This window comes from Moorella mulderi DSM 14980 (assembly GCF_001594015.1).
Classification (GTDB): Bacteria; Bacillota; DSM-521; order Neomoorellales; family Neomoorellaceae; genus Neomoorella; species Neomoorella mulderi.
This window is the reverse complement of the sequence record NZ_LTBC01000001.1, coordinates 398,765-455,099: the sequence shown is the minus strand read 5'-3', so window position 1 is coordinate 455,099 and position 56,335 is coordinate 398,765. Positions and strand designations below refer to the sequence as shown.

Genomic DNA, 56,335 nt, shown 5'->3' with positions numbered 1-56,335 from the left:
CTTTGAGGTTGCAACCATACTTCTGCTCGATTAGCTTTATATGCTCCTTGATTAGGACCATTTCTGAAATAATTTTTAGCCTGGCGTATTCTTTAATCTCATCTTTAAAAACCTCCAGGGCACTCATAGATATCACCTTCTTTTATAAAAAGCTTAATTATATCCTATCATAAAAAGCCATTAGTGTATACCTGCCTAAAGTAGATGCCGTAGCGTTCCCGTAAGCTGGTACCCAGCAGGTCAGCCTGGAGTTTATCCACGGCTTGCTGCAGGTTAAGACCAGCGAGCTTTAACGAACGCCATGTCCATACCCGAGGTGGCATCCAGGGGACGCAGGCCGTCCAGGCCGGCGGCCATATCATCAACAAGGTGAAGCAAGTCCTTTTACAGCCAGCGAAAGGCATGATGAAATAATATATGGCCCGGGGTATCCGGAGGCAAATCAATGAAAGTAGTTATGCGGCAAAGGGAGGATGGCACCGAGGCTTCATGGGCATGATGCCAGAAGCGGCAAGGCCTTTAGTCTTGCCGCTTCTCCCGGGGTGCAGCAATCACGGTTGTCCGGGCGGCTGGTAGGGGGCGGTAGGGTCCTCGCCGTTATGGGAGTGAAGGTACTTGATGTACTGGGCCACGTAGTAATTAAACCCTGTCATGGCCCTGCTGCCGGCGGCCGTGTTCCATGCCGTTTTAACCTCGTTGTTCTCGCCGTGCCAGGCGGCCACCGCGCGGGAGAAATAGCCGCGGACTTTCTTCTGGTTCATGGTATTGGGATTCACAGGCACAAGATACCGGCGCGCATAATTAATACCCTTCCATTTACCGAATACCAGGGATTTCCCCACAGCGCCGCTGGCATCCATGGACATTAGAGGCGCTGTTACTCTGGCCATCTTGCTCACCTCCTTTCGCCCCCATTCTAACAGGGAGCCGGAGGTGATGGCTAATTGCGTAACCTTCCGGGGCCGGGCCGTCTTTTCTCGTTGCCGGCAGAAGGGATAAAAAATCAGGTGGTTACCGGCCCGGCCACCGGCGTGTCTTTTTCGTAATCCGCAAAAATATTAAAGTTATGAGGCCCCCGCAAAGCCAATATAGGTTAAACTATACTTAACGCCGTATCCTGGACCTTCGCCGCTTTCTCACCGCTTTCTCTCCGCTTTATGGACATATGGAGCATAAAGTATGCCTTAAATCACAGTGCTGGGGAAAGCCAGGGCAGCCATCGCTACAGGCACCTGCTTCGACCGCACCTGCGAGGGTTACCCGGGCGTAGCGACGTCCGCCAGGCTACTCAAGTAATCACGGGGGGTACAGATGCGTACACCTGCAATAACCTGACCACGATAAGGGGCAAAATGACATAAATCCCCTGTTATGAGATGGGTTGCCCGGGCCTGGATCGCAGCTACAAGCACAGGACGATCCTTCAGCGGAAGATTAATTGGACAGGGAATGGTGGTGTCGGCCTCGGGCACGATTCTAAGTTGCGCCACCAGTTTTTCCAGGCGTATTAAATGCTCCTGTTGTTCAAGGTTACGCCGGGCTTCTTCGATTACATAATTGGAGACCAAAAGCCGGCAGCGATTAAGGCGTTCCCTTTCCCATAACTGGTTTAGCGCAGGACTGCCATAAGCGGCGGAAAATAATACATTGGCATCCAAAAATAGCCGGTCCATCAATTATCTTTTAACCTTTCGTGGGGGATTTTGGCCGGGTCCAGTCCCAGCCGGCGTACCTCCTCGACGGCCCAGGCATAATCTTCAGGTGTTATGCAATTATTTAAAAGGAATTCGGCCTTCCGCTCAGGACTATAAATTTCTACGGGCAGGGCTACCGCCGGGCGCAATAATATCCCTTCCGGGCATGCTTCGGCTATCATCAACGCCCCTTCTTTCAAGCCGTATCTACGACGCAGGCTTGCCGGGATTACAACGGTGCCCCTCTTCCCTACTTTTGTGGTTTCTGTTAGAGCAGCGTTCATGATCCCACCTCCGAATATCAGTATATCAGATTGAGGTAAGTTCTGCAAGCAGTTGAAAAGTTATTACAAAAGCAACCTCTTAGCGGCTGCTTTTTAAATTTCCATGCTCCTAACAGTAATGATATACATGGCGTGGGACCAGAGGAGGGGGTTGGCGATGGGCCCCCAGCGCTCCAGCCAGTAGTGGTAGTGGGCCTCGGAGGTAAGGTTTTCCGGCACCTGCTCCGGCAGGAAGCCGTTGTTATCGGCCCGGTCTTCCACCCAGGCCAGGAGTTCCCGCGCAGGAGCTTCTTTTCCCTTCAGGCGGTAGTACCAGGCCAGCCAGGCGGTGAGGAGCAGCCACTGCCCGCCGCCGTAGTAGGTATCGGCAGCATAACGCTTGACGCCACCGGAACAAAGTTCGGTTGCGATCCTGGCCACCGTCGCCGTGAAAACGGGATCGTCCAGGCTGCAGAGGCCGAAGGGTACTCCCAGCCAGAGGAGGTTGGCATCAACGGCATCCTGCCCGGCAAACTTGACCCAGTGGCCGTCCCAGACAAATTCGTCCCTGGCCCGGTCAGGCAGCTGTTCCAGTACCGTAACGACCCCCTGTTGATCCCCCAGCCAGGGTAAAATAGCTTTCAAGCCGCCATATATGGCCGCCAGGGTGGAGGGGTGGCGGTAGTCACCGTATTCCTCCCAGCAGTCCAGGCAGGGGTGCTGCCAGAGGCCGGTGAGGTAGCGCACCACCAGGTCAACGGCCCGGCGGTAAATATCTTTCCAGGGGCCGCCGGCCTGCAGGTGGGCGGCCAGGCCCCAGAGGAAGGTGCCGTAGCCGTCCAGCTGGAAATTGCCCCAGGGCTCCCGGCCCTCTTCCCCGCTGAGGGTATAGCGGGTATGGAGGCAGCTGCCATCGTCAATGGGCCGGCCACAGGCTGCGGCCGCCAAAGCCCTTTCTACTTTAAACCCGTGGGCGACAATAGTGCGGGAGGCAAAACGGTAAAAGGCCGCTGCTCCTTCCCTTTCTCCCACCAGGTCTAAGGCGCGGGCGATAAAGGTCCCGTCCCGCAGCCAGACGTAATTATAGGGCGCGTAATCAGGAGCCGCCGGGAAGGCACCCGTAGGTGCCTGGTAAGCCTTTAAAACATCTATGCTGCGGTTATAAAGTTGAATTGTTTTCATTTAGCCTCCATAAGTAGTTGTTTCCTGTTTGGTGACGATTTAGCACCTGCAGGCTTTCTGTGGAAAAAAGGTGATTTGTGCGGTTTCTAGATGCAAGGCGACAGAAAAGAGGGCTTTCGCCAGCCCTCTTATTTTATCATCTCCAGGAAATAGCGGTGTACTCGCAAATCTTTAGTCAGTTCCGGGTGGAAGGCCGTCGCCAGGAGGTTCCCCTGGCGGGCCATGACGGTCTTACCCATAAAGGTGGCCAGGGATTCGGCCGGGGGTTCTACCCTCTCCAGGTAAGGAGCGCGGATAAAGACGGCATGGAAGGGCTCCTCCCCCAGGACGGGGATTTCCAGGTCAACCTCAAAGCTGTCCACCTGGCGGCCATAGGCGTTGCGCTGGACACTCACGTGCATCAGTCCCAGCCGGGGCTGGTCGCTACCGATTATATCCCTGGCCAGGAGCACCATCCCGGCGCAGGTGCCGAAGACCGGCATCCCTGCTGCCGCCAGTTCCCGGATGGGTTCCAGGAGATTGAATTCAACCATCAACTTGCCAATGGTTGTACTCTCGCCGCCGGGGATGATGAGCCCGGCAATACCTTCCAGCTGCCTTTCCCGCCGGATCTCTACACCCTCAACGCCCAGGGCCGCCAGGGAGGCAATATGCTCCCGGAAGGCGCCCTGCATGGCCAGTACGCCAATTTTCATTTTTAACTCGCCTCGCTCTTACCAGCCGCGTTCCTGCATGCGTTCTTCCTGCCTGATGGTGGCAATCTCCAAGCCGGGCATGGCTTCGCCCAGGTCTTTAGATACCTCGGCCAGGATTTCCGGTTCCCGGAAGTGGGTGGTGGCGGCCACAATGGCCCGCGCCCGTTTCATGGGGTCACTGGATTTAAAGATACCGGAGCCGACGAAGATACCGTCGGCGCCCAGCTGCATCATTAATGCGGCGTCGGCCGGGGTGGCAATACCGCCGGCGGCAAAGTTGACCACCGGCAAACGCCCCAGTTCCTTCACCTGCTTGACCAGTTCATAAGGAGCCTGAATTTCTTTGGCAAAGGTCATCAATTCCTCATCGGGCAGGTTCTGCACCCGCCGGATCTCGCTCATGACCCGGCGCATATGACGGACGGCCTCCACGACATTGCCGGTACCGGGCTCGCCCTTGGTGCGGATCATGGCCGCCCCCTCGCCGATGCGCCTTAAAGCCTCGCCGAGATTGCGGGCTCCACAGACAAAGGGCACTTTGAATTCATGTTTATTGATATGAAACTCTTCATCGGCCGGGGTGAGAACTTCGCTTTCATCGATATAGTCAACGCCCAGGGCTTCTAAAATCTGCGCCTCTACGAAATGGCCGATTCTAGCCTTGGCCATCACCGGGATGGTTACGGCGTCCATAATCCGTAAGATAACCGTCGGGTCGGCCATGCGGGCCACGCCACCGGCAGCGCGGATGTCGGCCGGCACCCGTTCCAGGGCCATTACGGCGCAGGCCCCTGCCTCTTCGGCAATTTTAGCCTGTTCCGGGGTGGTGACATCCATGATGACGCCACCTTTCAACATCTCCGCCAGGCCCTTTTTTACCGTCCAGGTTCCTTTTTCTGCTGCTGCCATTTTTGTTCCCCCCATTGTTCCCTCTTCGACCGTTCTGGCTGCACAGTTTCATTCTACTACAGGGTACCCTCTTAAGCAATAACTTTTCAATATAACCTGATCGTTACCATGAAATTTAAGTCTTACTGTACGCGCGCGATGGCTACCACGCGGTCGTTGTGTTCCAGGCGCATCAAGGTAACTCCCTGGGTATTGCGTCCCTGGCGGGAAATGTCCTCCACACCAAGGCGGATGAGAATCCCGTCGGCTGAGATCAACATTAGTTCATCATCCTGGCTAACGACGGCCACCGCAGCCACCGGACCTGTACGTTCAGTAACGTTCATGGTGATAATACCCTTGCCGCCCCGGCTCTGGGCCCGGTACTCGCTCAAAGGTGTCCGCTTGCCAAAACCCTTCTCAGAAACAACGACCAGCTCGGCCTCTTCCTTAACCCGGACCAGGCCAATGACCTCGTCCCCGTCTTCCAGGGCCAGGCCTTTTACGCCGTGGGCGGCCCGGCCCATGGGCCGGACTTCATCTTCGGCAAAACGAATGGCCTTGCCCTGGCGCGTCACCAGGATAACTTCATTATCCCCTTCCGTACGCAGGACACCGATAAGTTCATCGCCATCTTCCAGGTTGATGGCAATGAGGCCGTCCCGCCGGGAAGTATGATATTCAGCCAGGGGGGTCTTTTTGACCGTACCCCTTCTGGTAGCCATGAAGAGGTAAGCATTTTCACCCGGGTCGCGGATGGGAATAACGGCGGTGATGGTTTCTTCCTTGTTGAGATAAATTAAATTGACCAGCGGCGTCCCCCGGGCCTGGCGGCCGGCCTCCGGTACTTCATGGCCCCGCAGGCGGAAGACCCGCCCCTTATTGGTAAAGAAAAGGAGGTAGTGATGGGTGGTAGTAACAAAGATATCCTGGACAAAATCTTCTTCCCTGGTACCCATGGCCTGGATACCGCGGCCGCCCCGCTTCTGGCTGCGGTAGGCGTCTACCGGCTGGCGCTTGATATAGCCGCGGCGGGTCAGGGTGACGACGATATCTTCCCGGGCAATCAAGTCTTCTACCTCAAGGTTTTCTTCTTCCAGGACAATTTGCGTCCGGCGGGGATCAGCAAATTTATTTTTATACTCGAGGAGTTCCTCCCTGACAATGCCGTAGACCATGGCCTCGCTGCCCAGGACTTCCTTCAGGTAAGCAATGCGCTTTTGCAGTTCCTCCCATTCTTCTTCTAGCTTTTCCCTTTCCAGGGCCGTGAGGCGCCCCAGGCGCATGTCGACAATGGCTTTGGCCTGCCTGTCGCTTAAAGCAAAACGCTCCATCAGGCCCCGGCAGGCTTCGGGTTCATTGGGCGACTGGCGGATAATCTTGATTACTTCATCGAGAAACTGGATGGCAATGCGCAGGCCCGCCACGATATGGGCCCGGGCTTCGGCCTGGGCCAGAAGGTAGCGGGTACGGCGGGTGATTACCTCCTTCTGGTGATCCAGGTAGAGGGTAAGCATTTCCCGTAAATTGAGGATCCGCGGCCGGCCGTCCACCAGGGCCAGCATAATGACCCCGAAATTCTCCTGCAGCTGGGTGTGCTTATAGAGCTGGTTAAGAATAACCCTGGGCTGGACATCCCGGCGCAGCTCGATGACTATGCGCATCCCCGTCCGGTCGGACTCGTCCCGTAGATCAGTAATGCCGTCGATTTTTTTCTCCCGCACCAGCTCGCCAATGGTTTCCACCAGGCGGGCCTTGTTGACCTGGTAGGGGATTTCCGTCACCACAATCTGGCTCTTGCCGTTGCTCAGGGTTTCCACCTGGGCCTTAGCCCGGATCTTGATGCTGCCCCGCCCGGTCCGGTAAGCGTTTCTAATTCCTTCCCGGCCGATAATCAGGCCTCCGGAAGGGAAGTCCGGTCCTTTGATAAACCGGGTAAGGTCTTTGAGATCGGCCTCCGGGTGGTCAATCAGGTAGACCAGGGCATCGATGACTTCCCCCAGGTTATGGGGCGGGATGTTGGTGGCCATGCCCACGGCAATCCCGGCCGACCCGTTGACTAAAAGCTGGGGAATCCGCGCCGGGAGCACCACCGGTTCCTTCAGGCTGCCGTCATAGTTATCGATGAAGTCGACGGTCTCTTTATCAATATCGGCCAGCATGGCCAGGGCAATTTTCGCCAGCCGGGCTTCGGTATAGCGCATGGCCGCTGCTGAGTCGCCGTCGACGGAACCGAAGTTACCGTGGCCGTCTACCAGGGGATAGCGGCAGGCAAAATCCTGGGCCAGGCGGACCATGGTTTCATAGACGGCAGCATCGCCGTGGGGGTGGTAACGGGCCAGCACCGTACCCACTACGACGGCCGACTTTTTATGGGGCTTATCCGGCGTTAGCCCCTCTTCGTACATGGCATAAAGGATCCGCCGGTGGACAGGTTTCAAGCCATCGCGGACATCAGGTAAAGCGCGGCCCACAATGACGCTCATGGCATAGTCAATGTAGGAACGCTTCATTTCCTCTTCCAGGTTGACTTCTAAAATCTTACCGCCCTCTCTCAAGGCCAAGTATTTTCCACCTTCTTTCGCAGTGACTCTTTATCTAATTATAACCTCACAGTGTCCTTTCGCCAAACAGCTCTAAAGAAAAACGGGGGTCAGACCCCCTCCACCCTAAATATCCAGGTTTCTGACTTCGTGGGCGTGCTGCTGGATAAATTCCCTCCGCGGCTCCACCCGGTCACCCATGAGGATGTTAAAGATGGCATCGGCTTCCGCGGCATCTTCCAGGTTGACCCGGAGCAGGGTGCGGGTTTCCGGGTTCATGGTTGTTTCCCAGAGCTGGTCGGCATTCATTTCGCCCAGGCCTTTATAGCGCTGCACTTCCCATTTTTCACCCGCATGGTTCTGTAAAAACCTTTCCAGTTCGGCGTCGTTATACAGGTAGTGCTCTGCTTTGCCCCGGGAAACTTTATACAGGGGCGGCTGGGCGATATAGATATAACCTTCGGTGATTAAAGGCCGCATGTAGCGGTAAAAAAAGGTAAGCAACAGCGTCCGGATATGGGAACCATCCACGTCGGCATCGGCCATGAGGATAGTCTTATGGTAGCGGGCCTTGCTGATGTTAAAATCATCGCCGATACCTGTTCCCAGGGCGGTGATGATGGTCCGGATCTCTTCGTTATTTAAAATCTTGTCCAGCCGCGCCTTCTCGACGTTTAAGATTTTACCCCGCAAAGGCAGGATGGCCTGGAAACGCCGGTCGCGGCCCTGCTTGGCCGAACCGCCGGCGGAATCACCCTCCACCAGAAAAAGCTCGGCCACGGCGGGGTCCTTGTGGGTGCAGTCGGCCAGCTTGCCGGGCAGGGAAGTTATCTCCAGGGCATTCTTGCGCCGGGTCAGCTCCCGCGCCTTGCGGGCCGCCTCCCGGGCCCGGAAGGCATTCAAAGCTTTATCGACAATCCGCCGGGCAATGGTGGGGTTTTCTTCCAGGTAGGCGCTTAAATGCTCTGCCACCAGGGCGTCGACAATGCCCCGCACTTCCGTGTTGCCCAGCCTGGTCTTGGTCTGGCCTTCAAACTGCGGTTCGAGCACCTTGACGCTGATGACAGCCGTCAGGCCTTCCCGGATATCTTCTCCGGCCAGGTTGCTGTCATTTTCCTTCAGGATGTTAAATTTACGGGCATAATCATTGAGCACCCTGGTCAGGGCTGTTTTAAAACCGATTTCGTGGCTGCCGCCTTCGGTGGTATTGATATTATTAGCATAAGACAGGATGAGCTCGTTATAACCGTCGTTATATTGCAGGGCTATTTCAACCTGCACGTCATCTTTTTCACCGCTGAAGTAGAGGGGCTTGTTGAAGAGGACTGACTTGTTTTTATTTAAATGGCGGACGAAGTCAATCAACCCGCCGGTATGATAATAGGTGGTTTCTGTGTCGTTTCTTTCATCGCGAAAGATTATTTTGACGCCACGGTTTAAGAAGGACAGTTCCTGCAAGCGCCGGCCGATTATTTCATCCTGGAAAACTATATCTTCAAATATCTCCCTGTCCGGGAAAAAGGTTACGCTGGTACCCGTGCCCTTGGCTTTGCCAACGACCTTTAAATCCGATACTTTCTTGCCCCGGCGATACTCCTGCTGGTATATTTTACCATCACGTTTTACCTTGACCTCCAGCCACTCTGACAAGGCATTGACCACCGAAAGGCCCACACCGTGAAGGCCGCCGGCCACCTTGTAGCCATTGCCGCCGAACTTGCCGCCGGCGTGCAACATGGTCAGGGCCACTTCCACCGCCGGCAGGCCTGTTTTCTCATGAATATCCACCGGGATGCCCCGGCCGTTGTCGGTAACCGTCAGGCTGCCGTCCTGATGAACGGTTACTTCAATGCGATCGCAAAAGCCGGCCAGGGCCTCGTCAATGCTGTTATCTACGAGTTCAAAGACCAGCTGGTGCAGGCCCCGGACCCCGGTGTTGCCGATATACATGCCGGGACGCCGGCGTACAGCTTCCAGGCCCTCCAGTACCTGGATTTGACTGGCATCATATTCCGTGTGTACCTGTTCCATCTTTTCCTCCCAGGTTAAACTTTCCCTGACCAATATAGCACAAAAGTAAGGCTTCCTCAAGCAGGCTCCCGGCCTGGACCTTATCTTGCTAAAGGAGGCCCTTGAGACAGGCAGGGAGAGCCTTATTCCTTTTCCAGGTTGCTAAAGATAGAACTGGCTCTCTTCATCAGGGTACCGGAAGAAATGCCCGAATAATATATCTCCTTATCGGTAATAATGCAGGATTTGCAACCCTCGTCCCGGGGGTCTTTTTTGACTTTAAGGTTGGCCGTATTTAAAAATTCACTGTTAACCCCGGCCCGGCTTGTTGTACTCAAGTTGAGGATGGCGATAATTTCTTTGCAGGGAACAACCATCTCGTTACCTATATGCAGGTACATAATAACCACCTCCGAATAAGGTCCTGCTAAAAAAATATTATCTTCTGGTAGGGACATATCCCTACCCTACCACTAACCTTCTTTCCCCTGATAATTTCCAGAGGGTGGCCTGCTCCAGGAGGCTCGCCGGTAATCTGGTCAATTCCGTGGTCGTTAAAAATGTCTGGCCGGCGGTGGCCAGGAGTTCCAGCAAGGCCTGCTGGCGTTTGCTATCCAGCTCGGAGAAAACATCATCAAGTAGCAAAATAGGCCTCTTTCCCATGACCTGCATAAAGATCCTGGCTTCAGCAATTTTGAGGGCCAGCACGGCCGACCTTTGCTGGCCCTGGGAAGCAAAGAAGCGTGCTTCATGGTCGCCGATAAAAAAGGAGAAATCGTCCCGGTGGGGTCCCCAGAGACTTAAGCCCGCCTGGATCTCCCTTTCCTGGCCCGCAGTTATTTTTGCCAGCCATTCCTCACCGTCACCGACGATGGGCCGGTAGGAAAGGGTTAGCTGTTCCCTGGCATCCATACTCTGGTAGATGGCTGCTGCCAGGGGTTCCAGGGCCTGGAGAAAGGCCCCTCTTCTCTGGATAATGTTCAAGCCGGTAGATACTAACTGGACATTCCATGGTTCAAGCTCCTGAACTTTTCCCCGGCCTGCCTTGATCTCCCGCAGTAAACGGTTGCGCTGTAAAAGGAGGCGACGGTAAGACTGGAGGCTGTGGCAATAGAGCCGGTCAAGGATGCTTATCTCCCGGTCCAGGAACTGGCGCCGGTAGACAGGCGCACCTTTAAGCAGGAGCAGGTCATCGGGTCCAAAATAGATAACCGGCAAGATACCCAGGAGATCAACTAAGCGGTGGTGCCGGCCGTTAATTGTTAACTCTTTATGATTTTGCTGGTAAATAATAGCAAGTTCCAGGTTTTCCTGGCTGGTATTGCAGAAGCCTTTTACCTGGAAAGAGTTTTCCCCCCAGCTTACCACTTGCTGGTCTTGCTGCTGGCGCAAGGATCGGGCAAAGCTTAAATAGCCAACAGCTTCCAGGAGATTGGTCTTGCCGGCCGCGTTGGGACCCTGGATAATGTTCAGGCCCGGCTGGCAGTTCCAGGTTAATTCGCGGTAACTGCGAAAATTAGTCAACTGGAGCTGCCGTAAGCTTATAGCTGTCACCCTTAATTTCCACCTCATCGCCAGGCCCTATAGGATGACTGCGGCGTTTCTCTGTTTGACCGTTAACCCGTACCAGGCCGCCGGCAATCATTTCCTTAGCCTGGCCGCCGGTTGCTGCTATGCCGGCCCATTTTAAGAACTGGTCCAGCCGGATAGATGGAGTGGTAATAGGTACGTTTTTGCTAGGCATAATTAACCCCTTTAGACAACTGGCGGGTTGCTTTCCGGTGCGTTATTAATCCTTACCGGCAGGATGAGGCAAAAATAATTATCCTCGCCTGCCGGTTTCACAACTACTGGTTTTAAAGGTGCCAGCATCTCCAGGATAACCTCTTCCGTGTCTATTATACGTAACGTTTCCAGTAAATAACGGCCGTTCAGGGCCAGGGTTAAAGGCTCACCTTCAACCTGCGCCGCCAGTTCTTCCTCCAGGTGGCCAACTTCGGCAGCGTCGCTGGTAATCTTTAAAGTTTCACCTACCTGCAGGAAGATAATATGAGAACGGGATTTTATTTCATCCCGGGCCAGCAAGGTAGCCCGTTCTGTTGTTTCCAGTATCTCCCTGGTAGCCACCTTTACTGTGGTAATATGGGATTGGGGAATAACCTGGCGATAATGGGGGAATTTTCCATCAAGAAGCCGGGCATATAGTCTTAAGTTTTCATAGCTGGCAAAAATCTGGCTGGAACCAATGCTTATTTGCACCTGGCCTTCTTCACTGGGCAGCAGGCGGGCTAGTTCATTCAAAGAACGGCTGCTAATAAGGGCGTTTACGGGCTCCTGGCTGGTAAATCCCGCCAGCCGGCCATGGTAGACGGCCAGCCGGTGGGTATCGGTAGCTACCAGGTTAAATTGATTTCCACCAGGTTCTATTTCCAGTAGTATCCCGCTAAAAATACTCCGTAAATCGTCACTGCTGGTAGCTATAGTTACTTTGCGGACGGCATCTTTAATAGTGTTTATATCTACCTCCAGGGATATATTGCCTTCCAGGTCTGGCAGGGAAGGAAACTGGTTGGGATCGAAGCTGTTTAACTGGACCCTGGACTGCATGTAGGTTATTTCAACGGTATTATCCGGCAGGGCCTGTAAAGAGAGGTTAGTCGGGGGTAAACGCCGCACCATTTCTGAAAAAATGCGCGCCGGCAGGAGTAGATCGCCAGGAGTTAGTACTTCCACAGGGAAACTGTAAATAATGCCTAGATCGAGATCGGTTCCCTGTAAAGTTAGCATATTATCTTGTGCCTGGAATAAAATACCTGTAAGGGCTGGAAGAGTAGTGGTGGTGGCTACGGCCCGGTAAACCTTTTGGACGGCCTGTAAAAGCTGGGGTTGTGAACAGGAAATATGCATAACATGGTTCCTCCATCATCATCATATCATAAAGATGAATAGTAGTAGTAGGGCCTGTGGATATGTTAATAGCAGCCGTAAATGCAGCCAGGACGGGATTCGAGATTTGTGGATTACTGGTTTCTAATTTCCTGCATAAGCTGGGATATCATCTGGGGCAGGGAAGGATCGCTTATTAAATCATCGCGTATCTTGTTGTAGGCGTGAAGGACAGTTGTATGATCCCTGCCGCCAAAGGCCTCACCAATCTGGGGTAAAGAGGCATCGATCATCTCCCTGGCCAGGTACATGGCTATTTGCCGGGGAAAGGCTACCGAACGGTTCCGCTTTTTAGCCTTTAAATCTTCAGGCTTCAAGTTGAAATAGCGAGCCACCACTTCCTGGATCAGGTTGATGGTAATTGGCTTCGGCCTGGCCAGGTTTAAGGCATCCTTGAGAACTTTTTCCGCCAGCTCGATGGTAACTTCTTCTTTAGTAAAGGCGGCATAGGCTGCTACCCTGATTAAAGCTCCTTCCAGTTCACGGATGTTAGAATCTATTTTTTGGGCCATAAAAAACATAACTTCGTCAGGGAGAATAATATTTTCGGCAGCTGCTTTCTTACGTAAGATAGCCATCCTGGTTTCCAGGTCGGGCGGCTGGATATCGGTAATGAGCCCCCATTCAAAACGCGAACGTAAGCGGTCTTCTAAAGTGGGTATTTCTTTAGGCGGACGGTCACTGGAGATTACTATCTGTTTGTTGGCTTCATACAGGTGGTTGAAGGTATGGAAAAATTCTACCTGGGTGCTTTCTTTTTTTGCCAGGAACTGGATATCATCAATAAGGAGGACATCAATGTTACGGTATTTAGCCCGGAATTCTTCCGTCTGCTCATCGCGGATAGCGTTAATCAGGTCGTTGGTAAACCTTTCCGAGGAAATGTAAAGGACCCGGAAATTAGGTAAGTGCTGGCGGACGTGATGGCCGATAGCCTGCATGAGGTGGGTTTTCCCCAGCCCAACACCACCATAAATAAATAAAGGATTATAAGAATTGGCCGGCGTTTCGGCTACTGCCAGGCAGGCAGCATGGGCGAAGCGGTTGCTGTTGCCCACCACAAAGGTATCAAAAGTGTACCTTGGGTTAAGCCGGGGCAGGTCGTCGTCTGCTGCTTCAGGGGTTGCTGTGGCCAGGTCCCCGGCCGGAGAAAAGCAAATAACCTGGATATTAATTGGCTCCCGGCCCAGGACTTTTTGCAGGGCTTCCTGGACCAAAGGATAATAACGGCTCTGGATGTAATCGCGGGCAAATTCGTTGGCTGCGGCCAGGACCAGAGTGTTACCTTGCATGGTTACCGGCCGGGTATCAAAAAACCATGCTTCCAGGGCGGAGAAACTAATTTGTTTTTCTAAGATAGATAAAACCTGTTGCCAGGCTAGATCAAGTTGATTTGGTGACAAAAAGGAGACCTCCCTGGGGAAGATGTTAATAAAATTAGATGTCTATAAAATGAATATCGGGGATAAATGAGAGGGATAAAGGGAAATCACGCATTTTTATCTTACCAGCTTTGGGGATAACTATCAACAGGTAACAAAAATTCCTTTTCCTTGACAGATGGAAAAAGACTCAGCTATAATTTGAATGATACGGCTGGAAAAAGATAAAGGATAACTTTTGGTAGGAGGGAAAAGTAAGTTTGAAAAGGACTTATCAACCCAAAAATAGACGCCATCAGAGGGTTCATGGTTTTTTAAAGCGGATGCGCACTCGAGCCGGGCAGGAAGTCATCAAGCGGCGGCGCCGTAAAGGTCGTAAACGCCTGTCTGCTTAAGACAGGCCCTATCCCTTTTTCCATGGGGGCAGGATGTTGTTAACTGCAGGGCGGCGTATTGTCAAAGCAAGGGATTTCCGCCGGGTTTACCGCCAGGGCCGCAAGGTAAGCGGCAAGATGTTAAAACTATATTATCTGCCCAATAACTATTGCCTTACCCGTTTTGGTTTTTCCATTTCCAAAAAAGTGGGCAAAGCTGTAAAGCGTAATTTATTAAAACGCCGCCTGCGGGAAATCTGTCGTAAACATATAACTTCTTTCCAGCCGGGTTTGGATGTGGTGCTGGTAGCCAGGGAGAGTGCCGTGCAAAGTAATTTTAATGAACTGGAGCAAGAAGTATTAAATTTAGGGCGCTGGGGGAAAATTTTGGTTAAAGAGGAAAGCAGTGACCAGGGTGATTAAAAGAAGTATTATCTTATTTATTCGTTTATACCAGTTATTTATTTCCCCTATCCTGGGAAAAAATTGCCGTTTCTATCCCACTTGTTCCCAGTATGCTCTGGAAGCGATAAGCAGATATGGAGTGTTCAGGGGAAGTATCCTGGCAGTAAAAAGATTAGGGCGCTGTCACCCGTGGCATCCTGGAGGTTATGACCCGGTTCGTTAAAGCCAGAATGGAGGTGAAGGCTGCCTTTTCCTTAAAGTGGGGAAGAAGGCAGGGTGCTAGTTGAATATATTAGTTGATTTCCTGTCACAATCAATACAATTTTTATATAATATTACCAGGATGATGGGTATACCCAATTATGGCCTGGCTATAATTTTGTTTACCATTCTCGTTAAGGTAATCCTTTTCCCTTTAACCTACAGGCAACTGCGCTCAATGAAACGAATGCAAGAAATTCAACCAAAGGTCCAGGAATTGCAAAAGAAGTATAAGGGCAACCCGCAGAAGGCCCAGCAGGCCATGATGGAACTGTACCAGAAGGAAGGCGTCAATCCCCTGGGGGGTTGTTTACCTTTACTGGTGCAAATGCCCATTCTTTTTGCTTTATTCAGTGCCCTGCGTACCTTCTTTGATCCCGTTCACCACCCGGCCTACGTGGAACTGTCCCACGCCAACTTTTTATGGGTCAGCAATTTAGGGCAACCGGATCCCTATATCTTACCTATCTTAGTTGCCCTGGGTACTTTTTTCCAGCAAAAGGTAAGTATGGTCGGCGGCAATCAAGACCAGACCCAGAGGACGATGCTTGTAGTCATGCCACTGGTAATTGGCTGGATGAGCCGGAGCTTTTCGGCCGGCCTATCACTCTACTGGGTAACCTTTAGTTTAATGGGCATTTTAGAACAGTGGTTTGTACGCCGGAAGCCGCACCTGGTGAAGGAGGAAATCAGCGCCAAATGAAGGAGATTGAAACCAGCGGCAAGACTGTTGAGGAAGCCATTGAGGCAGCGCTGAAAAGTTTGGGAGCCAAAAGGGAAGAGGTAGAAATTTATATTTTAGAAGAAGGCAGTAAGGGTTTTTTAGGTTTACTGGGCTCGCGCCAGGCCCGGGTAAAGGTCGTCCTGCCAGATAGCCCCGAAGAAGTAATTAACGACTTTTTAACCAGGGTATTAAAAGCCATGCATGTTGCAGCCGGCATTGAAATCCGGCAGCGGGAAGGGTACTATTTTGTCAGTTTTCACGGCAAAGACCTAGGTATCTTAATTGGCCGGCGGGGCGATAACCTGGATGCCCTGCAGTATTTATGCAACCTGGCCGTAAACCGGGTATTAAAGAACAAGGTCAAGATCGTCCTGGATGTAGAGGGCTACCGCAAGCGCCGGGAGCAAACTTTAATCAATCTCGCCCGCCGTTTGTCGGCCCGGGTTAAAGAAACCGGGAAAAGGGTCGTCCTGGAACCCATGAACCCCCAGGAAAGGCGCGTTATCCATACTGCTTTACAAAACGACAGTGAGATCTTGACCTTCAGTGAAGGGCAGGAACCAAACCGTAAGGTTGTTATTGCCTTGCGCCATTAACATTTTTGCGCTAAAATATGATTAGCTGGTATGTTTTTGTAGCCCAGTGATACCTTATGTATTGCTGGGTTTTATTATGTGGGGAGGGCAGGCTATGCTGGCCGACACCATAGCCGCAGTAGCCACACCGCCGGGTGAAGGCGGCATCGGCATAGTTCGCCTGAGCGGCAGTGAAGCTGTAGCCATAGCCAGTAAAATATTTCAACCCCGCCGGGGACCGGATTTTGCTGCCAGCCGCAGCCATACCCTGCGCCTGGGAATGATTATCGATCCCGCGACGGGGGAAACCGTCGATGAGGTCCTGGCCTGCATAATGCGGGCTCCCCACAGCTATACGGCCGAAGACGTAGTAGAAATCAACTGCCATGGTGGTCCCCTGGCAGTAGCCAGGGTTTTACAGCTGGCTCTGCGCTACGGTGCCAGGCTGGCAGAGCCGGGAGAATTTACCAGGCGCGCTTTTTTAAACGGGCGCCTGGACCTGGCCCAGGCTGAGGCAGTGCTAGATGTCATCCGGGCCAGGAGCAGCCAGGGACTGGTAGCTGCCGTGGGCCAGCTGCAGGGTAAACTGTCCCAAAAAATAACGGGGATAAATGATCTTCTTACAGGCGTGCTGGCAGCCATTGAAGCCAGCCTGGATTTTCCCGAGGAGGTTGGCGAGGCAAGTGCCGGTGAACTGGGAAAACTGCACCAGGCCAGGGATGAGGTAAAAAAACTACTGGGCACATGGGAAGAAGGACGGCTCCTTAATGAAGGCCTGAAAATTGCCATTGTCGGCCGGCCCAATGTGGGCAAGTCGAGCCTGTTAAATGCACTGCTGCGCCAGGAAAGGGCTATTGTCAGCCAGATCCCGGGTACCACCAGGGATACAATAGAAGAAACTCTGTTGCTGGGTGGTTTTGCCTGCCGGCTTATTGATACAGCGGGCTTGCGGGAAACTGCCGACACATTGGAGAGTATCGGTGTGGCGCGGACAAGGCAGGCAGTAAAGGAAGCCGACCTGGTCCTAATGGTCGTTGATCTAAGTACCGGGATCTTACCGGAAGATGAGCGTATTCTGGAGGAAGTGGCGGGTAAAACCCTGATTGTCGTAGGCAATAAAGTTGACCTGGTAAGCGAAAAGAAAAACGGGCTTGAGTCCTTTGCCGGCCTTTACCCCCGGGTGGCCATTTCCGCCCGGGAAGGCAGGGGCCTGGATGAACTGGCCCAAAGGGTAAAGGAGATCGTCCTTGGCGGGAAGGCAGTAAGGACGCGGGAAGATCCCCTCCTCACCCGGGCCCGCCACCGGGACGCCCTGGAAAAATGCCTGGAACACCTGAACGCGGCCATAACCGCCTGGGAAGAGGGTATGCCCGGCGATCTAATCGCCGTTGACCTCTGGGCGGCCCGCGATTTCCTTGGCGAAATCACCGGAGCTACCGCCCGGGAGGATCTCCTGGACCGGATCTTTAGCGACTTCTGTATTGGTAAATAGATGACAAGACCCTGATACCGCTAACACGGCACCAGCAGAAGGATGAAAATAACGGGCTGGCATTTGTTTGGAGCGAGCAAAAACAATGCCAGCCTGGAGCAAAGTTATTTTCAGGTTAGAAAGTTAAGCAGAAAGAAGGTGAACAAAATGTACAACGCCGGGAATTACGATGTCATTGTCATTGGCGCCGGTCATGCTGGCAGTGAAGCCGCCCTGGCGGCAGCCAAGCTCGGCTGTCGTACCCTAGTGCTGACCATCAGCCTGGAGAGTATTGCCATGATGCCCTGCAACCCTTCTGTGGGTGGGCCGGCCAAGGGGCACCTGGTACGGGAGATTGACGCCCTGGGCGGCGCCATGGGCTTAAATACCGACCGCAGTCGCATCCAGATCAGGCGCCTCAACGGCGGCAAAGGGCCGGCAGTCAGGGCTTTGCGGGCCCAGGCCGATAAAAAGCTTTACCAGCAGCTCATGACCCTTACCCTGGAACGGCAGGAGAATCTCGAGGTCAAGCAGGGTGAGGTTACCCGGCTGGTGGTGGAAAATGGCCGGGTAAAGGGTGTCCTGACCAGAACGGGAGCTTTCTTTAACTGCCGGGCTGTTGTTTTAACTACCGGAACTTATCTTAGGGGCCGGATTATCATTGGCGATGTTGCCTATTCCGGCGGGCCCAACGGCCAGTTCCCGGCCATTGATCTGGCGGCTAGCTTAAAGGACCTGGGTCTTGCCATGGGCCGCTTTAAGACCGGTACGCCGCCTAGGATAAGCGGCCGTTCCATTAACTGGGAGAAATTAATTGAACAGCCCGGGGACAACGAGCCATTAAATTTCTCCTTCTGGGAGGACAACAGCCACCGGCCCAATGTTTCCTGCTGGCTTACCCATACCAATGAGACAACCCACCGGATTATCAGGGATAACCTGGACCGGGCGCCCCTCTTCAGCGGCATGATTGAAGGTAAGGGACCGCGGTACTGCCCGTCAATAGAAGACAAAGTGGTCCGCTTTGCCGATAAGCCCGGGCACCAGGTTTTCCTGGAACCGGAAGGCTTAAGTACGGAAGAATGGTACGTCCAGGGTTTGTCCACCAGCCTGCCGGAAGACGTCCAGCTGGCTGTCCTGCACAGTATCCCTGGCCTGGAAAAGGCGGAAATGATGCGTCCTGGTTATGCCATTGAATATGATTACCTGGAACCGACCCAGCTCAAGGCAACGCTGGAATGCAAAACCATTGGTGGTTTATTCACGGCCGGGCAGATCAACGGTACCTCTGGTTACGAAGAAGCAGCGGCCCAGGGGTTAATAGCGGGTATCAACGCCGCCCGCCTGGTCCAGGGCAAGGAACCAATTATTTTAAGGCGCGACCAGGCCTATATCGGCGTCCTTATTGATGACCTGGTCACCAGGGGTGTCACCGAGCCCTACCGCATGCTGACGGCCAGGGCTGAACACCGCTTGCTCCTGCGGGAAGATAACGCCGACCTGCGCCTGGCGGCCATTGGTTATGAAATAGGGCTCCTGGATGAGGAGCGCTACAAGAAGTTGCAGGCCAAAGAAAAAGCCATCAAAGAAGGAATAGAGATGCTGCAAAAGCAGCATGTAGGCAGTAACAATGAGGCCGTACAGGAGATACTGCAACGCCACCAGGAGACGCCCCTGAAGGGAACGGCCAGCCTGGCCGATCTCCTGAAAAGACCGGGATTAAAATACCAGGATATGGTAGAAGCTGGCCTGGTACCACCGCTAACGGCCGATATTGCCGGGGAAATAGAAATGATCCTCAAATACGAAGGCTATATTGCCAAGGAAAAAGCCCAGGTAGAGCGGATGTTGAAACTGGAAGGAAGGCGTTTACCCGAAAATCTCAATTACCGGGAAATCCGTGGCTTATCCCGGGAGAGCATCGATCACCTGGAAAGGGTAAGACCACGTTCCCTGGGGCAGGCCCTGCGCATACCAGGTGTCACCCCGGCAGATATCAGTATCCTGCTGGTCTATCTAGAACAAAAAAGGCGGGAAGGGGTCAATGCCTGTGCCGGTTAATAACAGCATAATTACCAGCTTGATCCGGAACGCCGGCCTGGATATAACGGTAGAACAAATTACTGCCATAAACGAATATATCAATCTCCTTTTAGAGGCTAATAAGCAAATAAACTTAACGGCCATTGTTGAGGAGGGGGAAATCTGGCGGAAACACGTCCTGGATTCCCTCCTCATTTTTTGTGCCCTGGCAATCCCGGCAGGTGCCAGGGTTATCGATGTAGGTACCGGCGCAGGGATACCGGGCTTTATCCTTAAAATATGCCGGCCGGACATACAGCTTACACTGCTGGAAGCCCAGCAAAAAAAGGTTAAATTCCTGGAAAAGGTAGTTGCCAGGATGGGGTTAGACGGGGTTGATTGCTTGTGGGGCCGGGCCGAGGAGGTAGGTCAAAACAAAAATTACCGGGAAAAATATAACCTGGCCGTAGCCCGGGCTGTAGCGCCTTTAAATACCCTGGCGGAATACTGCCTGCCCCTGGTACAGGTAGAAGGTTTTATGGTAGCCTATAAGGGGCCGGCAGGAGAGCAGGAATTAGTAGCAGCTGAAAAGGCAATAAACCTTTTGGGAGGTGGTGAGACAAAAATATGGCAGCATCAACTTCCAGAGGGAGAAGAAAAGCGCATTTTTGTTATAATCAAAAAGGAAAAGACTACACCGCCAGCTTACCCGCGCCGGGTGGGAGTACCAGCCAAACGGCCGCTAAAGTGAGGGAAAATAATCAAGGCCGGCAGGAACACGAACAAGCATGCCGAAATAAAGAAAAAAAGTCAAGGGAGAGGTCAATCCCATGGGCAAGGTTATGGCCATTGCCAATCAAAAGGGAGGGGTTGGTAAAACCACCACTGCCGTCAATTTGAGTGCCTTTTTAGCCCAGGCGGGAAAGCAAGTACTCCTGGTAGATATTGATCCCCAGGGTAACGCCACCAGCGGTCTAGGCATTGATCGCCTGCGCATCGAGCACTGTATCTATGATGTCATTATTAACGGCGTACCCATAGCCGGTGTAATTATCGCCACAGGAGTGCCCCTTCTAGACCTGGCGCCGGCGACCATTGAACTGGCAGGCGCTGAAGTTGAACTGGTGACTGCCATTGCCAGGGAGCAGAAATTAAAGAAAGCCCTGAAAGAAGTCAAAGATAACTATGACTACATAATAATCGATTGTCCGCCCTCCCTGGGTTTGCTCACCATCAATGCCCTGACGGCAGCCGACGGCGTCTTAATACCCATCCAGTGTGAATATTATGCCCTAGAAGGTTTGGGCCAGCTGATGAACACCATCCAGCTGGTTACGCGTCACTTGAACCCTCGCTTGAAAGTAGAAGGGGTTGTCTTAACAATGTATGACCCGCGGACCAATTTATCCATGCAGGTAGTTGATGAAGTGAAAAATCACTTCCCTGAAAAAGTATTTAAAAGCATTATCCCGCGTAATGTGAGGTTGAGCGAAGCGCCAAGCTATGGACAGCCAATCAGCCTTTATGACCCTCGTTCCCGTGGAGCCGAGGCATATCAAGAACTGGCAAGGGAGGTGATGAACAATGGTTAAAAGGGGGCTGGGCCGGGGCCTGGGAGCTTTATTGCCACCAAATGACGAAAAAGAAGTTATAGCCGGGGAAGTAACCAGCGTAGCAATTGACCGGATTGTAGCCGGGCGGCACCAGCCAAGGCGAGATTTCGATGCCGGGAAATTAGAGGAATTGGCCCGGTCAATCAAAAGCCACGGCGTTATCCAGCCGATAGTGATTAAACCCGTTGGCGATGACAGGTACGAACTGATTGCCGGCGAACGCCGCTGGCGCGCCTCCAAATTGGCCGGATTAAAGGAAATACCAGCCATCATCAAGGAACTGGATGCCAGGGAAACGGCTGAAATAGCCTTGATAGAGAACCTGCAACGGGAAGATCTCAATCCCCTCGAGGAAGCTGAAGCTTACCAGGCGCTAATAAACAAACACAATCTTACCCAGGAAGAAATCGCCCACCGCGTAGGTAAAAGCCGGCCGGTAATCGCCAATGCCCTGCGCCTGTTGCAGTTACCGGAGGAAATCCAGGAAATGCTCCGCAAGAATGAAATATCCCCTGGCCATGCCAGAATAATCCTGAGCTTGAAGGATAGAGAACAGCAGTTAATGCTGGCAAGAAAAGTTAAAGAAGAAGGGCTGGCGGTAAGGGAGACAGAATTAATTGCTAAAAAGATGCTGGCCACGATTGATCACCCCCCAAAAAAGGAAACCAAGAACGAAAAAGTTAATTTAGAAGTCAAGCAACTAGAAGATAGACTACAGCACATTTTAAGCACAAAGGTTAAGCTGACTTGCGGGAAAAATAAAGGTAAAATAGAAATCTATTATTTTGGTGCCGAGGATTTAGAAAGGATTATAACCGTATTAACCAGGGAAAATGTTTCACGTGAAACATTTTAAAGTTCGCTCCAAATTAAAGTTAGCCCTCGAAAGATATTTATTTTGCTAGGAGCCTCCCATGGCGATGAATCGCCACCAGCGGGGGTATGAAAATGCCTGGCTGGCATTTGTCGGAAGCGAGCGAGCTTCTACCGAGTGGCGAAGCGGCCCAGAGCTGAGGAGCGGGGGCGGGGTCGAGGACGAGATGTCCGGAGCCGGCCTCTGAAGCAAAGCAAGGATAAGGAGGATGAAGAGATGACAACATACTGGCAAGCAAAAGGAAAGATAAATACAGAAGGGACGGTGAAGTTGGCCCTGGAACGGGCCAGGCAGCTGGGGTTAAAGAATGTGGTCGTTGCCTCGGCCACCGGCTACAGCGCCTCACTGTGCCTGGGGAATAACGACTTAAATATCGTTTGCGTCACCCACCAGGCCGGGTTTAAAAATCCGGGGGAAATAGAAATGGATGCGGCCACACGCCGGCGCCTGGAGGACGGGGGGATTAAAGTCCTGACCACCACCCACCTGCTGGCCGGCCTGGACCGCGCCTTGCGTTTCAGCTTCCAGGGCGTTTACCCGGCCGAAATTATCGCCAATACCCTGCGTCTCTTCGGCCAGGGCACCAAGGTGGCCGTCGAGGTTGCCGGCATGGCCCTGGACGCTGGGCTCATACCGGCGGGGGTGGATGTCATTGCCCTGGGCGGCAGCAACGAAGGTGTTGATACGGCCCTGGTTTTACGCCCGGCCCATTCCCAGGACTTTTTCGCTACCAAAATCAAAGAGATAATTTGCAAACCTAGGGAGTTTTAAGGGAAAAAGGCGCCGGCTGACGCCTGAAATCGGGGTGAAGAACTTGTGGGGGACATGGGTTAATGTCCTGGCCATCCTGGCCGGTTCCCTTTTAGGGTCCTTAATTGGCCAGCGCCTGCCACGGCGCCTGCTGACAACAGTTACCCAGGCCACTGGCCTGGGTATATTACTGGTGGGGCTGGCCATGGCCACCCAGAGCAAAAATATCGTGCTGGTGATTGTCAGCCTGGTAGCCGGGGGTATTAGCGGGGAACTCCTGGATATTGAAGGGCGTTTGACAGGCCTGGGGCGGCGCCTGGAGCTACTTCTTACCCGGGGCGGCAGCGGAGAGCTTACCCGGGCCTTTGTCAGCGCCAGCCTGCTCTATTGCGTCGGCGCCATGGCCATTATGGGTTCCCTGGAGGCTGGTTTACGTGGCAATTACAATACCCTTTATGCCAAGGCTCTGCTGGATGGTATCCTGGCTGTTACCATGAGCACCACCCTGGGCTGGGGAGTGGCCCTGTCGGCCCTGCCGGTGCTTGTTTACCAGGGTAGCTTGACCTTCCTAGCCGCCTGGCTGCAGAACTACCTGACGCCGGCAGTAGTAACCGAAATTACTGCCAGCGGGGGCCTGCTCATTATCGCTATTGCCCTTGGAGTACTGAAGATAAAGGAGATTCCCGCCGGTAACCTTTTACCAGCCCTTTTCTTTGCTGCTCTGCTGTCCTTATGGTGGCATTAAAAAACTAACCCCTTGACCTGTCGCTGGCAGGTAAGGGGTTTTTCTTAGGTCACCATACCTTTACGGCCCGGGCGGCAGCCAGGGCGGCGGCGTAGACTTCCTTCACGGGCACGCCGGCGGCCAGGGCGGCCTGGCGACAGGATTCATACTCCGGGGCGACGTTGGTGATTGCCCGGCCCTCGGGATCATGGTAGAGCCCCCATTTGACGGTGACCGGCCCGTAAGGCGTCAGCACTTCCGTACTCCGCCGCTGGCAGACCAGGCGCCGGTCGCGGCGAAAGCGCAGGCCCAGGGTGCTGGAATGGCGGAAGATGGCCGCTGCTACCGCGGCCAGGCGGTTTTCCGGGCAGATGGTTGTAAAGAGGACGCCGGGCCGGCCTTTTTTCATTTGCACCGGTGTAAAGTAGGCATCCACGGCCCCGGCAGCCAGGACCTGCTCCATGAGGGCGGGGAAAAACTCGGCGTTCATGTCATCAATGGTCGTCTCCAGGACCAGGCTGCTCTCTTCTCCTTCTGGCTGCGTGCCGGCTATTTCTCCCAGGGCCAGGCGCAGGAGGTTGGGATGCGCAAGAAGGGTTTTCCCGGCGCCAAAGCCAACGCTGGTCAAATTCATGGCCGGGAAAGGGCCGAAACTACCAGCCAGGGTAGTGATGAGGGCCGCGCCGGTGGGGGTCACTAGCTCGGCTTTATCTTCAGTGCCGTAAACAGGGTAACCCTGGAGCAGGTAAAGGGTCGCCGGTGCCGGTACAGGCAGTTTGCCGTGATGGCATTCGACCCAGCCGGAGCCCAGGGGCAGGGGTGATGCTATAACCCGCTCAATACCCAGGAGGTGCAGGCCCAGGACAGTGCCTACAATATCGATAATGGCATCGACGGCCCCAACTTCATGGAAGTGGACTTTTTCGGGACTGATGCCGTGCACCTGGCCCTCAGCCCGGGCCAGGCGCTGGAAGACAGCCGTTGCTTTTTCCCGCACCGGTGCAGGCAGCGGGCTGTTATTGATGAGTTCCAGGATATCTTCCAGGTGGCGGTGGGGTTGGTGACCGGCCACCTGTACATCTACATCTATGGCCGCAATACCCTGCTGTTTGACTTCTCTGACTTGTAATTCCCACCCCTCCAGGGCCAGACCTTTTAAGCCTGCCACCAGTTCATCCCGGGAAAGGCCGTTGGCCAGCAGGGCCCCCAGGCACATATCACCGCTGATACCGGAAAAGCAGTCAAAGTAGGCGACTTTCATCTTTATCCACCTGCCTTAAACTCTAGATCTTGCTGCTTATTGCCCGTTCCTCCGGGCTAAGGACGGCATTCATGCTGCCACTGCGGAAGCCTTCTAAATCTAAGGTTATATAAGTGAACCCAATCTCATGGAGATGGTTAACCAGCTTTTCCCTGACATTTGTATCAATAAGGAGGGCAAAGGCGGCCGGGTTTACCTCCAGGCGGGCAATGGGTCCATGGTGGCGTACCCGGATTTCCCTTAGACCAAGCTGGTGTAAGAAAGCTTCGGCAGCAGCCACTTGCTCCAGTTTTTTCGGGGTAATGGCCTGACCGTAGGGGATGCGGGAGGAAAGGCAGGCCATAGAAGGTTTATCCCAGTTAGGCAGGTTTAAGTATCTTGCCAGCTGGCGGATCTCTTCTTTGGTCAGACCTGCTTCCTGCAGGGGGCTGCGGACGCCGAACTCTCTGGCCGCCAGGCTGCCAGGGCGGAAATCGTCGCTGTCATCGGCATTGGCGCCATCGACTATTACTTTCAGTCCGTGTTTCCGGGCCAGTTCTTGCAAGGTAGCAAAAAGTTCCTTTTTGCAATGGTAGCAGCGTTCCGGCGGGTTGGCAGTAAAGGCGGGGTCTGCCATTTCGTTGGTATTTATTACCAAATGCTGGATGCCGAGTTCCCGCGCCAGCCGGGTAGCGGCTTCTATTTCCACCTGGGGATAAGTGGGGGAAGCAGCCGTTACCGCCAGGACCTTGGCCGGCGTCATACTGGCTACCTTGAGTAAAAGGCTGCTGTCAACACCACCGGAATAAGCCACCAGGATGGCTTCCATGCCTGCTAAATTATTTTGCAGGAGTTCCAGTTTGGCATCTAGATCAGCAGTTCTCATTAATATCACCACGCTTTAATTTATTTATGGGCATATAGACTTTCTTCTTCTACCTTAATAAATCCTGCTGGATTTATTTTTTTCGGGATGATAGAATTTGCATACTTGCAGATACAGGTACTCTCGGGATAACATGATATTAGCGGTGGTTAACCAGTTTATTGTTGCGAAATGTAAGTTTAAATAACAGGAAAATGGCATTTCATGTGGAAATAAATCCTTTGCTGTAATTTAGTAGGGAGGATTTTACCTTGGCGGCACTTACTTCTTTACTGGCACCCTATTATATCCCTATCCTCCTGGGGCTGGCCGGCTTGCAATTGCTTATCATCCTTTTTCTCTGGTATAACCATGCTGAGGTAAGGCGCCTGGAAGGACGCATCAAGCGTTTAGCTGAAACCGGCGAAGGCCACGACCTGACTGCCGTTCTGGCGCGCTTTCATGACCTCGGGGAGATAAAGAAAGCCCTTGAACAGGTGCAGGAAAAGGCAGCCGACCTCCAGGTGGGCCTGGAAAAAAGTTTCAGCCGCATGGGCTTGTTCCGCTTTAATGCCTTTCCCGATACCGGCAGCGATTTGAGTTTTGCCCTGGCCCTCCTTAACAGGGAAGGGCACGGTTTTATCCTCACCAGCCTTTATGCCCGGGACGAGACCCGCGTCTTTATTAAACCCGTTCACGGTGGGCGTTCGACTTACCGCCTAAGCGAAGAGGAAGAAAAGGCCCTGGCTATGGCCCTCGGCTTGCTGACGCCGGAAAAGGCAGCCAGTTAGGGGGATCCGGGTTTGAAGGGTAGCCGGCGTGATCGTTACTTTACGCTAATGCTTGTCCCGGAAGGGCGGCGGGGAGTTTATCGCTATTTACTCCCGGTATGGTTTTTCCAGGTCGCGGTCGTAATGGCCATACTGCTTATTATAGCCTTAATTACAGCCGCAGGAGCAGTATATCACCTGCACAAAAGGGTTGCCGAGCTTAGAGTTATTGACCAGATCAATGCCAGCCAGGCCGCCCAGATTATGCAACTGGAGGAACAGGCCAGGGCTTTGCAGGAAAAAATCCAGGGCATCGACGAACTGGATGCCCGGGTAAGGTCCTTGCTGGGCCTGGGCCAGGGGGGCGGTGGGCGCCCAAGCGAAGCTTCCCGGGGTGGCCGTTTAAGACCACGGGAACAGGAACAAACTTTAAACCAGGTACGTTCTATCCTGAACAGTGTAGCCCGGGACACTCCTCGCCAGGAGGTCAAACTAAAAGAACTGGCCCGGGAAATGGAACAGCACTTGGCTTACCTGGCAGCCCTGCCCTCCCACTGGCCGGTGAGGGGGCCGGTTTCTTCCCCCTTTGGCTACCGGGATTCCCCCTTTGGCCAGCGGGAAGAATTTCATGAAGGCATTGATATTGCCGCTGCCTATGGCGCGGAGGTCCAGGCTGCTGGCAACGGCCGGGTGGTTTTTGCCGGCTGGATGCCGGTTTATGGACGTGCCATTATCATTGATCACGGCTATGGTTTAACAAGTATGTATGGTCATAATTCTGAACTCTTAGTTAAAACGGGGGAACAGGTGGTGCGGGGCCAGCCTATTGCCAGGGTGGGCAGCAGCGGCCGTAGTACCGGTCCCCACTTGCACTTTCAAGTGAAATTAAATGACCAGCTACAGGACCCATTAAAATATCTTACGGGAGGAGAGGTCGCCGGCAGTGCTGGGGAAAAAGAATGACGCCGTTGCGGCAACGGTAGATACGGTCATTGGTAAGGGGGCTAAAATAACCGGCAAACTGGTAGCGGAAGGCGCCGTCCGCATCGACGGTAATTTTGAAGGCGAGGTAAGTACCGAGGGTGACCTGGTGGTCGGGGAAAGCGGCCAGGTGGTAGCCACGGTCAGGGCCCGCAACCTGCTGGTGGTGGGAGCCATCAAAGGCGATGTGGTAACCACAGGTCAACTGGAAATTGCCCCGACAGGCAAGGTGGAGGGCGATGTCCAGACGGTGCGGCTGATTGTCGAACCCGGCGGTTTGCTCCAGGGCCACTGCCAGATGCCCTTACCGGCCGATTCCTAGCCTGGAATGAGCTTATACCGGGCTCTGCCGGGCCAGGCCCGTGGGACCTGCTGCGCCTCCAACCGGGAGAATACATAGCCATGTAAATAAGGGAAAAGCTATTACTACTTCTCTTTTCCCGGGGGGTTAGACCCACATGCTCTTTAAAGATCGCCACGATGCCGGTTGCCAGCTGGCCAAGGCCCTGCAGGTTTACCGGGGCCAGCAACCCCTGGTGCTGGCCGTGCCCAGGGGCGGGGTGGTAGTCGCCGCGCCCATCGTCGTGGCCCTGGCAGGGGAACTGGATTTGATTATCCCCCGCAAAGTGGGCCTGCCGGGCAATCCGGAACTGGCTGTAGCCGCCGTGGCGCCAGATGGTACAGTTTTATATAACGAACCCGTTATGCGATCTTATAAGCTGGTACCGGCCGATCTTAAAGCCCTCATCGAGCTGGAAGTAGCAGAAATCAAACGGCGGCTGAAGGTTTACCGGGGTCATGATAGTGAACCGGAAATCACAGGAAGGGTTGTTATTGTAGTAGATGACGGTATTGCTACCGGCTTGACTATAGAAGCGGCCTTGCAGTCGGTAAAGCAGGCCAACCCCGGGCGGCTGGTCCTGGCCGTGCCGGTGGCCCCGCCGGAGACCGTGGAACGCCTGCGGCCTCTAGTAGGAGACTTAATCTGCCTGGCAACTCCGGTGCCCTTTTACGCCGTGGGCCAGTTCTATGAAGATTTCAGCCAGGTTTCAGATGACGAGGTGGAGAATATTTTAGCGAAGTTCAAACGTGCTTCCTGATCCTACTGCAGGCCCTGGGCAACGGCAATACTGCGATGCTTGTAAACTATGCACACACCCTGGTAAATGGCGCTGGCAATTTGCTGGGCCATGCGCATGACAATGGACAGGCGGGTATTCTGGAGGACAAAATATTCCATATAGCCGCCAACGTTGACGATGCCAGTAAAGTGAATGTCTCCCACAGCCGGGAGATTTTTATTCACCCCGGCTCCGGGTCTTAAAGCCCCCGGGGCCAGGGTAATGACGCCGACATTTTCCGCCTGTCCCAGGCAGGCATCAACGGCGATGATTATGGGATCGGGATGGTGGGTCTTAATATAGGCCAGTTTTTCCGTCAGGTTGCTGGCGTGAACTGGCTCGTCCAGGGTACCATATACCGCAATGGGCAAACTGGGCATGTGTAAAAGATTGGTGCCCACCAGGGGTCCCAGGCAGTCACCCGTTGAACGATCAGTACCAATGCATACTACTACAATGGGTTGTTTACCCTGAGGGTTAAGCTCCTGCAGGTGCCCGGCCAGGGTCTGGCTTAATTTTTCCACTGCCAGGGGGTCCTGGTAGTAATATTTAATCTTAGGAGGCAGGGCTGCCTCGGGTTGATTAAAGGTGAAAAAAGGTAACAGTGCCATACCTTACCTCCTGAGAAGCCTTGTGCCTAGAGTATATGCCGGATTCTGCTTTTTTATACTATTAGACCCCCCTCCCGGCATATTAATGTACAAAGATTGCGGGAAGGGTGGTCCTGATCCTTAGGGCTGAACTGGCAGTAGCTATAGCTGTCGTGGGAACCATGGCCGGGGCCGGCTTTGCTTCCGGCCAGGAACTGGTCCAATTTTTCGTGACTCTGGGACCGGAGGCCCCGGCGGCCATAATTTTAATGGGGACCCTTTTAATCCTGGCTACCAGCCAGGTACGCCGCCTGGCCCTGAAGTGGCGTACTAACTCTTACTATGATTTCCTGGTGGTGCTTCTGGGCAACTGGGCGAAACCGGCCGACCTGGCCACAGGCGCCTTCCTGTTTGGTGCCCTGGCTATTATGCTGGCCGGGTCCGGTGCCGTGGCCAGGCAGTATTTTGGGCTCGCGCCCATTACCGGAATTCTGGCCTGCGTTATTCTGGCTTTCTTGGCCAGCCTGGGCCAGGGCCGCGGCTTGCTGCTTTTAAATACCCTTCTGGTACCGGTTATGCTGGTAATTATGACTTTAACCGCTGTAGTTGCCATCATGTCCCGGCCAGGGTCATTTGCTGCTGCCCCGCCTGCACCACCAGGGGGGCTCATCAGCAGCAACTGGGTCCTCAACGCCTGCCTCTACGTTACTTATAATATGGCTGGTGTTGCGGTTTTACTCACCTCCCTGCCGGCATCCCGCAAGGGGGTCCTGGGGGCCGGGCTGGGCGGGCTTTTGCTGGGAGCCCTGGCGTACTTGCTGGTGACGGCCCTGGCGGTTTTAAGTCCTGCGGGCCTGCGGGCAGAACTACCTTTATTGTACCTGGTGTCCGGCCTGCAACCCGGACTTCTTCACCTTTATGCCCTGGCCCTCTGGCTGGCCATAGTGACCACGGCGGCAAGTGATCTTTACGGGCTGGCGACAAGGCTGGGGCAAATTCCCGCCCTTCCACCCTGGCGGGTAGCGGTAGTAATTCTCATCCTGGCTTTACCGGTGGCTACTTGTGGTTTTATCAACCTGGTAAGCTGGATTTACCCCCTTTTCGGTTACCTGGGTCTGTGCTTGTTAATCCTCTCTTTAATACGCCGTCTTTAAAATGCAGGACAGGCAGGATTTTAGCTCTTGTTTATCGAAAAAATCTCTAAAAAACCTGGGAGGGAGTGAAGGATATGAAGGCAGACCACCCGGGAAACTGGTGCTGGGGGTGGTCGCGAGTAGTACTGGTATTATTGCTACTGGTACTGGTTGTGCTTAGCGGCGGTTGTTTCAGCAAACCCAAACCTGCTACCCAAGATTTGCCCGGCAAAACTGCCAAAGAGAGACGCCCATTGTTATATGACAGGAAATTGAGCCAGGTTTTAGTGTATTACCTGACCCAAGATGGAGCTTATCTGGTACCGGTAACGGTTACCTTTAACCCGACCCGCGAAGTAGCTAAAGTAGCGGTGGAAAAACTCCTCGCCGGTCCCCAGGTGGATGGTTTAAAGGGAGTAATGCCGGACGGCGTTAAACTGAAGGATGTTTATCTTTTAGATAACCAGCAGACGGTATATGTTGATTTAACAAAAGAATTATTGCAAGTGAAGGATAATGGGCAGGCAGAAAGGGCTATTAAAGCCATGGTTTTAACTTTGACCAGCCTGGATAATGCCCGCTATGTGCAAGTTCTGGTCGAGGGGCAGGCTGTGCCGGAGGTTGGCGGGGTAAAACTTGATACACCCCTGCCCCGGCCGGCCACAATTAACAGCCTCTTAAAAAAAGATAACCAGCAGGGTGTCCAGGTCTACTTTAATGACGCCAGCGCCAACTTTCTGGTACCGGTCACAGTGGCGCTGCCGCCCGGAGCCACGGGAAGTGATCTACCCCGGGCGGCTATCCTGGCCTTGCTGGCCGGGCCGCCGCCGGACAGCAGGCTGGTACGGACCATCTGGCCCGGGACCAGGCTCCTGGATCTAAAAATTGAGCACGGCCTGGCCACTGTGAATTTCAGTCGCGAGGTAACAGGCTATGGTGGGGGTAGTGCGGCCGAAACAGCCCTCCTAAATTCCCTCCTCTTTACCTTAACCCAGTTCCCGGAGATTGACAGGGTACAGCTGTTGATTGAGGGACAAAAACGCGAATATTTACCCGAGGGCTCAGCTATTGACAAACCCCTGTCCCGGCCGGAGCAGTTAAATTTTCTTAAACACTAGTGGAGATTAATGGGGATGCGCCGCTGCCGCTGGTTTTCCGCTTTGGGCAAGCGGATCTCCAGGATACCGTTTTTATAAGTCGCCGTCGCTTTTTCCGGTTCTACCCTGGCCGGCAGGCTGACGGTCCGGGCAAAGGTACCGTAAAAGCGCTCGGCGCGGTGATAGTCCTGTTCCCCTGTTTCTTCGCTGCGGCGAATTTCACCCCGAATGGCCAGGGTATCTTCGGTGGCGGTGATTTCCACATCGTCCTTGGAAGTCAGGCCCGGTAATTCTGCCGTGACTACCACTTCCCTGTCGGTCTGGTAGATGTCAATGCGGGGGCCGACTTCCCAGAGGCCGGGCATGAGGTTACGGAACATGGCCTCGCGGATATCGGCCAGTTCGCGCCAGGGGCGCCATGGACCAATACTCATGGAAAAACCTCCTTTGGCAAGTCTTCTTAAGCTATATTTTCTAACCAGCAGCCGGAGTTTATAACCCGGCGCGGGAAAACTTTTTGCGGAACTGGTACCTGTACCGGTTCCACATTTTTTAACTCGTGGTTATAATAACGGTAGTTCGTTTTTGCAAGACCGCCCTTTTCCAACTTTAGATTTTGGGAGGCAACCATGGAACAGCCCAAAAACCTTTTGCGGCAACTACCGGCGGTAGACCAGCTACTACGGCACCCCCTGCTCCAGGAATTATCCCAAAAAGATCATAACTTGGTGGTAGCCTGTACGCGCCAGGTCCTGGCTGGTTGGCGGGAGAAAATACTGGCTGCAGGAATTGAGCCGCCGGATCCGGAAGAACTGGTGCGGGAAATAAGGAACAGGTACAAAGCTAGCGGCCGTAGCAGCGTGCGAGCGGTAATTAATGCTACCGGTATTGTTTTACATACCAACATGGGCCGGGCTATTTTAAGTCAGGCCGCCACGGAAGCAGCCCTTATGGCTGCCCGGCGCTATACCAACCTGGAGTTTGACCTGGCAAGGGGTGAGCGGGGTAGCCGTTATGAACATGTGGCCGGCCTGCTCCAGGAGCTGACCGGTGCCGAAGCAGCCCTGGTGGTTAACAATAACGCTGCTGCCGTATACTTAAGTCTGGCCGCCCTGGCAGCCGGCAGGGAAACTATTATTTCCCGGGGCCAGCTGGTGGAAATCGGCGGCTCCTTCCGGGTACCTGAGGTTATGGCCCAGAGCGGCACCAGGCTGGTAGAAGTGGGTACTACTAATAAGACCTACCTCCGGGACTACGAGGCTGCCATGGGGCCGGATACAGCCCTCCTCCTTAAAGTTCACCCCAGCAATTATCGCATCCAGGGCTTTACCCATGAGGTGACCACGGCCGAACTGGTTGACCTGGGCCGGCGCCGGCAGGTACCCGTCATGGAAGACCTGGGCAGCGGTTTTCTAGTGGACCTGGAGAACTACGGCATTACCGGCGAACCGACTGTGCAGGCAGAAATTAAACAGGGAGTAGACCTTTTAACCTTCAGCGGGGACAAACTGCTGGGCGGGCCGCAGGCTGGGATTATCCTGGGCCGCCGGGAACTGGTGGCCGCCATTGCCCGTCACCCTTTAACCCGGGCCCTGCGGGTTGATAAAATGACCCTGGCCGCCCTGGAGGCAACCCTGCGGGCTTATCGCAACCCGGACCGGGCTGTCCAGGAGATCCCCACCCTGGCTGCTCTGGTAGCCCGGCCGGAGGCCTTACGCCGGCAGGCGGAACAGCTGCAGGCCTTGCTGGCAGGAGTGCTGGGTTCCCGGGCGCGGGTAGGCATAAAAGAGATTACGTCCCAGGCCGGAGGCGGTTCCCTACCGTTAACTGAATTGCCGTCCTGGGGGGTAACCATCAAGCCGGAGCAGATTACGGTAGATGAGCTGGGCCGGCGCCTGCGCCATACCGATCCCCCGGTAGTGGCGCGGGTCCAGGATGAAACCTTAATCCTCGACGTCCGTACCCTCCTGCCCGGTGAAAGCGAAGAGCTCCCCCGCGCCCTGGTAGAGGCCCTCGATGGGATTAACGACTCACCAGGGAACCATGAAAATGTGGGCTGGGAAGCCAACTAATAAGCGCCTAATTTTATAGATCCCTTTGGAGGAGCGTATGTTTGGTGGACTATATTATTGTCGGGACTGCCGGTCATGTTGACCACGGCAAGACGGTGCTGGTCAAGGCCTTAACCGGCGTTGATACGGACCGGCTTAAAGAGGAAAAGGAACGCGGCATATCCATTGAGCTGGGGTTCGCTCCCCTGACTTTACCCAGCGGGCGCCAGTTAGGCCTGGTGGATGTACCCGGCCATGAACGTTTTATCCGCCAGATGCTGGCCGGTGTCGGCGGTATGGACCTGGTCATGCTGGTGGTGGCGGCCGACGAAGGCGTGATGCCCCAGACCAGGGAACACCTGGCCATCATCGACCTGCTGCAGATCAAGCAGGGTATCATCGTGCTTACGAAAATCGACCTGGTGGATGCCGAGTGGCTGGAACTGGTCCGGGAAGAGGTGCGCCAGGCCGTACAGGGGACAGTGCTGGCAGATGCCCCCATCATACCTGTGTCTGCCCTGACCGGAGAAGGGATACCCGAGCTCCTGGCCCGGCTGGATGCCCTGGCGGCAACAACTCCGCCCCGGCCGGCAAAAGGCGGGGCAAGGCTCCCCATCGACCGGGTTTTTTCCATTACCGGTTTTGGCACGGTAGTTACCGGCACCCTCTGGTCAGGAACCATCCGGGTAGGAGACGACCTGGAGGTCCAGCCGGAAGGTATAAAGACCAAGGTTCGCAACCTCCAGGTCCATGGCAAGAATGTTAAAGAAGCCCTGGCCGGCCAGCGAGTAGCCGTAAATTTAGCCGGCATAGAAAAGGAGGCCATCAGCCGGGGCAGTTCCCTGCTGACCCCGGGCTTTTTACGGCCTACCTATCGCCTGGACGCCAGTTTTAAGCTTCTGGCAGGCGCCCGTACCCTGGCCAACCGCAGCCGTATCCGTTTTTACCTGGGCACGGCCGAGGTTCTGGGCAGAATTATCCTCCTTGATCGAAACGAATTAAAGGGCGGGGAAAAGGCCTTTGTCCAGCTGCTCATGGAGGAGCCGGTGGTGGCTACCCGGGCCGATCGCTTTATCTTGCGCAGCTATTCGCCCATGGAAACCATCGGCGGCGGGCTGGTCATTGACCCGGCGCCGCCCCGGCACCGCCGTTTTGAGCCGTCCGTCCTTGCTTCTTTAAAGAAGCGCCTGGAAGGTTCGCCCCAAGAAATCCTGGCCCAGATTGTCCGGGAGCACCGGGATGGCGTTGACGGGCAGGAAGCAGCTATCAGGGCGGCGTTAACGCCGCAAGAAACCAGGAAATTGTTGCAGGATATGGCTGCCGCGGGACAGCTTACCTTGCTTGCTGCCGATAACGACCTGTATGCAGTGAGCAATGAACGCCTGGCTGCCTGGTGGCGGGAAGCGGCCCGGGCCCTGGATGATTTTCACCGCCAGTATCCCCTGCGCCCCGGCCTGGCGCGGGAAGAATTGCGTTCCCGTTATTTCTCGCGCCTGCCGGCGCGGGTTTTTCAAGCCTTGCTGGAACGATGGTCCCGGGAAGGCCGTATCCAGTTGACGGCAAGTAACGTGGCCCTGGCTGATTTTAAGCCCGAGTTTAGCCCCCGGCAAAGAGAACTTTTACAGGCCCTGGCAGAGCGTTACCGGTCGGCCCGGTGGCAGCCGCCGGGTTTTAATGAAGTAACAGCTGCTTACAACCTGGCCCCGGCAGAACTGGAAGAGCTCCTTCACTACCTGATGCGGGAAGGAGTGCTGGTTAAAATCAACGACGAATTTTACTGGCACCGGGAGGCCTTTGAAGAGGCCCTGGCGGTAGTGAAAAAATTAGGCCTTGCCGGCCCCTTCGGCCTGGCTGAAGTAAGGGACGCCCTGGGCAGCTCCCGCAAGTATGTCCTACCCTTTTTAGAGTACCTGGACCGGATAAAACTTACGCGCCGCCAGGGGGACAGGCGAATGGTTATTGCCAATTGACAGTTATTCAAAGGCAGGTTTATAATAAATGCAAATGTGCCTGCCAATGGCAAAAAAACCGGAGGAGGTCCTTTAAAGTGGAGAGGATTAAAAAAATTGCCCTGTTTACCGTGGCCTTGCTCTTGGCAGCGGCAATAATCGCCGGGTGCGGCCAGCAAAAATCAGGGGCGGAAAAACAGGGGGCTTCCGGCGGCGATACCATTAATATCGGCGTCAACTATGAACTCTCAGGCGATGTAGCTACTTATGGTACTAATTCTAAAGACGCCATCCTGCTGGCCTTTGAAGAAATCAACCAGAACGGCGGTGTCCTGGGTGGCAAGAAGTTCAACCCTATCGTGCTGGACAATGGCGGTAAAAGAGAAGAAGCCATGAGTGCGGCTGCAAAATTGATTACGGAGAATAAAGTCGTTGCCCTGCTGGGCCCGGCTACTTCCGGTGCCACCATGGCGGCGGCGACCATGGCTACTAAATATAAAGTACCTATTATTAGCCCCTCGGCGACGAATCCAGATGTAACTGTCGATCCCCAGACCAAGAAAGTGCGCGACTACGTGTTCCGTGTCTGCTTTATCGATCCCACCCAGGCCATTGTAGGCGCGGAATTCGCTACCAAAGATCTTGGAGCTAAAAAGGCGGCCATTATTTACAGCAACTCTGATGAGTACAGTAAGGGGTTATATAAGGTATTTAAAGAGGAATTCGTCAAAAACGGCGGCCAGGTTGTGGCGGAAGAGAGCTTTAATTCCGGCGATCAGGACTTCCGTCCCGCCCTCACCAGGATTAAGGATGCCGGTGCCGACCTGATCTATGTTCCGGCCTATTACGGTGACGTGGGCAAGATCGTTAACCAGGCGCGGGAACTGGGCATAAAGGTTCCCATGCTGGGTGCCGACGGGTGGGATTCTCCCAAACTGGCCGAGTACGCCGGCGGGGCAGCCAACCTGAATAATACTTACTTTACCAACCATTACGCTGCCAGCGATCCCAACCCGCGGCTCCAGGACTTTATTAAAGCTTTTAAGGCCAAATACAACAGGGAGCCGGACGCCTTTGCTGCCCTCGCTTATGATACATCTTACCTGCTGGCCGATGCTATCAAGCGGGCCGGGTCGGCTGATCCGGAAGCCATCCGCAATGCCCTGGCCAGTACAAAGAATTTTGACGGTATTACCAGTAAGATTACCATTGATGAAAACCATAACCCGGTTAAAGATGTGGCCATTATTGCCATGGTAGACGGCAAGCAGACGCTAAAGAAAAAGATTACCCATTAAAACCCTGGCCTAAAAAAGTGCCAGACCAACCAATGGGGGGGGTTCTAACCCCCTCATTGGAGTTTATTTTAGGGCCGAGTTGGGAGTTGGCAGCATGGCCGTATTTCTCCAGCAGATAATCAACGGGCTGTCCCTGGGCAGCATCTATGCCCTCATTGCCCTGGGCTATACCATGGTTTATGGTATTATCCAGTTGATTAATTTTGCCCATGGCGACATTTTAATGGTGGGCGCTTATATTGCCTTTTTTGGGGTAGTTTATCTCAAATTAAATATCTGGCTGGCCTTTATCATTTCCATGATCGGTTCTGCTATCCTGGGGGTTCTCATTGAGCGGGTCGCCTATAAACCTTTACGTAACGCTGGCCGCCTGGCACCCTTGATTACAGCCATCGGCGTATCCTTATTTCTGGAGAACGGGGGCCTGATGGTCCTGGGAACCGAAATTCGTTCCTATCCGGCGGGGCTAATCACCAGCGCCCAACTACCTTTGGCGATATTTGGCATAAAACTGACAGCCACCACCCTGCAGCTTTTAATTCTAGCCATTACTATCGCAATGATGATCATATTGCAGTATATTGTCCATTATACCTGGGCGGGTAAAGCCATGCGGGCTGTCTCCTACGACCCTGATGCCGCCAGGCTCATGGGCATCAATGTAGATAACACCATTTCCGTAACCTTTGCCCTGGGCTCGGCCTTTGCCGCTGTAGCCGGCATTCTCCTGGGTCTCTATTATAATACTATCCATCCCTTAATGGGCATTATGCCCGGTTTAAAGGCCTTCGTGGCGGCAGTTATTGGCGGCATCGGCCTGATTCCCGGGGCCATGGTGGGGGGCTTTGCCCTGGGTATTTTTGAAACCATGGTCAGCGGTTACTGGAGCAGTAAATTACGGGACCCCATTGTGTTTCTCCTGCTTATCCTAATCCTGCTGGTCAAGCCGTCCGGCCTGCTGGGAAAGAACAATACTGAAAAAGTGTAGGTGAAACAGGTGCGATTTAGCAAAAAAAATCTACTCTCCCTGGCCGGCGCGATCCTAATTTATTTTTTGGTTTACTGGCTGCAGGCAGCGGGTGTAATCAGTGCCTTCCAGGAGATCAATTTAATGATGGTTGGGATCAATATTATCCTGGCAGTTAGCCTGAATCTAATTGTCGGCTTTACCGGCCAGTTGGCCCTTGGCCATGCGGGCTTCATGGCAGTGGGTGCCTATGTATCCGCTATCCTGACTACCAACTTGGGCCAGCCTTTTCCGGTGGCTATCCTGGCCGGTGCTTGCACGGCGGCCGTTGCCGGGATTATCATCGGGTTACCCACCTTGCGCTTGCGGGGAGACTACCTGGCTATCGCCACTCTGGGGTTTGGAGAAATTATCCGGGGAGCAGCCAACAATATTAACTATATCGGCGGCGCCGCCGGGATGATTGGTATTCCCCAATTGACCAATTGGACCTGGCTTTACCTGATGATGGTCCTGACCATCCTGGTTATTGTCAATTTCCTTAATTCTACCCACGGGCGGGCCTGTGTGGCCATCCGGGAAAATGAGATTGCCGCCGAAACTATGGGAATCAACACCACTTACTATAAAGTCCTGGCCTTTGCCATGGGCGCCTTTTTTGCCGGGATTGCCGGTGCACTCTATGCCCATTATTTTTATCTAATCCAGCCGGCCACTTTTACCTTTTTCCGCTCCTTTGACATCCTGGTCATGGTAGTCTTTGGCGGGTTGGGAAGCATCACCGGCTCCATCATTGCCGCGGCAGCCATCACAATTATTAATGCTGCCCTCCAGGACCTGGCCGTTTTAAGGATGGTTATCTACGCCGTACTATTGATTGTCATCATGGTTTTCCGCCCCCAGGGTTTAATGGGCACCAGGGAATTTACCCTGGACCGCTGGGTGCCGAAACGGGGTGAAGCCAGTGGCTCTGCTGGAAACTAGGGATTTGACAATTTCCTTCGGCGGCCTGATGGCGGTAGCCAATGTGGACCTGTGTTTACAGCAGGGAGAACTAGTAGGCCTGATTGGCCCCAACGGTGCGGGGAAAACGACGATTTTTAACCTGCTGACCGGTGTCTACCGTCCCACCAGGGGGGAGATTATTTTTAACGGCCGCAGCCTGGTAGGACTGAAACCCTATCAAATTACCCAGCGAGGCATTGCTAGAACTTTCCAGAATATCCGCCTTTTCGGCAATCTGAGTGTCCTTGACAATATCCGCATTGCCTACCACTGGCACAGCCGTTACGGCATACTCAACGCCATTTTCCGCCTGCCCTCCTTTCACCAGGGCGAAGCGGCGATACTGGCACGGAGTCAAGAACTGCTGCGGATATTTAAGCTGGAACCATACCAGTATGAAAAAGCCAAAAATTTGCCGTACGGCGAACAGCGCCGGCTGGAGATTGCCCGTGCCCTGGCGGCACGGCCTAAACTCCTTTTGCTCGACGAGCCGGCAGCCGGCATGAACCCCCAGGAAACAAAGGAATTAATGACCTTAATCAACTGGATACGGCAGGAGTTTGACCTGACGATTTTATTAATCGAGCACGATATGTCCCTGGTGATGGGTATTTGTGAGCGTATCTATGTCCTGGATTACGGCCAGGTTATTGCCGAGGGACCGCCTGAGGACATTCGCAACAACGAGCGGGTTATCGAAGCTTACCTGGGACGGGAGGTGAACGGTGTTGCTCCTCAAGGTGGAAAATCTTAATGTCTATTACGGCGCCATCCATGCCCTGAAGGGTATTTCCCTGGAAGTAAATGAAGGCGAAATTGTAACCCTCATCGGGGCCAACGGGGCCGGTAAAAGCACCACCTTGAAAACGATTTCCGGTCTTTTACGGCCCCAGAGCGGTACCATCACCTACCAGGGCCAGAACGTTAACGGCCTGCCGGCCCAGGCCATAGTAAAAATGGGTATTTCCCAGGTGCCGGAAGGCCGGAGGATTTTCCCCAATCTCACAGTGCGGGAAAACCTGGAGCTAGGTGCCTACCTGCGCCGGGACCGGGAAGGAATAAATAAAAGCATGCAGGAGGTTTTCCGGCGCTTCCCCCGTCTCAAGGAACGCCAGAAACAGATGGCCGGCACCTTAAGCGGCGGTGAACAGCAGATGCTGGCCATCGGCCGGGCGCTGATGTCCAGGCCAAAGCTCATGCTGCTGGACGAGCCGTCCATGGGCCTGGCACCTATCCTAGTGCAGGAAATTTTTAATATCATCAGGGAGATCAACGAACAGGGAACGACGATTTTACTGGTAGAGCAAAACGCCAACATGGCTTTGAGCGTGGCCCACCGCGGTTATGTCTTAGAGACGGGACGGATTACCCTGGCAGGCAGTGCCGCCGATCTGGCCAACAGCGAAGCCGTCAAAAAGGCCTACCTGGGCGGGTAATCTGCAGGCCGGGCAGTTATCTTGACTTGGCATGCGGGCGGTCGTATAATGGCATGGGAGTGGATCGGGCCTGGTGGCCTGCCTGGACTTCAAATCCAGCCGGCGCGTGGGTGAGCCCCGGGCGCGGTGGGTTCGATTCCCACACACTCCCGCCAGAGCCATAGCAGCCAAGAAGGGCCGTGTTGTTCGTTGAAGGAGGCTGACAGTGCAATGGCCGTTCTGGAAGTAGTCATAGCCCCCCTGGGAACAGGTAGCACCAGCATCAGCCAGTATGTGGCCGATGCCCACAGGGTCCTGCAGGAAACACCGGGAATCAAGTATCAATTAACGCCTATGGGTACCATTATCGAAGGTGAGCTGGATGTCTTATTTCCCCTATTGCAGCGACTGCACGAGGTACCCTTTGTAAAGGGAGCCCGGCGGTCTATGACTATTATCCGCATTGACGACCGGCGCGATAAGGATTTGACCATGGAAGGAAAAGTTAAATCGGTTGAGGAAAAGCTGGTAACAAGCAAATAGCCAGAGTGAATTAAACCCCACCGGCGGGTAAAAATGGAGGGAACCGCCAGTGGGGTTTTCTATTGTCGTTCATATGATAGCTTAAGGAGGCCTTTTGGTCCGGTTAGCTGCTTGATTGACAACACTGTGGAACGATTATACAATGATCCCAAATAAACGGTTACCGGAAGGAGGGGGCGAAGTGAGCCGGCCTGTACCCCCCGCAGGGGAGATTATTCTTACCTACGACGACTATCTGCGCCTGCCAGATGATGGGAAACGCTATGAAATCTTGGAAGGGGTGCTGCATGTGACACCGTCGCCCACTACCCAGCACCAGCGGGTGTCGCGCAACCTGCACTTCATTCTGCACACCTATGTCATGGGAAAAGGTTTGGGGGAAGTTTTTGCAGCGCCGCTGGATGTGGTTCTCAGTAACATCAGCATAACCCAGCCAGATTTGATCTATGTTTCCCGGGAAAGGCAAAACGTGATCACCGAAAAAAATATTGCTGGCACTCCCGACCTGGTGGTGGAAATCCTTTCCCCCTCCACATCCGGTACCGATAAAGTAACCAAGGCTCAGGTCTATGCCCGTTATGGCGTGCCTTACTACTGGGTGGTGGACCCCCAGGAAAAGACGGTGGAGGAGTTCCGCCTGGAAAGGGGTATTTACATGCTTATCCGCTGCTGGAAAAAAGAGGAACATTTTACACCCGAACTTTTCCCGGATCTGATGGTTGAACTGGCAAAAGTTTGGGCTTAAGGAATCCGTCCCTGGAAGGAGGGCAAAAAGATGGCTACAGCAGTGTGGGAGGCAGCAGTGACCTGCGAAACAGGCAGGCCCCTACCGGAAGGCAAGCTAACCTTTGAAGAATTTTTAGCCTGGTGTGATGAGGATACCTGGGCGGAATGGGTGGACGGGGAGGTAATTGTCTTGACGCTTCCTTCCTGTTTTCTTTACAAAGGGCCTCTTACCGTTTATAATGATAAACATGATGAGGAGGTGAGTCCTTTGGCCACCATTACCAAGGAAATGAGCATTACAGAAGTAGTCAGCAAGTACCCGCAGACGGTGCCGGTTTTTATGGAACACGGGATGGGTTGCCTGGGCTGCGCGGCGGCACGCTTTGAAAATATCGAGCAGGGAGCCATGGCCCATGGTATTGATGTTGCTAGCCTTGTTGCCGACCTGAATAAGGTGGTAAACAAAGGGGCTAAGGAAGACTAAAACTATACCTGGGGAAATCGCTCTTTATTACCAATATAAAGGGCGATTTTTTTATAAAGGGGGGGGAGCCGTGAGCTGTCCGGCGGATCGTTCTTTCTGTGAACTGGTGGTGGCTCTATCAACCATCCTGGATGTAGAAGAAGAGACTAAACTTTACCATGCCTGGCGGGTAGCCCTGGTGGCCCAGGAACTGGCCCAAAAAGTATTGCCCGGTCAGGCCACCCAGGTTTTTTATGCCGGCCTGCTCCACGACATTGGTGCCATGGGCCTGGACGACCACCTGGTGCACCTTACTCTTAAGGCAGGAGCCAGGCAAAACCCGGAAATAAGGGGCCACCCTGCCAGGGGGGCGACCATGGTAACCGCCATTCCCGGCCTGGGCGAGGAAGTGGCGGCCATGATCCGCGACCACCATGAACGGTGGGATGGTTCCGGCTACCCCCAGGGCCTTAAGGGCGGAGCTATCGTTCCCGGTGCCTTGCTCCTGGGGGTGGCTGATGAATTTGATCTAACCCTGCGGGCTTACCCCGGCAGCGACTGGTCTACCGTCAAAAAGGCCATGGCCTGGACGGTCCAGGAGGCCTTTCCCCCGGAACTGTTAACTGTTCTCGATAGCCTGATGGCGGGCTCGTTATTTGCAGAAGTAGCCACCAATGCAGCCCTGGAGTTAAAAATGTTCCGGGTAATTTTAGACCTGCCACCTGTAAATTTCCAGGTGGCTGAGCCGATGAAAATTACTATCAACCTTTTTGCCCAAATAATCGACGCCAAACACGCTTATACGGCCGGTCATTCCCGGCGGGTGGCCAGCTACGCCATGCGGCTGGCCCGCTGCCTGGGTTTTAGCGAAGAAGCAATCCAGCGCCTGGAAATTGCCGGGCTCCTCCATGATTTTGGCAAAATTGCCGTTCCCCGGGCCATTTTAGATAAACCAGGCCGGCTCGATGCCCGGGAATTAAAGGTGGTACGCCAGCATCCGGTGCGGACCATAGATTTATTGACCAGCGTTACCAGTTTAAAAGATATAGCCCATGATGCCGGCCTGCATCACGAACGTTATGATGGCCAAGGTTATCCTTATGGCCTGCATGATGGGGAAATCCCCCTGGGGGCGCGGATCATAGCCGTAGCCGATGCCTTTGATGCCATGACTTCCTTAAGGCCCTACCAGCCTACCCGGACACCCGAAGAAGCAGTGGCTATTCTAAGCCGGGGTAGTGGTAGCCAGTTTGATCCGGCAGTTGTGGCCGTCGCCTCGTGTTTGCTTACATAACTGGAAGTGGTGGTGATGGCCTTGCGCTCTTTACGCTGGAAGATCGCCTTAAACTTTTTAACCCTCCTCTTTTTGACCCTGTTGGCAGCTTATCTTTACCTGCGCCAGGCCATCCTTGACGCCCTAGGGCTGCCGTGGCTGCCGCCCTTCCGGGCCGGTGCCCTGGTGGCCAGGCTGGAAGGGCAGCTCCTGCTGACCATGCTGGTGGTACTGGTAGTAATGACCGCCGGGACCTTTATCCTGTCCCGGGGGATAATTATGCCCCTGACGGCCCTGCTACCCCTGACGCAAAAAATTGCCGGCGGCGACCTGGAGCAGCGGATCGAGATTCAAGGTAATGATGAAATAGGGTTGTTGAGCCACCACCTCAATGTCATGGTGGAAACTTTACGCAACAACTTCCGGGAAATGGCAGAAGAAAGAAATAAAATGCAAGCAATTCTTGCCAGTATGAGTGACGCCCTGTTAACTGTGGACCAGGTGGGCCGGGTAATGCTCTTAAATCCGGCGGCCGAAGCCATGTTTGGCAAGAAAGGTACGGAAGTTGAGCACAAGTATTTACTGGAAGTAATTCGCAATCATGAGGTCGATAAACTCGTCAAAGAAATCCTGTCCAGCGGCATGCCCCTGGAGATAGAAACCCGCCTTTTTCCTACTACTAATCAGCTTTTTAAAATTTATGGGGCGCCCATTCTCAGTGCCCAAAAACGGGTAGTGGGTGCGGCCCTGACCATCCGGGATATAACAAATATCCGCCGCTTGGAACAAATGCGGACGGAGTTTGTGGCTAACGTTTCCCACGAACTGCGCACGCCCCTGACGTCTATCCGGGGGTTTGTGGAGACCCTGCTGGAAGGGGCCCTGGAAGACCCGGAAGTGAGCCGCCGTTTTCTGGGTATTATCAATAAAGAGGCCCAGCGCCTGCAGCAGTTAATTGAAGATCTCCTGGCTCTCTCGCGGCTGGAAAATCAACCCCAGCGGGTCCGCCCCGGCAGGGCCAAGCTCATACCTACCCTGGAGGGAGTTTTGGCTACAGTTAATCCCCTGGCCCGGGAAAAGGGGGTTAACCTGGAAGTAGAAATACCGGAAGGCCTGCCCTCCCTGGCCATTGGCGAGAATTATTTAAGTCAGGTTTTGCTAAATTTAATTGACAATGGCATTAAGTACACCCCTGCCGGCGGCAGGGTAACGGTACGGGCCGGCCTAGAGAACGATGGCATCCAGGTGGAGGTAGAAGATACCGGTATTGGTATACCGGCAGAAAGCTTGCCCCGGGTTTTTGAACGTTTTTACCGGGTTGACAAGGCTCGCTCCAGGGAAATGGGGGGTACCGGCCTGGGCCTGGCTATAGTTAAGCATATCGTTGAAGCCCACGGTGGTAATGTCGGTGTAACCAGCCAGCCGGGGCAGGGCAGCCGTTTCTTTTTTACCTTACCGGTAGTAACTGAAGGAAAGGTACAGGCGGAAAGTCCCATACCGGAGAAGGCTCAAAATTAATCTAAACTTAACAAGGCCATTATTGATTCTTAACAGGAATGAGTTATAATATCATTAAACCTAATACCTGATTACCTCCAAATCAGGTGTCCTCTGACCTCCTTTAATATATACACTCTTTTGAGCCCAGGTTTTCTGGGCCACTTTTTTAGGTATAAAAATGAAGGCCACTCCATGGAAGGAGGGCCTTCATTTTAAAGAGCCGGTCAGAACCTTAACTCCGGCTACTGCAGCTACCTGCATAGCCTGCGACAACCTTCCGGCTGCCACAGACCATTACGGCAACTACAATAACCTTTGCTCGATGACCATAGCTACCTGTGAAGCCCGTAAAGATCTCTCGACCTGTACGAACCTCGAGCTTTTTGTTATAAAAGCCTTCGGCAACTATGGTCATCTTAGCTCGACCAGCAACCATCCTTGCCGACCTGCCATTAATCCTTCGGACTAACGGCAAGCCATGACGAACAGCTGCTGATCTGCCCGCCGGCCGGTCAGCAAGCCTTTTGACCTGCTGGCGACCTTTGGCCGAAAATTAGCGAGCCCGTCACCGGACCCGATAATTTTCTGGGCTCGGCCCTGGCCGACCCTGCTGATAGTATTATGCCCCCGTTAACTGTAAATATTTATTCTTAAGCCCCCAAAATTGGTGCCAATTTATGGATTAAGATTACGATAAAGCAATTCTAATGTTACTTTAATAATCTTTTGTTAAGCTAGAAGGAGTAAAAAGGAGTGAAGGACTGTGCACCTGGAAGCGGACCTCCACACCCACACCATCGCCAGCGGCCATGCGTACAGTACCGTTAAGGAACTGGCTGAAGCTGCTGAAAAACGGGGACTGAAGATGATTGCCATTACCGATCACGGCCTCAAAATGCCTGGCGGTCCCCATGAATATCACTTCAGCAATCTGGTAGCCCTGCCCCGCAAGATTGGCAACGTAGAAATTCTCCGGGGCGTGGAAGCAAATATCCTGGATCCAGAGGGTCACCTGGATGTACCCGACCGCCTGCTGGACCAGTTAGACATTGTCCTGGCGGGCTTCCATACAGGTACTGGTTTCGATAACCGGTCCGAGGAAGAATATACCCGGGCCGCCCTGGCTGCCTTAAGGAATCCCCGGGTACATATTATCGTCCACCCGGGCAATCCCGAATTTCCCCTGAATATAGAAAAGCTGGTCCTGGCGGCTGCCGCTGAGCGTAAAGCCCTGGAGATCAATAACAATTCCTTCAATATCAGCCGGCCGGGCAGCCTGCCCCGCTGTCAACTCCTGGCCAGGCTGGCCCAAAAATATAGGGTCTGGGTGGCTTTAAATAGCGATGCCCATGTCTTCACGGCAGTGGGCAATTTTGCCCGGGCCTGGCAGGTGGCCCGCAGTGCTGGTATTGGCGAAGACCAGGTGCTGAATTTGACTGTCAACCGGGTTAAGGAATACCTGGGCTGGCATCGCCGGCGCCCCCAGCTAACCCAGGAAGAAAAGGCCTTGACTGGTAGGACTTCCCAACCCCGGGCGGTTGGTGTATAATGCCTGGGGGAGGTGATCTTCCTGGCGAAAACAAAAGAGCGCTTTGTCTGCCAGCAATGTGGTTATGAAAGCTTAAGTTTTTTAGGCCGCTGCCCTGGTTGCGGCAGCTGGAACAGCCTGGTGGCGGAGACGGTAACCCTGGAAGGAATAAGCCGGCCGGCTGGATTGAAGGCACCTCCTGCTTTGCTGGCAGGGATAACTGATATTGCCGGGGAGCGCCTGGTAAGTTCTTTAAGCGAGTGGGACCGGGTGCTGGGGGGTGGCCTGGTACCGGGTTCCCTGATTCTTGTCGGCGGGGCGCCTGGCATTGGCAAGTCGACTTTACTCCTCCAGGTGGCCCACAGGCTTACCGCCAGGTATGGCAAGATACTTTATGTCTCCGGTGAAGAATCGCCCGGGCAGGTCAGGCTCAGGGCCCAGCGCTTGGGGGCCCTGACTGGAGAGATCTATTTACTGGCCGAGACGGATGTAGAAGCCATTCTGGCCGGGATAGAAGGGTTAGGCCCGGTAGCAGTCATTGTTGACTCCATCCAAACCATGTTCCTGCCGGCCATCCAGGCGGCGCCAGGGAGCGTATCCCAGGTGCGGGAATGTGCGGCGCGTTTTTTGCGCTTGGCCAAAGACGGTGGCCCGGCAGTAATCCTGGTCGGCCACGTCACCAAAGAAGGCTTCCTGGCCGGTCCCCGGGTCCTGGAACACCTGGTGGACACCGTCCTCTACCTGGAAGGAGAACGCTACCAGGCCTACCGGATCCTGCGTGCCGCCAAAAACCGTTTTGGTTCCACTAATGAAATCGGGATCTTTGAGATGGTTACCGGGGGGCTTAAGGAAGTGGCCAACCCGTCGGAAATGCTCCTGGCCGAGCGGCCGGCCGGGGTAGCCGGCTCCAGTGTAGTGGCCTGCCTGGAAGGGACCCGGCCCCTGCTCCTGGAGATCCAGGCCCTGGTGAGCCCGACTACCTTTGGCAACCCGCGGCGGCTGGCTACAGGGGTCGATTTTAACCGCGCCCTGTTGCTTACGGCAGTCCTGGAAAAACGGGCGGGATTACACCTGGGCGGCTATGACGTTTACCTTAACGTCGCCGGCGGCATCGCCATCAATGAACCGGCAGCCGACCTCGCCATTTGCCTGGCCATAGCCTCCGGCCTTAAAGACCGGCCGGTAGAGGCCGAAACTTTAGTTTTAGGGGAGGTTGGCCTGGCGGGGGAAGTCCGGGCCGTAAGCCAGATTGAAAGGCGCATAGAAGAAGCTGCCAGGCTGGGTTTCAGGCGTTTTCTTATCCCGGCGGGTAATAAATGCCGTCTTATAGGCCGGAATGATTACGAAATCTATGATGTACGGTCAGTGGTTGAGGCCCTGGAACTCGGTTTGACGGCTTAAATCATGCTATAATTATAATATGCACGGCTTTGCCGGAATGGGGGTAACAGGGGATGTTTAAAGTGGGCGATAAAGTAGTGTATCCCATGCACGGGGCGGGAATCATTGAGGCCATCGAGGAGCGGGAGGTACTGGGTCAAAAGAAAAAGTACTACATTATGCGCTTTCCCCTGGGTGATATGAAGGTGATGCTGCCCCTGGAAAGTGAGCAGGTGGTGGGTTTAAGGGAAGTGGTAGACGAAGAGGGCGTTGAGCAAGTAATAAAGATTCTCAAAGAGAAAAAAGCTACCGGCAGTACCGGTACCAACTGGAACCATCGCTACCGGGCCAACCTGGAGAAGTTGCGTAGCGGTAACATTTACCAGATAGCCGAGGTAGTCAGTATCCTGGCCAGGCGGGAGCACGATAAGGGGCTGTCCACCGGCGAGCGCAAAATGCTGGAAAATGCCCGCCAGATTTTAATCAGTGAACTGGCCCTGGCCCGCAACTATGAAAAAAAGCAGGTAGAAACCATGCTGGAAAAACTTTTAGCCTGATGGTTCCCACGGTATAAGATGGGGCCGGGTGAGGAAGAATTGAAAAGAAAGGAAGTAAAGAAGGTGAAGGGATGTTATACCGGATTTTACGGGGTGCCATAGCCCTGGTGGCGGCAGGGACGGGTTTTTATGCTGCCCAAATGGGACTGGCCATCTGGCAGCAAAGCTGGGGCAGCAGCCCTCTACCGGGCTTACGCTGGACCCTGCTGGCCCTGGTGACCTTGATTGCGGCCTTAATTGGCTATAGCCTGGCCCAGCGCCTGATTAATTTCGTCACCCAGTCGACGCGCTGGCTGGAGGGGAGGTTGCAGCGGACACCGGCCCAGGAAATAATCAGCGGTTCCTTAGGACTTATTTTTGGACTTATAATCGCTAATTTATTGGGTGCCTCCTTCTTTCACCTGCCCCTGGTGGGACCCTACATTCCTATGGCCGGCAGCCTCTTCTTTGGCTACCTGGGCTGGAGCCTGGGCACCAAGCGCAAGGACGAAGTCTGGGGACTGTTTAACCTCATTCCCCGCTGGGGTGGCAAGGACCGGGAAAAAGGCAAGGGTGAAGGCGGGAAACCGGCAGCCAAAATCCTGGATACCAGCGTTATCATTGACGGCCGCATAGCCGATATTATTAAAAGCGGCTTTATCGAAGGCACCGTGGTGATACCCTCCTTTGTCCTGGAAGAATTACGGCACATAGCCGATTCCTCTGACCTGTTAAAACGTAACCGCGGGCGACGGGGCCTGGATATCCTCAATAAAATTCGCAAGGAAATGGCTGTGAACGTCAAAGTCCTGGAAGTTGATTTTGAAGACCTGACGGAGGTGGATAGCAAATTAGTCCGCCTGGCCCAGAAACTGGCCGCCCCCATCCTGACCAATGATTACAACCTGAATAAGGTGGCTGAACTCCAGGGCGTGCGGGTACTGAACATCAATGAGCTGGCCAATGCTGTCAAACCCGTTGTCCTGCCGGGTGAAGAAATGACCGTCCAGGTCATCAAGGATGGCAAGGAGATTGGCCAGGGGGTGGCTTACCTGGATGACGGTACCATGATTGTGGTCGAAAATGGCCGCCGCTACATAGGCCAGACCATTGCCGTCCTGGTAACAAGCGTCTTGCAAACGGCAGCCGGCCGGATGATCTTTGCCCGGCCCAAAGGGCCGGAACGTAAAATAGGTTCCAACCACCAGGCCCTGGAGCGGGGTGAATACCAGTGCCTTTCTTAAGCTTGATTATAGCCGCCGCCGGCCAGGGCCGGCGGCTGGGGACCGGTAGCAATAAGGTTTTTTTACCCCTGGGAGATAAACCCATCCTGGCCCACACCCTGGCGGTAGCCGAGGCTTCCCCCCTGGTAGATGAAGTCATCGTCGTTACGCGGCCCGAAGATATCCCCCTGTGCCACCAGGTGGTTACAGGCGGGCCTTACCGGAAGGTGAGGCAAATAGTCACCGGTGGGAGGGAGAGGCAGGATTCCATTGCGGCCGGCCTTAAGGCCGTAGCGCCGGCAGCAGAATGGGTGGCCGTGCACGATGGTGCACGGCCTTTTTTGAGTCCGGCCCTGCTGGAGCGGGTGATTACGGCGGCCCGGGATACCGGGGCGGCCATTGCAGCCCTTCCGGTGAAAGAAACCATTAAGAGGGGTAATACAGAGGATCTGGTTACTGCCACCCTGGAACGCCGGGGTCTCTGGGCGGTACAGACGCCGCAAGTTTTCCGCCGGGACTGGCTGGCAGCGGCCTACCGGGAGGCTGAAATTAACGGCTGGCAGGCTACCGATGATGCGGCCCTGGTGGAAAGGGCGGGTTACCCGGTGAAACTAGTTCCAGGAGAAGAAGTAAATATTAAAATTACCACCCCGGGCGACCTGATCCTGGCCCGGGCCATTATGGCAGGTGATAGTTAATGCGTACCGGCTGCGGTTTTGATGTCCACCGCCTGGTCCCGGGCCGGCGCCTGGTCCTGGGCGGGGTTGAAATCCCCTATTCCCTCGGCCTGGCCGGCCATTCTGATGCCGATGTTTTGCTCCACGCCCTGGCCGATGCCCTGCTGGGGGCGGCCGCCCTGGGGGATATCGGCAGGCATTTTCCCCCCGGGGATCCCCGCTATAAAGACGCCGATAGCCTGGTCCTGCTGCAGGAGGTTTACCGTATGGTCAGGCAGGCGGGCTACCGCCTGGGCAATGCCGATACCATTATCATTGCCGAGCAGCCCAAGCTCGCGCCCTTTATTGACAGCATGCGGGAGAGGATAGCCCGGGCCCTGGAAGTTCATAAAGGCCAGATCAGCATTAAGGCCACCACCACCGAGGGCCTGGGCTTTACCGGGCGGGGTGAGGGTATTGCCGCCCAGGCCAGCGTCTTGTTGCTTGACAGTGATGAACGCCCCGGTTTATAATGTTTCTGATTGAAGGTTTATAACGCTAACGGCTATGAGCAGGGAGAGTAGGCGCACCAAGGGTCACCAGAGAGGGATCACCGGTGGCTGGAAGTGGTCCCTGATACCGGGCGCTGAAGTGCCCCTGGGAGCTGCAGGGCTGAACGGAAGTAGGCCCTGCCGGCGGGCCCCGTTATTGGCCTGGGCAGCATATTGCCCGCTGAGGGGGAGAGCAATCTCCAAACAGGGTGGAACCGCGGCCTTTCGTCCCTGACGGGATGAAAGGTTTTTATATTATGGGGGGAGGTTGTTAGCTTTGTGGCGGCAGCTAAAAAGGGATATTGAAGTTATTTTCCAGCGTGACCCGGCAGCCAGGAGCCTGCTGGAGGTAATCCTCTGTTATCCCGGTTTTCATGCCCTGCTCCTCCACCGCATCGCCCATTTCTTTTACTGCCATGGTATGACACTCCTGGCAAGGTTTATATCCCAGGTCAACCGCTTCTTGACCGGGATTGAAATCCATCCCGGGGCTAAACTGGGTGAAGGTGTTTTTATCGACCACGGCATGGGAGTGGTCATCGGCGAGACGGCAGAAGTAGGCAATAATGTTACCCTGTACCAGGGAGTTACCCTGGGGGGTACCGGCAAGGAAAAGGGAAAACGCCACCCAACCATTGGCAATAATGTCGTCATCAGTGCCGGGGCCAAGGTCCTGGGGAATATTAACATCGGCGATAACGTCAAAATAGGAGCCGGTTCCGTTGTTTTACGTGATGTGCCGGCCAACTGCACGGTGGTAGGTGTTCCGGGCAAGGTGGTTGTCCGTAACGGCCGCAAAATTGCCGATGCCGAAGTCAGCGAAATCGACCTCCGCCACGACGAATTGCCGGACCCGGTGGCCGAAATGCTCCTCTGCCTGCAACGCCAGATCCAGCGGTTGGAACGAAGGATCGAAGAACTGGAGGCCAGCAAGGATGAGCATCTACCTGTACAATACGCTGACGGGACGAAAGGAAGAGTTCACTCCGTCTGAGCCGGGCCGGGTGCGGATGTATGTCTGCGGGCCCACTACTTATAACTATATCCACCTGGGCAACGCCCGGCCCCTGGTAGTCTTTGACGCCTTACGCCGCTACCTGGAATACCGGAATTATGACGTCATTTATGTCCAGAATTTCACCGACATCGACGACAAGGTCATCAACAGGGCCCGGGAAGAAGGAGTACCGGCTTTAAGTATAGCTGAACGTTATATTGAAGAGTTTTTTCGCGACGCCGATGCCTTAAATGTTAAGCGGGCCTCCCTTTATCCCCGGGTCAGCCAGCATATAAGAGATATTATCGCCGCCATCGAGGAGCTTATGAGGCGCGGTTTTGCCTATGAAGCCGGCGGCGACGTTTACTTTGAAGTAGAAAAGTTCCCCGCCTACGGCCGCCTGTCCGGGCGTACTCCCGGGGAAATGCGGGCCGGCGCCCGGGTGGAAGTCAATACTGCCAAGCGCAACCCCCTGGACTTTGCCCTCTGGAAGGCCGCCTGCCCCGGGGAACCGGCCTGGGATAGCCCCTGGGGGCCGGGCCGGCCGGGCTGGCATATTGAGTGCTCCACCATGGCCTTGAAATACCTGGGGACAGGGTTCGATATCCACGGTGGCGGCGCTGATCTAATTTTTCCCCATCATGAAAATGAAATTGCCCAGGCAGAAGCCCAGACAGGCTGCCCCTTTGCCCGTTTCTGGCTGCACAACGGCTTTATCACCGTCAATCAAGAAAAGATGTCCAAGTCTAAAGGTAATTTCTTCCTGGTAAGGGACATCGCCAGCCGTTTCCGGCCCCTGGCCGTGCGCCTGTTTTTACTTTCTACCCATTACCGCAGCCCCATTGACTTTGATGACGCCGGGCTCCTGGCCGCCGAGAAGGGCCTGGAACGCCTGGAAAATACCCGCCGCCTTTTGAACGAGGCCCGCTGCCACCTGGGAGGTGCCGGTGGGTCAACTGCCAGCAGCGAAAAGGGTGCTACCCTGGCCGGGCGGGTTGAAGAACTGCGCCGGGAGTTTACGGCTGCCCTGGATGATGACTTCAATACGGCGCGGGCCCTGGCGGCCCTTTACGACCTGGCCCGGGAGATCAATAGTTACCTTGCTGGGACGGCCCGGCCGGACGCCGGGGTTGTTAAAAGGGCAGCTACGGTTTTTGAGGAACTGGGCGAAAATGTCCTGGGCCTCTTTGGCCGGCCCCAGCAGCAAGTGGATGATGCCCTCCTGGAAGGCCTCATGGACCTCATTTTAAGCATCCGCCAGGAAGCCCGGCAGCGCAAAGACTGGGCCACGGCCGACGCCATCCGCGACCGTCTCAAAGCCCTGGGGATAATCCTGGAGGATACGCCCCGCGGGCCCCGCTGGAAGAAAAGCTGAGGGGTGGCCGCAGTGGATCCTGTTGCCGGCCTTTCGCCCCTGGTTCTCGCCTATGTCGGAGACGCCGTTTACGAACTGCTGGTCCGCACCCACCTGGTGCGCCGGGGTCCGGCCAGGCTGGAGCAATTGCACCGGGAAGCCGTGCGTTTCGTCCGGGCCGCCGGCCAGGCCAGGTTAGTACCGGTCCTGGAGGCCCACTTGACGGCTACGGAAAAGGACATCCTGCGCCGGGGCCGTAACGCCCGGCCGGGTCACCTGCCCCGCAGCGCCGTCCCGGAGGAGTACCATTCCAGCACGGCCCTGGAAAGCCTCTTCGGTTACCTGTACCTGAAGGGCGAGTGGCAAAGGCTGGACGAGCTTGCCCGGCTGATTTTTGAGCTGGCGGAAGTATAACAGGGAGAGGATTAAAATGCAAGTCGAACTCATCAGCCATACCCCGGAGCCGGAGCGCCTGGTGGCCGCGGCGGCCCGCCTCTGTTATTCGCCCCGGGGGGCAAGCAGGCTTCTGGCCGCAATGGATAGAGAGGAAATAGAAAGGCTGCTGCGCCTGCTTTTATCCCTGGGCCATGAATCCCCCCTGGAGCATATCACCTTTACCTTTGCCATAGAAGGGGTCAGCCGCGTCCTTTCCCACCAGCTGGTCAGGCACCGCATAGCTTCCTATTCCCAGAAATCCCAGCGTTACGTCAACGAAGACAACTTCACCTACATTATCCCCCCCAGCATCGCCGCCGTGCCGGAAGCCCTGGCCCGCTACCAGGAATGTATGAGGGCCTTACAAAAGGCATATCATGAAATACAGGAGCTGGTCCCCCGGGAAGATGCCCGCTACCTGTTACCCAATGCCTGCGAGACAAAGCTGGTCTGTACTTTTAATGCCCGCAGTTTGTTTAATTTTTTCCGCCTGCGTTGCTGTAACCGGGCCCAGTGGGAAATTCGGGAATTGGCCTTAAAAATGAGGGACCAGGTGAGAAAGGTTGCTCCCCTGATTTTTAGCCACGCCGGGCCCACCTGCGAGACGGAAGGCGTCTGCCACGAAGGCGCCCAGAGTTGTGGCCGGGCGCCGGTTGTCCGTGCCAGGGAGGAAAGTTAATGGACGATATTCTTGCCGGCCGCAACCCGGTCCGGGAAGCCCTGCGGGCCGGCCGGCCCTTGCATAAAATTTTAATGGCCCCGCGGCTGGAAGGCAGGGTAATTGGCGAGATCCTCGCCCTGGCCCGGAGCCAGGGAATTCCTGTCCAGCGGGTGGACAGGCCGGTTCTGGATAAAATGGCAGGTTCCCGGCACCAGGGCGTCGTAGCCCTGGCGGCGGCCAGGAGTTATGCCGAACTTGAGGACCTCCTATTCCTGGCGCGGGAAAAACAGGAGCCCCCCTTTTTAATCATGCTGGACCAGGTGGAGGACCCCCATAACCTGGGGGCCATTTTACGCTCGGCAGAAGCCGCCGGCGCCCACGGCATTATTATCCCCCGGCGGCGCACGGCGGGGTTAACCACAGCCGTGGCCCGGGCTGCTGCCGGAGCCCTGGAGTATGTCCCTGTAGCCAGGGTGACCAACCTGTCCCAGGCCATCGCCAGGCTGAAGGCTGAAGGGATCTGGGTCATTGGTGCTGAGGGCGATGGCACCAAGGAAGCCTTTGCTACCGATTTTACCATACCCCTGGTCCTGGTCTTCGGGAGCGAGGGCCGGGGGCTTTCTCCCCTGGTCAGGTCCCACTGTGATTTTACCGTGAGACTGCCCCTGCGCGGGAGAATTAATTCTTTAAATGTTGCTGCCGCAGCTTCGGTTTTAATGTATGAGGTCGTCCGCCAGAGGTATTCCTGCCCGGTATGAAGCGGGGTGAACCTGTGCCTGAGGTGCTCATTGTTGACGGCTATAACTTTTTATATAGCTGGCCGGAATTAGTTAAGCTAAAAGAAGAGTCAAGTTTTGCCCATGCCCGCGATAAACTAATAGCAGAGTTAATTAATTACCAGGCTTACTGGGGTGGACAGGTAATAATTGTCTTTGATGCCCATAAGGTTGCCGGGGCAGTGGAAAAGAAGGAAAAGATAGGCGGCGTGGAGATTATTTACAGCCGGGAGGGTGAAACGGCTGACGCTGTCATCGAGAAACTGGTAAGGAACCTCAATACTCAGGGCCAGGTTTACGTAGCCACTGCCGATACGGCCGAGCAGTGCATGATCCTGGGAGGCGGGGCCCTCCGTCTACCGGTAGCCGAGTTAAAGGCTTACATTGAAAACGCCCACCGGGAGATGGCCAGGGAGGGACAGAAGGCCCTCCAGAGGAACTCCCTGGATGGGCGACTCCAAGGGGAAACCCTTAAAGTTCTAGAAAAATGGCGCCGCCAGTAGGCAGTAGTTAACTCTTGCGGTTAAGATGGGTTTCTTGTATAATTATTGATGTTATTGGACAAGATATAGGGCCTCCTTTTATTACTATGGTTCTTGGAAATCCAGGGTGGAGGCGTTGGCATGAGCGTCAATGTACAGCAGGAACCGTGGCAACCCTATGAAGTTCTTGGGGATGAGGACATTGTTTACCTGGCCCAGGAGGGTGATGAAGTAGCCCAGGAATATTTGATTAATAAGTACCGCAATTTTGTCCGGGCGAAAGCACGTTCCTATTTCCTCATTGGCGCTGACCGGGAGGATATTGTCCAGGAAGGGATGATTGGCCTTTACAAGGCCATTCGCGATTTTCGCGGTGACAAGTTGTCCTCCTTCCGGGCCTTTGCCGAGCTGTGCATTACCCGGCAGATTATCACGGCCATTAAAACAGCCACCCGGCAAAAGCATATCCCCCTGAACTCTTATGTCTCTCTCAATAAGCCCATTTATGACGAAGATTCCGATCGCACCCTGCTGGACATTATTTCTGGTTCCAAGATTACCGACCCGGAAGAGCTCATCATCAGCCAGGAAGAATTCGTTGACATCGAAGAAAAAATGGGCGAGATTTTAAGTTCCCTGGAGTGGAAAGTTTTAATGTCTTACCTGGAAGGGAAATCTTACCAGGAGATTGCTGTTGACCTGAAACGCCATGTTAAATCCATCGATAATGCCCTCCAGCGCGTAAAGCGCAAGCTGGAGCGTTACCTGGAACGGCGAGATAATAACCAGTAATTGCCTGGAAAAAGGGCTTGACGCCAACAAGGCAGGATGCTATAATTACTGTTGCGTCTGAAAAGGAAATATGGAGGGGTTCCCGAGTTGGCCAAAGGGGGCAGACTGTAAATCTGCTGGCGCAGCCTTCGCTGGTTCAAATCCAGCCCCCTCCACCATATAATAATGTTGCGGGGTGGAGCAGCTGGTAGCTCGTCGGGCTCATAACCCGAAGGTCGTTGGTTCGAATCCATCCCCCGCAACCATGCCCATATAGCTCAGTAGGTAGAGCGTCGCCTTGGTAAGGCGGAGGTCACCGGTTCAATCCCGGTTATGGGCTCCAAAAATTCATCTCAGAAGGAGCAAGAGAGCTCCTTTTTTTATTGCCCCAAGAAAATAATAATAAGCACTGGCCTTTCTTTTTGCCAACAGAGTTGTTATACTGTTGCCGAGGTGAAGAGAGTTGGCCCTGACTTGTGGTATTATCGGCCTGCCCTTGGTAGGCAAAACGACGTTATTCAACCTTTTAACCCAGGCTGAGGCGGAGACCTCGGCCTTTGCCGGCCGGACAAAAACCAATATCCGCACCGCGCCCATTCCCG

The 56,335-nt window shown here is 54.4% G+C and carries 64 protein-coding genes, 4 tRNA genes and 1 other annotated feature (2 of these 69 cut by a window edge); of the genes, 49 read left to right on the top strand and 19 right to left on the bottom strand.

The genetic code is table 11. From position 1 onward, the window contains the following. The 15 genes from MOMUL_RS02355 to dnaA form a co-directional block, all read right to left on the bottom strand. Positions 1–127, bottom strand: partial view of a hypothetical protein gene (locus MOMUL_RS02355; RefSeq protein ID WP_054936893.1) — the start only. Its footprint begins 146 nt before the window's first position; only the first 127 of its 273 coding nucleotides appear in the window; it begins with the start codon at positions 125–127; its stop codon lies off the left edge, out of view. Positions 128–167: 40 nt separating this feature from the next. Beyond that, a complete protein-coding gene (locus MOMUL_RS16510; protein WP_161484951.1) occupies positions 168–323 on the bottom strand; it encodes a hypothetical protein in 156 nt (51 codons plus the stop codon). A 228-nt stretch (positions 324–551) separates the two neighbouring features. Beyond that, a complete protein-coding gene (locus tag MOMUL_RS02350; protein WP_153018194.1) occupies positions 552–890 on the bottom strand; it encodes a hypothetical protein in 339 nt (112 codons plus the stop codon). A gap of 366 nt (positions 891–1,256) precedes the next feature. After that, positions 1,257–1,673, bottom strand: a complete 417-nt coding sequence (locus tag MOMUL_RS02345) for a PIN domain-containing protein (RefSeq protein WP_064774310.1) — start codon at positions 1,671–1,673, stop codon at positions 1,257–1,259. Beyond that, positions 1,673–1,978 (bottom strand): AbrB/MazE/SpoVT family DNA-binding domain-containing protein, encoded by a 306-nt coding sequence (locus MOMUL_RS02340; protein ID WP_062280981.1) that lies wholly within the window; start codon positions 1,976–1,978, stop codon positions 1,673–1,675. The genes MOMUL_RS02345 and MOMUL_RS02340 overlap by 1 nt, the downstream gene beginning before the upstream one ends. Before the next feature lie 93 nt (positions 1,979–2,071). Then, positions 2,072–3,139: a glycoside hydrolase family 15 protein gene (locus MOMUL_RS02335; RefSeq protein ID WP_062280979.1), complete on the bottom strand. Its 1,068-nt coding sequence runs from the start codon at positions 3,137–3,139 to the stop codon at positions 2,072–2,074. A 128-nt stretch (positions 3,140–3,267) separates the two neighbouring features. Beyond that, a complete protein-coding gene (pdxT, locus tag MOMUL_RS02330; protein ID WP_062280977.1) occupies positions 3,268–3,834 on the bottom strand; it encodes a pyridoxal 5'-phosphate synthase glutaminase subunit PdxT in 567 nt (188 codons plus the stop codon). An 18-nt stretch (positions 3,835–3,852) separates the two neighbouring features. Further along, positions 3,853–4,743 (bottom strand): pyridoxal 5'-phosphate synthase lyase subunit PdxS, encoded by an 891-nt coding sequence (gene pdxS, locus MOMUL_RS02325; RefSeq protein WP_062280975.1) that lies wholly within the window; start codon positions 4,741–4,743, stop codon positions 3,853–3,855. A 122-nt stretch (positions 4,744–4,865) separates the two neighbouring features. Next, positions 4,866–7,286: a DNA gyrase subunit A gene (gyrA, locus tag MOMUL_RS02320; RefSeq protein WP_084785406.1), complete on the bottom strand. Its 2,421-nt coding sequence runs from the start codon at positions 7,284–7,286 to the stop codon at positions 4,866–4,868. 105 nt (positions 7,287–7,391) lie between these two features. After that, positions 7,392–9,296, bottom strand: a complete 1,905-nt coding sequence (gyrB, locus tag MOMUL_RS02315; RefSeq protein WP_062281449.1) for a DNA topoisomerase (ATP-hydrolyzing) subunit B — start codon at positions 9,294–9,296, stop codon at positions 7,392–7,394. A 122-nt stretch (positions 9,297–9,418) separates the two neighbouring features. After that, positions 9,419–9,676: an extracellular matrix regulator RemB gene (gene remB / locus MOMUL_RS02310; protein ID WP_064774309.1), complete on the bottom strand. Its 258-nt coding sequence runs from the start codon at positions 9,674–9,676 to the stop codon at positions 9,419–9,421. A gap of 61 nt (positions 9,677–9,737) precedes the next feature. Then, positions 9,738–10,829: a DNA replication/repair protein RecF gene (gene recF, locus MOMUL_RS02305; RefSeq protein ID WP_062280969.1), complete on the bottom strand. Its 1,092-nt coding sequence runs from the start codon at positions 10,827–10,829 to the stop codon at positions 9,738–9,740. After that, a complete protein-coding gene (locus tag MOMUL_RS02300) occupies positions 10,792–11,019 on the bottom strand; it encodes an RNA-binding S4 domain-containing protein (protein ID WP_062280965.1) in 228 nt (75 codons plus the stop codon). Before MOMUL_RS02300 ends, recF begins: the two co-directional genes overlap by 38 nt. Positions 11,020–11,030: 11 nt before the next feature. Continuing rightward, complete coding sequence (gene dnaN, locus MOMUL_RS02295; RefSeq protein ID WP_062280962.1) at positions 11,031–12,182, bottom strand: DNA polymerase III subunit beta; 1,152 nt, start codon at positions 12,180–12,182, stop codon at positions 11,031–11,033. Between the two features lie 113 nt (positions 12,183–12,295). Then, positions 12,296–13,624: a chromosomal replication initiator protein DnaA gene (gene dnaA, locus MOMUL_RS02290; protein ID WP_062280960.1), complete on the bottom strand. Its 1,329-nt coding sequence runs from the start codon at positions 13,622–13,624 to the stop codon at positions 12,296–12,298. A gap of 239 nt (positions 13,625–13,863) precedes the next feature. Here dnaA and rpmH point away from each other — a divergent pair, with 239 nt between their 5' ends. From rpmH to MOMUL_RS02240, 13 genes are all read left to right on the top strand, one after another. Then, positions 13,864–13,998: a 50S ribosomal protein L34 gene (rpmH, locus tag MOMUL_RS15525; RefSeq protein ID WP_084785404.1), complete on the top strand. Its 135-nt coding sequence runs from the start codon at positions 13,864–13,866 to the stop codon at positions 13,996–13,998. 33 nt (positions 13,999–14,031) lie between these two features. Beyond that, positions 14,032–14,400 (top strand): ribonuclease P protein component, encoded by a 369-nt coding sequence (rnpA, locus tag MOMUL_RS02285; RefSeq protein WP_064774283.1) that lies wholly within the window; start codon positions 14,032–14,034, stop codon positions 14,398–14,400. Beyond that, positions 14,393–14,605: a membrane protein insertion efficiency factor YidD gene (gene yidD / locus MOMUL_RS15520; protein ID WP_084785427.1), complete on the top strand. Its 213-nt coding sequence runs from the start codon at positions 14,393–14,395 to the stop codon at positions 14,603–14,605. The genes rnpA and yidD overlap by 8 nt, the downstream gene beginning before the upstream one ends. Before the next feature lie 60 nt (positions 14,606–14,665). Further along, positions 14,666–15,346 (top strand): YidC/Oxa1 family membrane protein insertase, encoded by a 681-nt coding sequence (locus tag MOMUL_RS02280; protein ID WP_062280954.1) that lies wholly within the window; start codon positions 14,666–14,668, stop codon positions 15,344–15,346. Continuing rightward, positions 15,343–15,963, top strand: a complete 621-nt coding sequence (gene jag / locus MOMUL_RS02275; protein ID WP_062280951.1) for an RNA-binding cell elongation regulator Jag/EloR — start codon at positions 15,343–15,345, stop codon at positions 15,961–15,963. Before MOMUL_RS02280 ends, jag begins: the two co-directional genes overlap by 4 nt. A gap of 94 nt (positions 15,964–16,057) precedes the next feature. Beyond that, the gene (gene mnmE / locus MOMUL_RS02270; protein WP_062280948.1) at positions 16,058–17,434 is read left to right on the top strand and encodes a tRNA uridine-5-carboxymethylaminomethyl(34) synthesis GTPase MnmE; all 1,377 of its coding nucleotides are present in this window, start codon (positions 16,058–16,060) and stop codon (positions 17,432–17,434) included. A gap of 147 nt (positions 17,435–17,581) precedes the next feature. Beyond that, positions 17,582–19,474, top strand: coding sequence for a tRNA uridine-5-carboxymethylaminomethyl(34) synthesis enzyme MnmG (mnmG, locus tag MOMUL_RS02265; protein WP_062281446.1), 1,893 nt, complete (start codon positions 17,582–17,584; stop codon positions 19,472–19,474). Next, positions 19,464–20,186, top strand: a complete 723-nt coding sequence (gene rsmG / locus MOMUL_RS02260; RefSeq protein ID WP_153018193.1) for a 16S rRNA (guanine(527)-N(7))-methyltransferase RsmG — start codon at positions 19,464–19,466, stop codon at positions 20,184–20,186. The genes mnmG and rsmG overlap by 11 nt, the downstream gene beginning before the upstream one ends. 79 nt (positions 20,187–20,265) lie before the next feature. Beyond that, positions 20,266–21,027 (top strand): ParA family protein, encoded by a 762-nt coding sequence (locus MOMUL_RS02255; protein ID WP_054936876.1) that lies wholly within the window; start codon positions 20,266–20,268, stop codon positions 21,025–21,027. Beyond that, complete coding sequence (locus tag MOMUL_RS02250) at positions 21,020–21,904, top strand: ParB/RepB/Spo0J family partition protein (protein ID WP_062280941.1); 885 nt, start codon at positions 21,020–21,022, stop codon at positions 21,902–21,904. The genes MOMUL_RS02255 and MOMUL_RS02250 overlap by 8 nt, the downstream gene beginning before the upstream one ends. Before the next feature lie 64 nt (positions 21,905–21,968). Further along, positions 21,969–22,109, top strand: coding sequence for a hypothetical protein (locus MOMUL_RS16505; RefSeq protein WP_161484950.1), 141 nt, complete (start codon positions 21,969–21,971; stop codon positions 22,107–22,109). Positions 22,110–22,138: 29 nt separating this feature from the next. Next, a complete protein-coding gene (locus MOMUL_RS02245) occupies positions 22,139–22,693 on the top strand; it encodes a pyruvate kinase alpha/beta domain-containing protein (protein WP_062280939.1) in 555 nt (184 codons plus the stop codon). A 34-nt stretch (positions 22,694–22,727) separates the two neighbouring features. Beyond that, positions 22,728–23,417: a DUF554 domain-containing protein gene (locus tag MOMUL_RS02240; protein WP_236712943.1), complete on the top strand. Its 690-nt coding sequence runs from the start codon at positions 22,728–22,730 to the stop codon at positions 23,415–23,417. 49 nt (positions 23,418–23,466) lie between these two features. On the opposite strand, the gene larC is transcribed toward MOMUL_RS02240, so the two are convergent. Further along, the gene (larC, locus tag MOMUL_RS02235; protein WP_062280934.1) at positions 23,467–24,657 is read right to left on the bottom strand and encodes a nickel pincer cofactor biosynthesis protein LarC; all 1,191 of its coding nucleotides are present in this window, start codon (positions 24,655–24,657) and stop codon (positions 23,467–23,469) included. Positions 24,658–24,679: 22 nt separating this feature from the next. Continuing rightward, a complete protein-coding gene (gene larE / locus MOMUL_RS02230; RefSeq protein WP_062280932.1) occupies positions 24,680–25,522 on the bottom strand; it encodes an ATP-dependent sacrificial sulfur transferase LarE in 843 nt (280 codons plus the stop codon). A gap of 251 nt (positions 25,523–25,773) precedes the next feature. Between larE and MOMUL_RS02225 the strand changes: the two genes are divergently transcribed. The 4 genes from MOMUL_RS02225 (at position 25,774) to MOMUL_RS02210 (ending at position 28,352) form a co-directional block, all read left to right on the top strand. Further along, positions 25,774–26,292, top strand: coding sequence for a DUF4446 family protein (locus tag MOMUL_RS02225; protein ID WP_062280930.1), 519 nt, complete (start codon positions 25,774–25,776; stop codon positions 26,290–26,292). Positions 26,293–26,304: 12 nt separating this feature from the next. Continuing rightward, on the top strand, positions 26,305–27,234 hold the full coding sequence (locus tag MOMUL_RS02220) for a M23 family metallopeptidase (protein WP_062280928.1): 930 nt from the start codon (positions 26,305–26,307) through the stop codon (positions 27,232–27,234). Next, positions 27,215–27,574 carry a bactofilin family protein gene (locus MOMUL_RS02215; protein WP_062280925.1) on the top strand — a complete coding sequence of 120 codons (360 nt, stop codon included), beginning with the start codon at positions 27,215–27,217 and terminating at the stop codon, positions 27,572–27,574. Before MOMUL_RS02220 ends, MOMUL_RS02215 begins: the two co-directional genes overlap by 20 nt. A gap of 136 nt (positions 27,575–27,710) precedes the next feature. Continuing rightward, entirely contained in the window at positions 27,711–28,352 is a 642-nt protein-coding gene (locus tag MOMUL_RS02210) for a phosphoribosyltransferase (RefSeq protein WP_062280922.1), read from the top strand. A gap of 2 nt (positions 28,353–28,354) precedes the next feature. On the opposite strand, the gene yyaC is transcribed toward MOMUL_RS02210, so the two are convergent. After that, positions 28,355–28,984, bottom strand: a complete 630-nt coding sequence (gene yyaC / locus MOMUL_RS02205) for a spore protease YyaC (protein WP_062280919.1) — start codon at positions 28,982–28,984, stop codon at positions 28,355–28,357. A 107-nt stretch (positions 28,985–29,091) separates the two neighbouring features. On the opposite strand from yyaC, the gene MOMUL_RS02200 reads away from it, so the two are divergent. After that, the gene (locus MOMUL_RS02200) at positions 29,092–30,117 is read left to right on the top strand and encodes a YkvI family membrane protein (RefSeq protein ID WP_062280916.1); all 1,026 of its coding nucleotides are present in this window, start codon (positions 29,092–29,094) and stop codon (positions 30,115–30,117) included. 74 nt (positions 30,118–30,191) lie between these two features. Then, the gene (locus tag MOMUL_RS02195; RefSeq protein WP_062280913.1) at positions 30,192–31,214 is read left to right on the top strand and encodes a GerMN domain-containing protein; all 1,023 of its coding nucleotides are present in this window, start codon (positions 30,192–30,194) and stop codon (positions 31,212–31,214) included. Here the strand turns inward: MOMUL_RS02195 and MOMUL_RS02190 are convergent. Next, entirely contained in the window at positions 31,211–31,627 is a 417-nt protein-coding gene (locus MOMUL_RS02190) for an Hsp20/alpha crystallin family protein (protein WP_062280910.1), read from the bottom strand. The genes MOMUL_RS02195 and MOMUL_RS02190 overlap by 4 nt on opposite strands. A 195-nt stretch (positions 31,628–31,822) precedes the next feature. Between MOMUL_RS02190 and selA the strand changes: the two genes are divergently transcribed. The 30 genes from selA to ychF form a co-directional block, all read left to right on the top strand. Continuing rightward, entirely contained in the window at positions 31,823–33,265 is a 1,443-nt protein-coding gene (gene selA, locus MOMUL_RS02185) for an L-seryl-tRNA(Sec) selenium transferase (protein ID WP_062280908.1), read from the top strand. A 44-nt stretch (positions 33,266–33,309) separates the two neighbouring features. Continuing rightward, on the top strand, positions 33,310–35,214 hold the full coding sequence (selB, locus tag MOMUL_RS02180) for a selenocysteine-specific translation elongation factor (protein ID WP_062281444.1): 1,905 nt from the start codon (positions 33,310–33,312) through the stop codon (positions 35,212–35,214). Between the two features lie 77 nt (positions 35,215–35,291). Beyond that, on the top strand, positions 35,292–36,491 hold the full coding sequence (locus tag MOMUL_RS02175) for an ABC transporter substrate-binding protein (RefSeq protein WP_062280904.1): 1,200 nt from the start codon (positions 35,292–35,294) through the stop codon (positions 36,489–36,491). Positions 36,492–36,585: 94 nt separating this feature from the next. Beyond that, on the top strand, positions 36,586–37,479 hold the full coding sequence (locus MOMUL_RS02170) for a branched-chain amino acid ABC transporter permease (protein WP_062280901.1): 894 nt from the start codon (positions 36,586–36,588) through the stop codon (positions 37,477–37,479). Then, positions 37,480–38,442: a branched-chain amino acid ABC transporter permease gene (locus MOMUL_RS02165; RefSeq protein ID WP_062280899.1), complete on the top strand. Its 963-nt coding sequence runs from the start codon at positions 37,480–37,482 to the stop codon at positions 38,440–38,442. Then, positions 38,423–39,217, top strand: coding sequence for an ABC transporter ATP-binding protein (locus tag MOMUL_RS02160; protein WP_062280896.1), 795 nt, complete (start codon positions 38,423–38,425; stop codon positions 39,215–39,217). The genes MOMUL_RS02165 and MOMUL_RS02160 overlap by 20 nt, the downstream gene beginning before the upstream one ends. Continuing rightward, entirely contained in the window at positions 39,192–39,899 is a 708-nt protein-coding gene (locus tag MOMUL_RS02155; RefSeq protein ID WP_062280893.1) for an ABC transporter ATP-binding protein, read from the top strand. The genes MOMUL_RS02160 and MOMUL_RS02155 overlap by 26 nt, the downstream gene beginning before the upstream one ends. A gap of 55 nt (positions 39,900–39,954) precedes the next feature. After that, a tRNA-Sec gene (locus MOMUL_RS16050) sits at positions 39,955–40,054 on the top strand. A 55-nt stretch (positions 40,055–40,109) separates the two neighbouring features. Further along, positions 40,110–40,421 (top strand): MTH1187 family thiamine-binding protein, encoded by a 312-nt coding sequence (locus MOMUL_RS02150; RefSeq protein ID WP_062280890.1) that lies wholly within the window; start codon positions 40,110–40,112, stop codon positions 40,419–40,421. Positions 40,422–40,602: 181 nt separating this feature from the next. Next, entirely contained in the window at positions 40,603–41,166 is a 564-nt protein-coding gene (locus MOMUL_RS02145; protein ID WP_062280887.1) for a Uma2 family endonuclease, read from the top strand. 270 nt (positions 41,167–41,436) lie between these two features. Then, complete coding sequence (locus tag MOMUL_RS17760; protein WP_062281441.1) at positions 41,437–41,631, top strand: DUF1858 domain-containing protein; 195 nt, start codon at positions 41,437–41,439, stop codon at positions 41,629–41,631. Between the two features lie 70 nt (positions 41,632–41,701). After that, complete coding sequence (locus MOMUL_RS17595) at positions 41,702–42,904, top strand: HD-GYP domain-containing protein (RefSeq protein ID WP_062280884.1); 1,203 nt, start codon at positions 41,702–41,704, stop codon at positions 42,902–42,904. Positions 42,905–42,919: 15 nt separating this feature from the next. Beyond that, positions 42,920–44,401 (top strand): two-component system histidine kinase PnpS, encoded by a 1,482-nt coding sequence (pnpS, locus tag MOMUL_RS02130; RefSeq protein WP_062280881.1) that lies wholly within the window; start codon positions 42,920–42,922, stop codon positions 44,399–44,401. Between the two features lie 745 nt (positions 44,402–45,146). After that, complete coding sequence (locus tag MOMUL_RS02125) at positions 45,147–45,932, top strand: phosphatase (RefSeq protein WP_062280878.1); 786 nt, start codon at positions 45,147–45,149, stop codon at positions 45,930–45,932. A 21-nt stretch (positions 45,933–45,953) separates the two neighbouring features. Beyond that, positions 45,954–47,312, top strand: a complete 1,359-nt coding sequence (gene radA, locus MOMUL_RS02120; RefSeq protein WP_062281438.1) for a DNA repair protein RadA — start codon at positions 45,954–45,956, stop codon at positions 47,310–47,312. A 53-nt stretch (positions 47,313–47,365) separates the two neighbouring features. Further along, positions 47,366–47,848 (top strand): CarD family transcriptional regulator, encoded by a 483-nt coding sequence (locus MOMUL_RS02115; RefSeq protein ID WP_054935929.1) that lies wholly within the window; start codon positions 47,366–47,368, stop codon positions 47,846–47,848. 71 nt (positions 47,849–47,919) lie between these two features. Next, positions 47,920–49,071, top strand: coding sequence for a PIN/TRAM domain-containing protein (locus tag MOMUL_RS02110; RefSeq protein WP_062280875.1), 1,152 nt, complete (start codon positions 47,920–47,922; stop codon positions 49,069–49,071). Beyond that, positions 49,059–49,748 carry a 2-C-methyl-D-erythritol 4-phosphate cytidylyltransferase gene (ispD, locus tag MOMUL_RS02105; RefSeq protein WP_062280872.1) on the top strand — a complete coding sequence of 230 codons (690 nt, stop codon included), beginning with the start codon at positions 49,059–49,061 and terminating at the stop codon, positions 49,746–49,748. The genes MOMUL_RS02110 and ispD overlap by 13 nt, the downstream gene beginning before the upstream one ends. Then, the gene (gene ispF / locus MOMUL_RS02100; protein ID WP_062280869.1) at positions 49,748–50,239 is read left to right on the top strand and encodes a 2-C-methyl-D-erythritol 2,4-cyclodiphosphate synthase; all 492 of its coding nucleotides are present in this window, start codon (positions 49,748–49,750) and stop codon (positions 50,237–50,239) included. The genes ispD and ispF overlap by 1 nt, the downstream gene beginning before the upstream one ends. Before the next feature lie 25 nt (positions 50,240–50,264). Continuing rightward, positions 50,265–50,493 (top strand) — a binding site (T-box leader). Positions 50,494–50,534: 41 nt separating this feature from the next. Then, complete coding sequence (cysE, locus tag MOMUL_RS02095) at positions 50,535–51,251, top strand: serine O-acetyltransferase (RefSeq protein WP_062280866.1); 717 nt, start codon at positions 50,535–50,537, stop codon at positions 51,249–51,251. Further along, entirely contained in the window at positions 51,199–52,629 is a 1,431-nt protein-coding gene (gene cysS, locus MOMUL_RS02090) for a cysteine--tRNA ligase (protein WP_062281435.1), read from the top strand. Before cysE ends, cysS begins: the two co-directional genes overlap by 53 nt. A 12-nt stretch (positions 52,630–52,641) precedes the next feature. Continuing rightward, positions 52,642–53,022 carry a Mini-ribonuclease 3 gene (locus tag MOMUL_RS02085; RefSeq protein WP_062280863.1) on the top strand — a complete coding sequence of 127 codons (381 nt, stop codon included), beginning with the start codon at positions 52,642–52,644 and terminating at the stop codon, positions 53,020–53,022. A 16-nt stretch (positions 53,023–53,038) separates the two neighbouring features. Then, on the top strand, positions 53,039–53,722 hold the full coding sequence (gene thyX / locus MOMUL_RS02080; RefSeq protein ID WP_062280860.1) for an FAD-dependent thymidylate synthase: 684 nt from the start codon (positions 53,039–53,041) through the stop codon (positions 53,720–53,722). After that, entirely contained in the window at positions 53,722–54,462 is a 741-nt protein-coding gene (rlmB, locus tag MOMUL_RS02075) for a 23S rRNA (guanosine(2251)-2'-O)-methyltransferase RlmB (RefSeq protein ID WP_062280857.1), read from the top strand. The genes thyX and rlmB overlap by 1 nt, the downstream gene beginning before the upstream one ends. 14 nt (positions 54,463–54,476) lie before the next feature. Next, positions 54,477–54,983 carry an NYN domain-containing protein gene (locus tag MOMUL_RS02070; protein WP_064774306.1) on the top strand — a complete coding sequence of 169 codons (507 nt, stop codon included), beginning with the start codon at positions 54,477–54,479 and terminating at the stop codon, positions 54,981–54,983. Between the two features lie 120 nt (positions 54,984–55,103). After that, entirely contained in the window at positions 55,104–55,754 is a 651-nt protein-coding gene (gene sigH, locus MOMUL_RS02065) for an RNA polymerase sporulation sigma factor SigH (protein WP_062280853.1), read from the top strand. A 72-nt stretch (positions 55,755–55,826) separates the two neighbouring features. Next, a tRNA-Tyr gene (locus MOMUL_RS02060) sits at positions 55,827–55,912 on the top strand. 11 nt (positions 55,913–55,923) lie between these two features. Beyond that, a tRNA-Met gene (locus MOMUL_RS02055) sits at positions 55,924–55,999 on the top strand. Between the two features lies 1 nt (position 56,000). Beyond that, positions 56,001–56,076, top strand: a tRNA-Thr gene (locus tag MOMUL_RS02050). Between the two features lie 120 nt (positions 56,077–56,196). Further along, a protein-coding gene (ychF, locus tag MOMUL_RS02045; protein WP_084785400.1) for a redox-regulated ATPase YchF crosses the window boundary here: on the top strand, positions 56,197–56,335 show its 5' portion. The gene runs 944 nt beyond the window's last position; only the first 139 of its 1,083 coding nucleotides appear in the window; it begins with the start codon at positions 56,197–56,199; the stop codon falls past the right edge of the window.

Bases quoted from the DNA above. Each gene is read 5' to 3' on its own strand.
- MOMUL_RS17760 (WP_062281441.1), top strand. From the start codon at position 41,437: ATGAGCATTACAGAAGTAGTCAGCAAGTACCCGCAGACGGTGCCGGTT.
- MOMUL_RS02350 (WP_153018194.1), bottom strand. From the start codon at position 890: ATGGCCAGAGTAACAGCGCCTCTAATGTCCATGGATGCCAGCGGCGCT.
- MOMUL_RS02255 (WP_054936876.1), top strand. From the start codon at position 20,266: ATGGGCAAGGTTATGGCCATTGCCAATCAAAAGGGAGGGGTTGGTAAA.
- thyX (WP_062280860.1), top strand. From the start codon at position 53,039: ATGCAAGTCGAACTCATCAGCCATACCCCGGAGCCGGAGCGCCTGGTG.
- larC (WP_062280934.1), bottom strand. From the start codon at position 24,657: ATGAAAGTCGCCTACTTTGACTGCTTTTCCGGTATCAGCGGTGATATG.
- pnpS (WP_062280881.1), top strand. From the start codon at position 42,920: ATGGCCTTGCGCTCTTTACGCTGGAAGATCGCCTTAAACTTTTTAACC.
- MOMUL_RS02250 (WP_062280941.1), top strand. From the start codon at position 21,020: ATGGTTAAAAGGGGGCTGGGCCGGGGCCTGGGAGCTTTATTGCCACCA.
- rnpA (WP_064774283.1), top strand. From the start codon at position 14,032: ATGTTGTTAACTGCAGGGCGGCGTATTGTCAAAGCAAGGGATTTCCGC.
- ispF (WP_062280869.1), top strand. From the start codon at position 49,748: ATGCGTACCGGCTGCGGTTTTGATGTCCACCGCCTGGTCCCGGGCCGG.
- pdxT (WP_062280977.1), bottom strand. From the start codon at position 3,834: ATGAAAATTGGCGTACTGGCCATGCAGGGCGCCTTCCGGGAGCATATT.
- MOMUL_RS02170 (WP_062280901.1), top strand. From the start codon at position 36,586: ATGGCCGTATTTCTCCAGCAGATAATCAACGGGCTGTCCCTGGGCAGC.
- MOMUL_RS02340 (WP_062280981.1), bottom strand. From the start codon at position 1,978: ATGAACGCTGCTCTAACAGAAACCACAAAAGTAGGGAAGAGGGGCACC.
- MOMUL_RS02245 (WP_062280939.1), top strand. From the start codon at position 22,139: ATGACAACATACTGGCAAGCAAAAGGAAAGATAAATACAGAAGGGACG.
- MOMUL_RS02150 (WP_062280890.1), top strand. From the start codon at position 40,110: ATGGCCGTTCTGGAAGTAGTCATAGCCCCCCTGGGAACAGGTAGCACC.
- remB (WP_064774309.1), bottom strand. From the start codon at position 9,676: ATGTACCTGCATATAGGTAACGAGATGGTTGTTCCCTGCAAAGAAATT.
- rlmB (WP_062280857.1), top strand. From the start codon at position 53,722: ATGGACGATATTCTTGCCGGCCGCAACCCGGTCCGGGAAGCCCTGCGG.
- mnmG (WP_062281446.1), top strand. From the start codon at position 17,582: ATGTACAACGCCGGGAATTACGATGTCATTGTCATTGGCGCCGGTCAT.
- MOMUL_RS02195 (WP_062280913.1), top strand. From the start codon at position 30,192: ATGAAGGCAGACCACCCGGGAAACTGGTGCTGGGGGTGGTCGCGAGTA.
- yyaC (WP_062280919.1), bottom strand. From the start codon at position 28,984: ATGGCACTGTTACCTTTTTTCACCTTTAATCAACCCGAGGCAGCCCTG.
- MOMUL_RS02335 (WP_062280979.1), bottom strand. From the start codon at position 3,139: ATGAAAACAATTCAACTTTATAACCGCAGCATAGATGTTTTAAAGGCT.
- mnmE (WP_062280948.1), top strand. From the start codon at position 16,058: ATGCTGGCCGACACCATAGCCGCAGTAGCCACACCGCCGGGTGAAGGC.
- MOMUL_RS02190 (WP_062280910.1), bottom strand. From the start codon at position 31,627: ATGAGTATTGGTCCATGGCGCCCCTGGCGCGAACTGGCCGATATCCGC.
- jag (WP_062280951.1), top strand. From the start codon at position 15,343: ATGAAGGAGATTGAAACCAGCGGCAAGACTGTTGAGGAAGCCATTGAG.
- MOMUL_RS16505 (WP_161484950.1), top strand. From the start codon at position 21,969: ATGAATCGCCACCAGCGGGGGTATGAAAATGCCTGGCTGGCATTTGTC.
- MOMUL_RS02110 (WP_062280875.1), top strand. From the start codon at position 47,920: ATGTTATACCGGATTTTACGGGGTGCCATAGCCCTGGTGGCGGCAGGG.
- MOMUL_RS16510 (WP_161484951.1), bottom strand. From the start codon at position 323: ATGCCACCTCGGGTATGGACATGGCGTTCGTTAAAGCTCGCTGGTCTT.
- MOMUL_RS02300 (WP_062280965.1), bottom strand. From the start codon at position 11,019: ATGCCTAGCAAAAACGTACCTATTACCACTCCATCTATCCGGCTGGAC.
- dnaN (WP_062280962.1), bottom strand. From the start codon at position 12,182: ATGCATATTTCCTGTTCACAACCCCAGCTTTTACAGGCCGTCCAAAAG.
- MOMUL_RS02210 (WP_062280922.1), top strand. From the start codon at position 27,711: ATGCTCTTTAAAGATCGCCACGATGCCGGTTGCCAGCTGGCCAAGGCC.
- pdxS (WP_062280975.1), bottom strand. From the start codon at position 4,743: ATGGCAGCAGCAGAAAAAGGAACCTGGACGGTAAAAAAGGGCCTGGCG.
- MOMUL_RS02345 (WP_064774310.1), bottom strand. From the start codon at position 1,673: ATGGACCGGCTATTTTTGGATGCCAATGTATTATTTTCCGCCGCTTAT.
- MOMUL_RS02115 (WP_054935929.1), top strand. From the start codon at position 47,366: ATGTTTAAAGTGGGCGATAAAGTAGTGTATCCCATGCACGGGGCGGGA.
- gyrB (WP_062281449.1), bottom strand. From the start codon at position 9,296: ATGGAACAGGTACACACGGAATATGATGCCAGTCAAATCCAGGTACTG.
- sigH (WP_062280853.1), top strand. From the start codon at position 55,104: ATGAGCGTCAATGTACAGCAGGAACCGTGGCAACCCTATGAAGTTCTT.
- selA (WP_062280908.1), top strand. From the start codon at position 31,823: ATGGAACAGCCCAAAAACCTTTTGCGGCAACTACCGGCGGTAGACCAG.
- larE (WP_062280932.1), bottom strand. From the start codon at position 25,522: ATGAGAACTGCTGATCTAGATGCCAAACTGGAACTCCTGCAAAATAAT.